The 54512-nt window shown below is 59.0% G+C and carries 57 protein-coding genes and 2 pseudogenes (1 of these 59 running past the window's edge); 30 read left to right on the forward strand and 29 right to left on the reverse strand.

What is annotated here, in order from left to right; all coding sequences use genetic code 11:
- Nucleotides 1–415 precede the first annotated feature (415 nt).
- Nucleotides 416–538 (forward strand): small membrane protein, encoded by a 123-nt coding sequence (locus HMPREF3096_RS31895; protein WP_012541799.1) that lies wholly within the window; start codon nt 416–418, stop codon nt 536–538.
- Here HMPREF3096_RS31895 and HMPREF3096_RS14330 read toward each other — a convergent pair.
- Together HMPREF3096_RS14330 and HMPREF3096_RS31780 are read right to left on the reverse strand one after the other, a co-directional pair.
- Entirely contained in the window at nt 535–1164 is a 630-nt protein-coding gene (locus HMPREF3096_RS14330; protein WP_012968289.1) for a helix-turn-helix transcriptional regulator, read from the reverse strand. The genes HMPREF3096_RS31895 and HMPREF3096_RS14330 overlap by 4 nt on opposite strands.
- A 428-nt stretch (nt 1165–1592) precedes the next feature.
- Entirely contained in the window at nt 1593–1688 is a 96-nt protein-coding gene (locus tag HMPREF3096_RS31780; RefSeq protein WP_272482055.1) for a YnaM/YnfT family protein, read from the reverse strand.
- Here HMPREF3096_RS31780 and HMPREF3096_RS30920 point away from each other — a divergent pair.
- The 3 genes and pseudogenes from HMPREF3096_RS30920 to HMPREF3096_RS14340 all read left to right on the forward strand — a co-directional run.
- Nucleotides 1648–1740, forward strand: a pseudogene (locus HMPREF3096_RS30920) (hypothetical protein); the annotation flags it as partial. The gene HMPREF3096_RS31780 and the pseudogene HMPREF3096_RS30920 overlap by 41 nt on opposite strands.
- Nucleotides 1741–2193: 453 nt before the next feature.
- Complete coding sequence (locus HMPREF3096_RS14335; protein ID WP_012968287.1) at nt 2194–2667, forward strand: Hsp20 family protein; 474 nt, start codon at nt 2194–2196, stop codon at nt 2665–2667.
- Nucleotides 2668–2834: 167 nt separating this feature from the next.
- Nucleotides 2835–3347 carry a 2-oxo-tetronate isomerase gene (locus HMPREF3096_RS14340; protein WP_022065602.1) on the forward strand — a complete coding sequence of 171 codons (513 nt, stop codon included), beginning with the start codon at nt 2835–2837 and terminating at the stop codon, nt 3345–3347.
- Between the two features lie 20 nt (nt 3348–3367).
- Here HMPREF3096_RS14340 and HMPREF3096_RS14345 read toward each other — a convergent pair whose 3' ends face one another.
- Entirely contained in the window at nt 3368–4585 is a 1218-nt protein-coding gene (locus HMPREF3096_RS14345) for a diguanylate phosphodiesterase (protein ID WP_048293463.1), read from the reverse strand.
- 402 nt (nt 4586–4987) lie between these two features.
- Here HMPREF3096_RS14345 and HMPREF3096_RS29355 point away from each other — a divergent pair, with 402 nt between their 5' ends.
- A complete protein-coding gene (locus HMPREF3096_RS29355) occupies nt 4988–5107 on the forward strand; it encodes a small membrane protein (RefSeq protein ID WP_139560771.1) in 120 nt (39 codons plus the stop codon).
- Between the two features lie 28 nt (nt 5108–5135).
- Here HMPREF3096_RS29355 and kbvR read toward each other — a convergent pair whose 3' ends face one another.
- The gene (kbvR, locus tag HMPREF3096_RS14350) at nt 5136–5747 is read right to left on the reverse strand and encodes a LuxR family transcriptional regulator KbvR (RefSeq protein WP_008804989.1); all 612 of its coding nucleotides are present in this window, start codon (nt 5745–5747) and stop codon (nt 5136–5138) included.
- Between the two features lie 310 nt (nt 5748–6057).
- On the opposite strand from kbvR, the gene HMPREF3096_RS14355 reads away from it, so the two are divergent.
- A complete protein-coding gene (locus HMPREF3096_RS14355) occupies nt 6058–6957 on the forward strand; it encodes a helix-turn-helix domain-containing protein (RefSeq protein ID WP_048293464.1) in 900 nt (299 codons plus the stop codon).
- 55 nt (nt 6958–7012) lie between these two features.
- Here the strand turns inward: HMPREF3096_RS14355 and HMPREF3096_RS14360 are convergent, their stop codons facing one another.
- Genes HMPREF3096_RS14360 through ltnD form a run of 5 tightly spaced genes read right to left on the reverse strand, consistent with a single transcriptional unit; the run spans nt 7013 to nt 12014 of the window.
- Complete coding sequence (locus HMPREF3096_RS14360) at nt 7013–8377, reverse strand: GntP family transporter (RefSeq protein WP_008804987.1); 1365 nt, start codon at nt 8375–8377, stop codon at nt 7013–7015.
- Between the two features lie 57 nt (nt 8378–8434).
- A complete protein-coding gene (locus HMPREF3096_RS14365; protein ID WP_032730290.1) occupies nt 8435–9217 on the reverse strand; it encodes an HPr family phosphocarrier protein in 783 nt (260 codons plus the stop codon).
- Between the two features lie 4 nt (nt 9218–9221).
- Nucleotides 9222–9842 carry a 3-oxo-tetronate 4-phosphate decarboxylase gene (locus HMPREF3096_RS14370; RefSeq protein ID WP_012541792.1) on the reverse strand — a complete coding sequence of 207 codons (621 nt, stop codon included), beginning with the start codon at nt 9840–9842 and terminating at the stop codon, nt 9222–9224.
- The gene (otnK, locus tag HMPREF3096_RS14375) at nt 9835–11100 is read right to left on the reverse strand and encodes a 3-oxo-tetronate kinase (protein ID WP_032730293.1); all 1266 of its coding nucleotides are present in this window, start codon (nt 11098–11100) and stop codon (nt 9835–9837) included. The genes HMPREF3096_RS14370 and otnK overlap by 8 nt, the downstream gene beginning before the upstream one ends.
- An 11-nt stretch (nt 11101–11111) precedes the next feature.
- Entirely contained in the window at nt 11112–12014 is a 903-nt protein-coding gene (gene ltnD, locus HMPREF3096_RS14380; protein ID WP_070544510.1) for an L-threonate dehydrogenase, read from the reverse strand.
- A gap of 260 nt (nt 12015–12274) precedes the next feature.
- Between ltnD and HMPREF3096_RS14385 the strand changes: the two genes are divergently transcribed.
- The gene (locus HMPREF3096_RS14385) at nt 12275–13036 is read left to right on the forward strand and encodes a DeoR/GlpR family DNA-binding transcription regulator (protein WP_032730296.1); all 762 of its coding nucleotides are present in this window, start codon (nt 12275–12277) and stop codon (nt 13034–13036) included.
- Between the two features lie 17 nt (nt 13037–13053).
- Here the strand turns inward: HMPREF3096_RS14385 and HMPREF3096_RS14390 are convergent, their stop codons facing one another.
- Nucleotides 13054–13914: a class A beta-lactamase LEN-16 gene (locus HMPREF3096_RS14390; RefSeq protein ID WP_023297577.1), complete on the reverse strand. Its 861-nt coding sequence runs from the start codon at nt 13912–13914 to the stop codon at nt 13054–13056.
- Nucleotides 13915–14208: 294 nt separating this feature from the next.
- Here HMPREF3096_RS14390 and HMPREF3096_RS14395 point away from each other — a divergent pair, with 294 nt between their 5' ends.
- Nucleotides 14209–14469, forward strand: a complete 261-nt coding sequence (locus HMPREF3096_RS14395) for a hypothetical protein (protein WP_008804980.1) — start codon at nt 14209–14211, stop codon at nt 14467–14469.
- Nucleotides 14470–14555: 86 nt separating this feature from the next.
- Nucleotides 14556–15644 carry an AAA family ATPase gene (locus HMPREF3096_RS14400; protein ID WP_032730299.1) on the forward strand — a complete coding sequence of 363 codons (1089 nt, stop codon included), beginning with the start codon at nt 14556–14558 and terminating at the stop codon, nt 15642–15644.
- A 28-nt stretch (nt 15645–15672) separates the two neighbouring features.
- On the opposite strand, the gene HMPREF3096_RS14405 is transcribed toward HMPREF3096_RS14400, so the two are convergent.
- Together HMPREF3096_RS14405 and HMPREF3096_RS14410 are read right to left on the reverse strand one after the other, a co-directional pair.
- Nucleotides 15673–16938, reverse strand: a complete 1266-nt coding sequence (locus HMPREF3096_RS14405; protein ID WP_032730301.1) for an MFS transporter — start codon at nt 16936–16938, stop codon at nt 15673–15675.
- 54 nt (nt 16939–16992) lie between these two features.
- On the reverse strand, nt 16993–20100 hold the full coding sequence (locus tag HMPREF3096_RS14410; RefSeq protein WP_070544511.1) for a beta-galactosidase: 3108 nt from the start codon (nt 20098–20100) through the stop codon (nt 16993–16995).
- 197 nt (nt 20101–20297) lie between these two features.
- Here HMPREF3096_RS14410 and HMPREF3096_RS14415 point away from each other — a divergent pair, with 197 nt between their 5' ends.
- Nucleotides 20298–21362: a LacI family DNA-binding transcriptional regulator gene (locus tag HMPREF3096_RS14415; protein ID WP_070544512.1), complete on the forward strand. Its 1065-nt coding sequence runs from the start codon at nt 20298–20300 to the stop codon at nt 21360–21362.
- Between the two features lie 7 nt (nt 21363–21369).
- Here the strand turns inward: HMPREF3096_RS14415 and HMPREF3096_RS31785 are convergent.
- A pseudogene (locus HMPREF3096_RS31785) lies at nt 21370–21563 on the reverse strand (hypothetical protein); the annotation flags it as partial.
- Nucleotides 21564–21627: 64 nt separating this feature from the next.
- Between HMPREF3096_RS31785 and HMPREF3096_RS14420 the strand changes: the two are divergent.
- Nucleotides 21628–22068 carry a GNAT family N-acetyltransferase gene (locus HMPREF3096_RS14420; RefSeq protein ID WP_023322576.1) on the forward strand — a complete coding sequence of 147 codons (441 nt, stop codon included), beginning with the start codon at nt 21628–21630 and terminating at the stop codon, nt 22066–22068.
- 52 nt (nt 22069–22120) lie between these two features.
- Here HMPREF3096_RS14420 and HMPREF3096_RS14425 read toward each other — a convergent pair whose 3' ends face one another.
- Together HMPREF3096_RS14425 and ftrA are read right to left on the reverse strand one after the other, a co-directional pair.
- Entirely contained in the window at nt 22121–22336 is a 216-nt protein-coding gene (locus tag HMPREF3096_RS14425) for a DUF4177 domain-containing protein (RefSeq protein ID WP_004205985.1), read from the reverse strand.
- Complete coding sequence (gene ftrA / locus HMPREF3096_RS14430) at nt 22305–23402, reverse strand: transcriptional regulator FtrA (protein ID WP_032730305.1); 1098 nt, start codon at nt 23400–23402, stop codon at nt 22305–22307. Before ftrA ends, HMPREF3096_RS14425 begins: the two co-directional genes overlap by 32 nt.
- Nucleotides 23403–23469: 67 nt before the next feature.
- Between ftrA and HMPREF3096_RS14435 the strand changes: the two genes are divergently transcribed.
- The 7 genes from HMPREF3096_RS14435 to urtE all read left to right on the forward strand — a co-directional run bounded on the left by HMPREF3096_RS14435 (nt 23470) and on the right by urtE (nt 30776).
- Complete coding sequence (locus tag HMPREF3096_RS14435; protein ID WP_012541783.1) at nt 23470–23868, forward strand: rhodanese-like domain-containing protein; 399 nt, start codon at nt 23470–23472, stop codon at nt 23866–23868.
- 148 nt (nt 23869–24016) lie between these two features.
- A complete protein-coding gene (locus HMPREF3096_RS14440) occupies nt 24017–25120 on the forward strand; it encodes a cobalamin-independent methionine synthase II family protein (protein WP_070544513.1) in 1104 nt (367 codons plus the stop codon).
- 170 nt (nt 25121–25290) lie between these two features.
- Entirely contained in the window at nt 25291–26562 is a 1272-nt protein-coding gene (urtA, locus tag HMPREF3096_RS14445) for an urea ABC transporter substrate-binding protein (RefSeq protein ID WP_032730307.1), read from the forward strand.
- 61 nt (nt 26563–26623) lie between these two features.
- Nucleotides 26624–28198, forward strand: a complete 1575-nt coding sequence (urtB, locus tag HMPREF3096_RS14450) for an urea ABC transporter permease subunit UrtB (RefSeq protein WP_070544514.1) — start codon at nt 26624–26626, stop codon at nt 28196–28198.
- Entirely contained in the window at nt 28198–29271 is a 1074-nt protein-coding gene (urtC, locus tag HMPREF3096_RS14455; RefSeq protein ID WP_008804969.1) for an urea ABC transporter permease subunit UrtC, read from the forward strand. The genes urtB and urtC overlap by 1 nt, the downstream gene beginning before the upstream one ends.
- Nucleotides 29271–30068, forward strand: coding sequence for an urea ABC transporter ATP-binding protein UrtD (gene urtD, locus HMPREF3096_RS14460; protein ID WP_032730310.1), 798 nt, complete (start codon nt 29271–29273; stop codon nt 30066–30068). The genes urtC and urtD overlap by 1 nt, the downstream gene beginning before the upstream one ends.
- Before the next feature lie 9 nt (nt 30069–30077).
- On the forward strand, nt 30078–30776 hold the full coding sequence (urtE, locus tag HMPREF3096_RS14465) for an urea ABC transporter ATP-binding subunit UrtE (protein ID WP_032730312.1): 699 nt from the start codon (nt 30078–30080) through the stop codon (nt 30774–30776).
- A gap of 35 nt (nt 30777–30811) precedes the next feature.
- Here the strand turns inward: urtE and HMPREF3096_RS14470 are convergent, their stop codons facing one another.
- Together HMPREF3096_RS14470 and ydeE are read right to left on the reverse strand one after the other, a co-directional pair.
- Complete coding sequence (locus HMPREF3096_RS14470) at nt 30812–31294, reverse strand: helix-turn-helix domain-containing protein (RefSeq protein ID WP_012541779.1); 483 nt, start codon at nt 31292–31294, stop codon at nt 30812–30814.
- 129 nt (nt 31295–31423) lie between these two features.
- Nucleotides 31424–32617 carry an efflux MFS transporter YdeE gene (gene ydeE / locus HMPREF3096_RS14475; protein ID WP_012541778.1) on the reverse strand — a complete coding sequence of 398 codons (1194 nt, stop codon included), beginning with the start codon at nt 32615–32617 and terminating at the stop codon, nt 31424–31426.
- A 194-nt stretch (nt 32618–32811) separates the two neighbouring features.
- Between ydeE and eamA the strand changes: the two genes are divergently transcribed.
- Nucleotides 32812–33711 carry an O-acetylserine/cysteine exporter gene (gene eamA / locus HMPREF3096_RS14480; protein ID WP_008804965.1) on the forward strand — a complete coding sequence of 300 codons (900 nt, stop codon included), beginning with the start codon at nt 32812–32814 and terminating at the stop codon, nt 33709–33711.
- 46 nt (nt 33712–33757) lie between these two features.
- On the opposite strand, the gene marB is transcribed toward eamA, so the two are convergent.
- The 3 genes from marB to marR are packed head-to-tail and all read right to left on the reverse strand — an operon-like array spanning nt 33758 to nt 34845.
- Entirely contained in the window at nt 33758–33976 is a 219-nt protein-coding gene (gene marB / locus HMPREF3096_RS14485) for a multiple antibiotic resistance protein MarB (protein ID WP_008804964.1), read from the reverse strand.
- 40 nt (nt 33977–34016) lie between these two features.
- Nucleotides 34017–34391: an MDR efflux pump AcrAB transcriptional activator MarA gene (gene marA / locus HMPREF3096_RS14490; protein WP_002904397.1), complete on the reverse strand. Its 375-nt coding sequence runs from the start codon at nt 34389–34391 to the stop codon at nt 34017–34019.
- 19 nt (nt 34392–34410) lie between these two features.
- Complete coding sequence (gene marR, locus HMPREF3096_RS14495) at nt 34411–34845, reverse strand: multiple antibiotic resistance transcriptional regulator MarR (RefSeq protein WP_008804963.1); 435 nt, start codon at nt 34843–34845, stop codon at nt 34411–34413.
- 261 nt (nt 34846–35106) lie between these two features.
- On the opposite strand from marR, the gene HMPREF3096_RS14500 reads away from it, so the two are divergent.
- Entirely contained in the window at nt 35107–35775 is a 669-nt protein-coding gene (locus tag HMPREF3096_RS14500) for a MarC family NAAT transporter (protein WP_002904403.1), read from the forward strand.
- A gap of 70 nt (nt 35776–35845) precedes the next feature.
- Here the strand turns inward: HMPREF3096_RS14500 and HMPREF3096_RS14505 are convergent, their stop codons facing one another.
- Entirely contained in the window at nt 35846–37045 is a 1200-nt protein-coding gene (locus HMPREF3096_RS14505; RefSeq protein ID WP_008804962.1) for a sugar transporter, read from the reverse strand.
- 201 nt (nt 37046–37246) lie between these two features.
- On the opposite strand from HMPREF3096_RS14505, the gene HMPREF3096_RS14510 reads away from it, so the two are divergent.
- On the forward strand, nt 37247–38038 hold the full coding sequence (locus HMPREF3096_RS14510) for a PhzF family phenazine biosynthesis protein (RefSeq protein WP_008804961.1): 792 nt from the start codon (nt 37247–37249) through the stop codon (nt 38036–38038).
- Between the two features lie 63 nt (nt 38039–38101).
- On the opposite strand, the gene HMPREF3096_RS14515 is transcribed toward HMPREF3096_RS14510, so the two are convergent.
- The 6 genes from HMPREF3096_RS14515 to HMPREF3096_RS14540 form a co-directional block, all read right to left on the reverse strand.
- Nucleotides 38102–38779 (reverse strand): SDR family NAD(P)-dependent oxidoreductase, encoded by a 678-nt coding sequence (locus tag HMPREF3096_RS14515; RefSeq protein WP_032730320.1) that lies wholly within the window; start codon nt 38777–38779, stop codon nt 38102–38104.
- Nucleotides 38776–39249: a NanQ anomerase/TabA/YiaL family protein gene (locus HMPREF3096_RS14520; RefSeq protein ID WP_008804960.1), complete on the reverse strand. Its 474-nt coding sequence runs from the start codon at nt 39247–39249 to the stop codon at nt 38776–38778. Before HMPREF3096_RS14520 ends, HMPREF3096_RS14515 begins: the two co-directional genes overlap by 4 nt.
- Nucleotides 39246–40412 (reverse strand): sialidase family protein, encoded by a 1167-nt coding sequence (locus tag HMPREF3096_RS14525; protein ID WP_016160991.1) that lies wholly within the window; start codon nt 40410–40412, stop codon nt 39246–39248. Before HMPREF3096_RS14525 ends, HMPREF3096_RS14520 begins: the two co-directional genes overlap by 4 nt.
- 3 nt (nt 40413–40415) lie before the next feature.
- Nucleotides 40416–41825 carry a sodium:solute symporter family protein gene (locus HMPREF3096_RS14530; protein ID WP_004151621.1) on the reverse strand — a complete coding sequence of 470 codons (1410 nt, stop codon included), beginning with the start codon at nt 41823–41825 and terminating at the stop codon, nt 40416–40418.
- A gap of 76 nt (nt 41826–41901) precedes the next feature.
- Nucleotides 41902–42786 (reverse strand): dihydrodipicolinate synthase family protein, encoded by an 885-nt coding sequence (locus HMPREF3096_RS14535; RefSeq protein ID WP_008804958.1) that lies wholly within the window; start codon nt 42784–42786, stop codon nt 41902–41904.
- A 13-nt stretch (nt 42787–42799) separates the two neighbouring features.
- Nucleotides 42800–43948 carry an iron-containing alcohol dehydrogenase gene (locus tag HMPREF3096_RS14540; protein WP_032730322.1) on the reverse strand — a complete coding sequence of 383 codons (1149 nt, stop codon included), beginning with the start codon at nt 43946–43948 and terminating at the stop codon, nt 42800–42802.
- Nucleotides 43949–44123: 175 nt separating this feature from the next.
- Between HMPREF3096_RS14540 and dtnK the strand changes: the two genes are divergently transcribed.
- Genes dtnK through HMPREF3096_RS14555 form a run of 3 tightly spaced genes read left to right on the forward strand, consistent with a single transcriptional unit; the run spans nt 44124 to nt 47101 of the window.
- Nucleotides 44124–45359 (forward strand): D-threonate kinase, encoded by a 1236-nt coding sequence (gene dtnK, locus HMPREF3096_RS14545; RefSeq protein WP_032730324.1) that lies wholly within the window; start codon nt 44124–44126, stop codon nt 45357–45359.
- Complete coding sequence (locus HMPREF3096_RS14550; RefSeq protein ID WP_012541770.1) at nt 45352–46338, forward strand: D-threonate 4-phosphate dehydrogenase; 987 nt, start codon at nt 45352–45354, stop codon at nt 46336–46338. The genes dtnK and HMPREF3096_RS14550 overlap by 8 nt, the downstream gene beginning before the upstream one ends.
- 1 nt (nt 46339) lies before the next feature.
- Nucleotides 46340–47101: a DeoR/GlpR family DNA-binding transcription regulator gene (locus HMPREF3096_RS14555; RefSeq protein ID WP_012968265.1), complete on the forward strand. Its 762-nt coding sequence runs from the start codon at nt 46340–46342 to the stop codon at nt 47099–47101.
- A gap of 14 nt (nt 47102–47115) precedes the next feature.
- On the opposite strand, the gene HMPREF3096_RS14560 is transcribed toward HMPREF3096_RS14555, so the two are convergent.
- A complete protein-coding gene (locus tag HMPREF3096_RS14560; RefSeq protein ID WP_012541768.1) occupies nt 47116–48060 on the reverse strand; it encodes an L-lactate dehydrogenase in 945 nt (314 codons plus the stop codon).
- Between the two features lie 145 nt (nt 48061–48205).
- On the opposite strand from HMPREF3096_RS14560, the gene HMPREF3096_RS14565 reads away from it, so the two are divergent.
- Nucleotides 48206–48688 (forward strand): GNAT family N-acetyltransferase, encoded by a 483-nt coding sequence (locus HMPREF3096_RS14565; RefSeq protein ID WP_008804952.1) that lies wholly within the window; start codon nt 48206–48208, stop codon nt 48686–48688.
- Here the strand turns inward: HMPREF3096_RS14565 and ptrR are convergent.
- Complete coding sequence (gene ptrR, locus HMPREF3096_RS14570) at nt 48642–49520, reverse strand: putrescine utilization regulator PtrR (RefSeq protein ID WP_032730326.1); 879 nt, start codon at nt 49518–49520, stop codon at nt 48642–48644. The genes HMPREF3096_RS14565 and ptrR overlap by 47 nt on opposite strands.
- Before the next feature lie 106 nt (nt 49521–49626).
- Between ptrR and sad the strand changes: the two genes are divergently transcribed.
- From sad to HMPREF3096_RS14595, 5 genes are all read left to right on the forward strand, one after another.
- Nucleotides 49627–51012, forward strand: a complete 1386-nt coding sequence (gene sad / locus HMPREF3096_RS14575) for a succinate-semialdehyde dehydrogenase (protein WP_023297590.1) — start codon at nt 49627–49629, stop codon at nt 51010–51012.
- Nucleotides 51013–51072: 60 nt separating this feature from the next.
- Nucleotides 51073–52020: a glutaminase B gene (gene glsB, locus HMPREF3096_RS14580; protein ID WP_022065782.1), complete on the forward strand. Its 948-nt coding sequence runs from the start codon at nt 51073–51075 to the stop codon at nt 52018–52020.
- A complete protein-coding gene (locus tag HMPREF3096_RS14585) occupies nt 52020–52388 on the forward strand; it encodes a DUF4186 domain-containing protein (protein ID WP_008804948.1) in 369 nt (122 codons plus the stop codon). The genes glsB and HMPREF3096_RS14585 overlap by 1 nt, the downstream gene beginning before the upstream one ends.
- 114 nt (nt 52389–52502) lie before the next feature.
- Nucleotides 52503–53927: a GGDEF domain-containing protein gene (locus HMPREF3096_RS14590; protein WP_008804947.1), complete on the forward strand. Its 1425-nt coding sequence runs from the start codon at nt 52503–52505 to the stop codon at nt 53925–53927.
- Nucleotides 53928–54004: 77 nt separating this feature from the next.
- A protein-coding gene (locus HMPREF3096_RS14595; RefSeq protein WP_023322591.1) for a GNAT family N-acetyltransferase crosses the window boundary here: on the forward strand, nt 54005–54512 show its 5' portion. The gene runs 23 nt beyond the window's last position; only the first 508 of its 531 coding nucleotides appear in the window; it begins with the start codon at nt 54005–54007; its stop codon lies beyond the right edge, outside the window.

Consider the following 54512-nt stretch of genomic DNA (forward strand, 5'->3'; position numbering starts at 1 on the left):
GAAATGACCTGCTTATTCGCACCTTCCTTAAACGAGTGGTTAAGCCAGATCAGTGGCTGTACATAACGTTTAGGTTAACCCTGGTGACGGGTAATGACGCGGTCGCCTTGGGCGATCTTTCCGGCAAAACCTGCTGGCATGCCCACGAAGATACTCTTAGACATCCGCCCCCAATTTTATGCTGGTATTATGGGAGTAACCGCTGCTCGTCACGCCCGGTTCACCCCGTGCAGCGATGTGCTTTTTATTAGCTAAATGCGCGCGTAATAATAAAAATAATTTCTTCAGCTTTATTCATTTTCAGAATTATCGCACAAGGTCTTACCTTAATCTGAAATGGCTGAGGGATAGTTGTTTTTGAAAACTTATACCCCGTATTATTTGATAATCATCTTTATCTCTGAAAAGGTCGTGTATGAGTAATTTTCTGCTATTAGCCCTGGCGGTGGTGTTATTGTTAACATCATTATTTTGTGGTCTGTCATATGTTAAAGACAGAAGGAAGCTTAAGATGCGTTTTAACAAAACCCGGCGTTAATGGGTTGCTATTGAGGATAGCGCAAGAGCGATGGCCGAGAATCGCGCCAGCTCTTGCTTAGTATCAATCTGGAATTTTTTCATGATGTTTATTTTGTGTGAAAAAACCGTCTTATGGCTGATGCCCAGCTCTTGCGCTATCTGTTGATTGTTCATTCCCGTTTTTATCGCATCGATAATATAAAGCTGCGATTTGGTCAATGTTAGTCGCGGGCATTTAAGGCAGCGTCTGCTGTCTTTTTCCGCCCCCCCAGCGACGGGTTTACTTAATGCCGTCAGACGGTTTGCAATTTGCTTTTTAATGCTGCTGAGATCGGCGTTGATACTGATAAAACAGGCATCACGCAGACAAAGCGGCAAACGGTCAACCCGGGCACAGCTGTCGCTGGGGACAAAAACAAAGACAGGCGTCTGTTGCGGTATCTTCTTGAAGTACGGGTGACACAGGTAATGTTCACCGGTTTCCATTTCCGTAAAAAGCACATCAGTCTGGCTAATGATGTCAGATGAATATTCGTGAAGGGAAAAGGGCGTACAGATATTTTCTTCGATTGCGATCTCGATCAGTAGCTCGCAAATTCCCCGTTTCAGATAAATATTTTCAGTGTTAATTAAAAAATCAGGCATAGTGATGATGAACGCGAAATGGATTAAGGTTGATAAAATTCTTTGAAGCAAATTTGTTTTGCGAATATGGTCTTAGGATATTTCTAATAACAAACAAAAGCAATAAGTCCAAAATTGGACTTATTGCTGTGCGGATGATATAAGATTTTTAAAATCAGTGAGTTACGTATATGAGTCGCATAGAAGTTGTCGGCAATTTGGCACAAACTGCTTAAATTGCTTATATTGCATGCGTTAATTCTGGTCTCAAATATATTAATCAAAGTAATTTATTCACTGTGTGAATTGCTATTTCAAAAATACGTTGTGCAGGCGCGGATCCTCGATGAGATCGCGCCTGAGCGAAGCCAGGAGTTGTCTTTGACAAAAAGGGAGCGAGGTATTGTCCCGCCGCTGCGGAGGGTGAACAGCAACGGCGTACAAAAGAATCAGTTATCGGGGTTGTTGGAAATGCCTTTCCAGACCATCCCCAGGCCGATCAACATCGACGCGAAGAGGGCGAACAGGGTGGTGGAGATAAAAATACCGGTCATGGTGGTGCCTCAGAAAGTGCGTATGCAGGTTATTAGGCACGGGACGGCGAGAAAGGTTCCTTGCAGGGCTGACTATTTTTCCGTCAGGGTTTGCCGGCTGATGCCAGCAAGGTAATGGCTTGTCAGCGCGCCTCGGGCGGCGGAGCGAGCCGCTGGTGAGGAACGCGCTTATCACTGCAGTCGTAAAGGGCAAAACGGACGGTGGGGGTGGTGGCGCGGTCCGGGCGTTGACATCCCTTTGAACAAGTTATATATACATGTCGCTTCTGTTTATTGAATGTTAAACAGCATCAGTTATGGGACTCAGAAGCGCCACTGCCCCCGCCGTCGGGCGGGGGTCACTCTGCCACCCGGCCTGGTTATTTTTTCCTGTGGCGAGTGATAAAAAATTTTATTTTCGCTCTTGAAAAATGCACTGCAGATATTATTTTATATAGCGGACAAGCAATGCTTGCCTTTATGTTGAGCTTTTGAATGGATATTCAGGAGGTTAATTATGGCACTCAAAACCTTGTCAGCACTCCCTGTTTTCGCTGATTCTCTTTTTGCCGATCGTTTCAACCGCATTGACCGTCTTTTCAGCCAGTTAACTGGCGATACGCCGGTGGGCGCCTTGCCGGCCTATGATTTGCAGAAAATAGATGACAGTAATTTCCTGCTCAGCGTCAGCGTGCCCGGCTGGAAAGATGAGGAACTGGAAATAGAGACCGTCGGCGGTAATCTGCATATTACCGGCAAACGTGCAGAAACTGATTCCGGGACCGACGGTAGCCAGCGCTGGATATATAAAGGCATCCGCCGCGCTGATTTCCAGCTGAGTTTCTCGCTTCCTGAACATGCCCAGATTAATCAGGCACAGCTGGATAGTGGGATCTTAAAGGTGACTATCCATCAGGAGATCCCGGAAAGCGAAAAACCGCGCAAAATTGCCATTGAGAGTCACGGCCGGGTGATTGAACACAAGGTCTGATTCGGCGACAGTTCAGACGAGTATTCGCTAAGGCCCGCGCTGCGGGCCTTTATTTTTCCATCCAAACTGACGCGATCGGTCTACTGCCGACGAGAGAAATCGATATGCTATTCTTTTAACTGGCGCGATGCTGCTGTTATTCCTTTGATATTTTGCGAGGGGTCTGAATGACAGACGAGATGAGTTACGATGCAAAACCGACCTCAGCGCTGACGGCGGAAGTGGCTCAGATGCTGGTTGCGCGGGGCTGGCGGCTAACCACGGCAGAGTCCTGCACCGGGGGCAATCTGGCGGCGGCGCTCTGTGCTCAGGCGGATACCGCGGCGTTTTATGATACCGGCGTCGTCACTTTCAGCGATGAAGCCAAACGAAACGTGCTGCAGGTTCGTGCGGAAACCCTGGCGGTACACAGCGCCGTCAGCGAAGCGTGCGTCCAGGAGATGTCGACCGGCATTCTGGCAATGGCTGACGCCGATATCGCCATTGCCATCAGCGGCTACGCGGGACCGGAGGGCGGGGAAGATGGTACCCCCGCCGGCACGGTATGGTTTGCCTGGAATTTTCGTGGCCAGACTGAAACCAACCGGATGTGCTTTGCCGGCGACTGTGAGACCGTGGTGGCGAAAGCGGTACGATATGCCCTGGCGGCGCTGAGCGAAAAGCTTGCCCACTGGCAATGACGATGCCCGGGTGCGCGGCCTTACAGGTCCGTTGCCTGGCGCGCTACCGGCCAGCAGATCTCCCCGATGCCGTTAAGGCAGGGGCGGGAAAAGAGAAATCCCTGAAACAGGCGAATGCCTACCGACTGCAGCCAGCACCACTCCTCAATGGTTTCGACGCCCTCGGCGACCACGGTGATGCCGAGATCTTCACAGCAGCGCACGACCGAGGCGACAATCGCCTGTTTGGTGCCGCTAATATGAATATCGCGCACCAGCTCCGCATCCACTTTGATTTTATCAGGCTGAAAGCGGGTCAGGAGCGACAGACCGGAGTAACCGGCGCCAAAATCGTCGATGGCCAGTTTCATGCCGGCCACGCGCAGCGCTTTGAGTACTTTGCGGAACTGGTCGAAACAGGAGATAACCTCCGTCTCAGTCACCTCGATCAAGACCTGTTCTGGCCTGAGACCTGCCGCCAGCAGGTTGTCCATCAGCCAGCCTACGGCGTCAGGATGGTTATACAGCGAGCCCGGCAGCAGGTTGACCGCCAGCTGCTGTTTGCCGAGCGGAAGGCGGGCGGCGAGAGAGAAGGCGAACGCTTTGCTCTCAAGGTCGAAACGGTAGCGATCTTCCGCCGCAATGGCGGCAAACATTTCCACGGGTGAGCCGCCGGTTGGGCTGCGGATCAGGGCTTCAAAGGAAGAGACCCGCCTTTTGGCCGGCTCGACGATGGCCTGCAGGGCGAACTGGCAGGGCTGATCCGTCAGGTTGCGCGGCGAGGCATTGCCCACTGTGGGAGTCATCGACCAGCGAGAAGGCTGCAGAGACTCGGGCAGGCAATAGCGCCCGCCGTCGGCGATAAAGGCGCTAATCAGTCTGAACATGCGGTCATTGACCGGCTCAGTTTCACCAAAGGTGCTGAAGCGCAGGATCTCTTCTACCGCAGCATTATTCTCATGATAGCGGAGATCCAGCATCCGCATTCCGACGTCCCGAAAACGGCGATAGGCCGAGTAGTCGCGCATCAGCTCCACCACATCGCGATGTCGTGGGTCGAATTGTATTTTGCTGAATAACGACTCGAGGATCTCCTCATTTCCTTCCAGTACCTGGAAAAACTGCTGACCATTAAACAGCAGAATTCCGGTTATCCCGAGGGGCATATTTTTTCCGCTGGCGCGATGAATAAGGCCGTCAAGATCGGTCAGTGGCCGGGCTGGATCAACCTGGCTGCGGTAAATCAAGGTGGTTAGCATAGTCATTCCGTTCGCTGTAGCAGAGCCCGATGGCCTGTACAGAGCGAAAATAGGGAGGTAGGGCCATACCCTCAAGGAGGAGGCCAGCATTTTCTGACATTCAACCAACCGTGATGTCCGCTACGCGGAACGGGAGATTCACATGGTGATTCCTTTCACTCTACAGGGAATCGGATGTTTAGCTATCTTTTTCTCAATATCGTTGCTAAAAGACAATAACAGGCCATACATTTCTTCTAAAACTCGGGGGCGGAGACTGAACTTAGCGATTAAATAATGGCTGTCAGGAATTATCCTACCACGCTATGACGTGTTCTGGAAAAAAAGAAATGAGCTTGCATGGATAATATGAGGTCAATATTATCTATGTCAATCAAATTCTTTTTATTTTTCGAGGTTGTCATGGGTGATTTGCTTATTGTTTTATGTTTGATTTTTTGCCCCATTATTTTTTTGTGGAGCGGTGTTTTCTATATTAAAGAGAGGCGCAAAAGACGTTATGTCTTCCGTTCCAGAAGATAATGAGTTAGCATAATAATATTTTACGAGGTTAACGTCTGGCGAGTATCTGGACAAGATTGTTGAATTGCTGACGACTCTTTAAATGGAACTTATTCATAATGTTCTTTTTATGCGAATGGATCGTTTTGTGACTAATTTTTAGTACAGTGGCAACTTCATGCGGGCTCAGGCCAATGCTGAACGCGTAGATGACTTTGGTTTGCGCGTCGCTCAATGACTTACAGGGACAATTTATGCAGCGACGCAGACGATTAAAGGGAGAGCCATGCTGTTCCGTTAAGGGGCGTTGAATTGCATGACCTATCACCTCCTTAAGAAGATGAACGGCGGTGTGCGGGTGTATAAATACCGCATGCTTAAAACAGTTGGGTAAGTGATCGATGACGGTAACCTCTTCATCATTCAGGAAAATAAAAAGTTGATAATTCTCTGTAGCGTGCTGTAAAAGTTCATGGCATAAGTACCATTCTCCCGCCACCATTTCCGTGAATATGACATCGGCTTGTGCAATCGACGCCGGCTTCCATTGCTGAGAAAACTGATAATGCGATCGCTCGCACGCCTGCATCGTTTCATTGACCAGTTCGGCAATCGCGACCCGCAGATAGTGATTTTTTATATTGAACAAAAAATTCGTCATATAACTTCCCTGTTGGGTATTAAAATGATATCAGGATAAATTAAAACATATAATGGCAATGCGCCGAATATTTTTAGACGAGATAATCTAAGGGATGTTTTACACTAATGCAATATTCGCTGGAGAAAGTGGGATAACGGCAGATGAGCATACGAAAGTTCCTAATAAACAAAACGTTAAGCATATGTCTGTTAGGGTTTTTCACTGATAATTATTTTTTTATTTTTGCCGTGCATAAAAAGCTTAGTGCTGTCCGCCGCCTGTTGTTAAAATTAGAGGAGGAGAAGACTACAGGAAGTATGCGGTATCTATGAAGCAGGTGCTCTATTTAAAAATGCTGGCGTGGCTGGAAGATAATATCTACTGTAACCCGTCTATCGATGACCTGGCGCAGTATATGGGGTATTCGCGCCGGTTTGTCTATGAGGTGTTTTATCAGTATGGTCAGTTACCCATCGGGCAGTATATCCGGCTGCGGCGGTTGACCATCGCGGCGGTGAGTCTGCGATTAACACGGCAACCGATCGCCGCCATTGCCTGGCAGTTAAGCTATGACTCGCCGCAGACTTTTTCCCGGGAGTTTAAGAAGCGCTTCTCGCTCTCGCCACGGGAATACCGTTGCGCCGTGCACTGGGACACGGCTTTGCTGTTAAAGAAATTCGACCCGGAGGGTGAGAGCCTGCCTCAGGCCCGTTTCTGTTCACTGCCCGAGAGGGTCTATCGTGGCTCTCCAATGAAGTATGAGCTGCGCCTGTCGGATATGGTATTGCAAAGCACGTCGAAGACGGCTGTCAGACAAAAGGTTGACCGTTTTTTTACCGCCGGCGGTGGCCGTCTCTCTGTGTTATCCGATTATTATGCGGCGAGAAACAATGAGCTTAACGTCGAGGTTAACGCTTTTGTCGGTTGTCATCGGGAGCGAGGGGCGCTGCCCGCGCTAACGACGAACAGCACGTTGACGACAAGGCCTGGGCTGTATGTTGGCGTTGAATTCTATGGCAGTTGGGCGCGTTACGCCCGTTTATCCAGCGATCTGTATATGGAGTTGCTGCCAGCGCTGGGAGCAAGCCGCCGGGAGGGGGTCGACATTGAATGCTTTCTCGAGCGTCATACGGAAGGTGGGCCAGCGGCGGAAAGGCGCTATCGCGTACGCTATTTTATTCCGGTGACGCTGTCTGGTGAGGTGACAGCGCGGTCAGCGCCCGGCTAACTGACAAATGACAAATGACAAATAAAGGTGGCCCGGTGGCCACCTTTCACGAATATCACAACACAAACCACAGCAGCCAGGTGATCAGAAAGCCCGTCACCCCCATGATGGTCGTCAATACGGTCCAGGTTTTTAACCCGTCCGGCACTGAGAGCCCGAGATAGCGCGTGACGACCCAGAACCCGGCATCGTTGACGTGCGATAACCCGAGCGAGCCGAAGCAAGTCGCCAGCGTTACCAGCACCAGCTGAATCGGATCCAGCCCGATGACCGCCTGAGACAGCAGACCGGAGGTGGTGAGGATCGCCACGGTGGCCGATCCCTGCGAGGCCCGGAGTACCAGCGAGAGCAGGAAGGCGGCGGGCATCAGCGGCAGATGAATTGTCTCCAGCGCCTCGGCTAAGGCATTGCCGATGCCGGAGGCGACCAGTACGCCGCCAAAGGCGCCGCCGGCGCCGGCGACGAGGATCACGTCCGCCGACGAGGGGATCGCGCTGCCGGTGACTTCGCCCAGCTTTTTCAGGCTCATCCGCCGACGGATGCCCAGCGTCCAGCTGGCCAGGCCCAGGGAGATCAACAGGGCGACCGGTGGAGTACCAATGACGGTCATCAGCTGGCGAACCGCGTTTTCCGGCAGCAGCAGTGCCTGACACAGCGTCCCGGAAACAATCAGCATAATGGGCACCACGATCAGTCCACCGATAACCAGCGCATTCGGCGGCGGCAGACGGGTCTGCTGCGCGTTAACGGAGAGGTCCGGCACTTCAGCTGTTTGCTGCTGTTCCAGCACGTTAATCGACAGATGATAATGGCGCCGATTGATAAACCGGGCGACAAAATAACCCACGATACCAACGACTATCGATACTCCAATCCCCGCCAGCATCAGCCAGCCCACATCGCTATGCAGAATGCCTGCCGCGGCCGCTGCGCCAGGGTGGGTGGGCAGCGCGACGTGCACGGTTAACATCACTCCGGCCATCGGCAGGCCAAACTTCAGCGGCGACACGTGGGCGACTTTGCTGAAGCCGTAAATTAACGGAATGATGATGATAAAGCCGACTTCAAAAAAGACCGGCGTGCCGAGAATAAAAGCCACGATGGTTAAGGCGGCAATGGTCCGTTTTGCGCCCAGTACGCCGGTCAACGTTTTCGCCAGCGATTCGGCGCCGCCGGACATTTCAATCAGCACCCCCAGCATTGAGCCCAGAATAATAATGCTGGCGATGTGACCAAGCAGGCCGCCCATGCCTTTTTCAATGGTGGTAATAATTTTATCTGCCGGAATACCGGTGGCGAATGCCACCAGCAGGCTGACGATCAGGAGCGCCACAAAAGGATGCGCTTTCGCCTTGATCACCAACAGGAGCAACAGCACTACGCTGGCTAACGCAATAAGTAACAGCGCCGATGTCGACATAGGTTTGCCTCGGGTATTAACAGGTGTACAGAGAGTTATTTTTTTAGAAAACGGCGTTTATTTTTTCCGGTAGGGCGAGAACCACCCTAGCCCGGAAAGCGTGTCTGCTCGGGGGATATATTCGCAGCCGATCCAGCCGTCATAACCGGTTTTATCCAGTAGCGCATAGATCCACGGATAGTTTATTTCGCCCTCATCCGGTTCATGACGGTCGGGCAGGGAGGCAATCTGAATATGGCGATACTGGCCGGCATATTCGGTAATGAGATGGCTTAAATTGCCGTCCACCTTCTGCGCGTGAAACAGATCTAACTGCACCGCGACGTTTGGCCTGTCGACCCGTTTCACCATCTCCAGCGTTTGATATTGGCTGTGGTAGAGATAGCCCGGTTTGGTCTGAGGATTCAGCGCTTCGATGAGTATCCGCTTGTCGTGGCGGGCAAAGCACTCCGCCGCGTAGCGCAGATTATCGATAAGCACGGCCTCGCAGGCTGCGCGATCCATCCCCGGCTGTACCACGCCGGCCATGATATGTACCTGCGGGCAATCCAGCTGGCAGGCATACTCCAGCGCCAGCTGGATCTGCTGGCGGGCCTCGGCGCTTCTGCCTGGCACCGCGGCGAGCCCCCATTCTCCGGCCTTGACGTCGCCGGGTGGGGTATTGAACAGCACCAGCTGCAGCTGGTTCTCCTGCAGGCGCTGTTTAATTTCCCCGGCCTCATACTCATAGGGAAACAGAAACTCCACGGCTTCAAAACCCGCGCGGGCAGCGGCGGCGAACCGGTCCAGGAACGGCAGTTCGGTAAACAGCATGGTTAAATTAGCAGCAAATTTTGGCATGGTTTTATCTCAGTTCATCCACTTCGTCAGTGGTCAGGTAGCGGATCTCACGGTTGCCGAGGGTAAATATCAGCCGCGCGGTCTCTTCCAGCTCTTCGGTATTGTTGGTGGCTTCGCGCAGCGATGAGCCGGTGACCACCGGACCGTGGTTGGCCAGTAAAAAGGCGTTATAGCGGGGCGCCAGACCGGCCAGTGCCTGGGCAATACGGTCATCGCCCGGCCGGTAGTAGGGAACCACCGGGACGTCGCCGACACGCATCACCACATAGGGGGTAAAGGGACGAATACAGTTGTGCGGATCGAGCCCCTGCAGGCAGGAGAGCGCGGTCAGATAGTGGCTGTGCAAGTGGACGATCGCCTTGCAGGCCGGGTTGTGCAAATAGACCGCCCGGTGAAAAGTGACCTCTTTCGACGGTTTGTCGCCGGAGATCCATTCACCTTGCAGCGTCACCACCGACAACCGCTGCGCCTGCAGTTCGCCGAGGCAGGAGCCGGTCGGCGTCGCCAGCAGGTTGCCGTCCGGCAGCAGCAGCGACAGATTGCCGGCGGAGCCGGTGGCATAGCCGCGGCTAAACAACGAGGCGCCAATCTGCACCATTTCATCTCGCAGCTGTTGCTCAGTCATGACGAAACTCCTGCTGGGCACGGGCAAAGAAGTGGATATCACCGAAGTTACCTGACTTCAGCGCCAGGGAGAGCGGCTGGCGGGTGTCACGCACCCAGGGCACGCCGGGGGAGATGGTCGGCCCAATATGGAACGCCTCGACCCCCAGCGTCTGCGCCACAATGCTCGATGTTTCCCCTCCGGCCACAATAAACCGGGTAAATCCTTTCGCCTTCAGGGCGGCGGCAAGGGCGGCAAACAGCTGTTCCACCCGTTCGCTGCTGGCCTTGTCGCCATACTGCGCCTGGATCCGCTGCAGCGTTTGCGGCTCGGTGGTGGCATAGATCATCGGCGCCAGCGGGGCATCGCGCTGCGCGTCCACCCAGTCTGTCAGCGTCCTGACATAGCTCTCCAGATCGGTAAAGCAGGCGCTTAAGTCGACGGCGCGGGCGGGGGCCTGTTCACGATAGGCCGCCACCTGGCTGTTGGTCATCACCGAGCAGGAGCCCGAGAGCACCACCGCCGGGCCGGCCAGCGGCATGCCCGCCTGAGCGCTTTCACCCCTGGCGCCATGGCGCTGTGCCCAGTCGCGGGCGAGGCCGATGGCGAGACCGGAACCGCCGGAGACCAGCTTCATCTCTCGCAGCGCCACGCCCTGGGTGAGCAAATCCTGTTCACTGAGGGCGTCGAGCACCACATAGCGCACCGCCGGATCGCTGATTGTCGCCAGCGCGGTGGCGACCGCCTCCGGCCCCCGGGCGACAATCGGCCAGGCAATCAGCGCGGCTTTTCCGCGCCCCTGGCGCTCAATTAAGCGGCCCAGGTGCGCATCCTCCATCGGCGTCACCGGATGGTGGCGCATCCCGGACTCATTCAGCAGTTGCTCGCCGACAAACAGATACCCCTGATAGACCGTGCGGCCGTTCACCGGCAACGCCGGGGAAATCACCGTCCGCGTTTCACCCAGCTCGGCCAGCAGAGCATCCAGCACCGGGCCAATGTTGCCCTGCGCGGTGCTGTCGAACGTGGAACAGTACTTGAAGTAGAATTGCTGACAGCCCTGGGCCTGCAGCCAGCGCAGCGCGGCCAGCGACTGGCTGACGGCCATTTCCACCGCGCAGGAGCGGGTTTTCAGGCTGATGACCACCGCCTCGCTGGTCAGCGGAAGATCGCGGGTCGGTACGCCATTCAGTTGCACCGTCGGCATGCCGTTGCGCACGAGAAAGCTGGCGATATCCGTGGCGCCGGTGAAGTCATCGGCAATGACACCAAGCTGCATGTTATCTCTCCTCACTGTTTGTGGCCCGGCAGGGTGATGCCGTTGAAAATCTTGATCACCGCGCTGTCATCTTCCCGGCCGAATCCGGCATTGCTGGCGGAGGTGAACATATTTAACGCGGTGGTGGCGAGCGGCAGCGGGAAGGTCAGCGCCCGGGCGGTGTCATTCACCAGACCGAGATCTTTGACAAAAATATCGACGGCGGATTTTGGCGAGTAATCGCCATCCAGGACGTGCTGCATGCGATTCTCAAACATCCAGGAATTACCCGCCGCGTGCGTCACCACGTCATACATCGTCTCCAGCGGGATCCCGGCGCGGGCGGCAAGCGCCATCGCTTCGGCGGCAACAGCGATATGCACCCCAGCCAGCAGCTGATGAATAATCTTTACCGTCGAGCCAAGGCCGATGTCGCTGCCGATGCGGTAGACTTTGCCGGCCACGGCGTCCAGTACCGGCGCGAGGCGGGCAAAGGCGGCATCGCTTCCGGAGGCCATCACCGTCATGTCGCCAGCGGCCGCTTTCACTGCGCCGCCCGATACCGGCGCGTCAAGCATCAATAGCTGGTATTCCTCCAGCGCCACGGCTATCGCCTGGGCATCGGCGGAGGCGATGGTGGAGGACACCATCACGACGGTGCCGGGCTTCAGATGGGCGGCGAGGCCGGTTTCGCCGAACAGGATCCCCCGTACCTGGGCGGCATTGACCACCAATAGCAAGACCGCATCCAGGTCAGCGGCGAAAGGCACCGCGCTGGGTCCCGCGCCTTTGGCGCCCGCCGCCAGCAGTGCGCGACAGTTGTCGGGGTTGATGTCAACGCCCCAGGTGTTCAGGCCCGCCTGCAGGCAGGCGCGGGCGGCGCCCATGCCCATTGAACCCAGTCCAATCACGCAGATGTTAGTGTGTGCAGCCATGATGGTCTCCTTGTGAATATTCGTTAATTAATGTGATTTAATGATAGAATAAAGCGTTATCATGTGAATTTATGTGAGAGCTGTCACGAATAACCTACATGAATATAAAAAATTCACAGGCGGAAAGAGGCTGCACAACGGCGATTCTTGCCCTAAAATAGCGTAAAAACAGCGGCAAAGCGCGATAACAACACAGGGTGTCGCCAGGTCCGCAGCCCGAGTGGTGACGCCTGGTGTGAAAAAATGGTAAGGGGAGAGCGGTGATTCCAATAGAACGACATCAGCGTATTTTAGCCCTGGTGGAGCAGCGTGGGGCGGTAAGCATCAATGAGCTGACGGAGATCCTCGGCGTGTCCCATATGACCATCCGTCGGGACGTCAGTAAACTGGAGGAACAGGGGCTGCTGGTCAGCGTCTCAGGCGGCGTGCGCGCCGTCAGCCGGCTGGCCACGGAACCCAGTCATCTGGTGAAAAGCACGCTGCAGAGCGAGGAGAAACAGGCGATTGGCGCGCTGGCGGCGAGTCACATCGCCAAAAACAGCTGTATCTATCTGGATGCCGGGACCACTACCCTGGCGCTGGCGCGGGCGATCCTCGACCGGGATGATCTGCAGGTGGTGACCAATGATTTTGAGATAACCCAACTGCTGATCGATGCCAGCCAGTGCGGCGTGATCCACACCGGCGGCACGCTGTGCCGGGAGAATCGCTCCTGCGTGGGCGAATCGGCGGCGCGAACGTTACGCCACCTGGCTATCGATACGGCCTTTATCTCCGCCAGCGGCTGGGACAGCCGCGGTATTTTCACCCCTGATGAGAACAAGGTTACCGTCAAGGAGACCGTCAGCCAGGTCAGCGCGAGAAGCATCCTGCTGTGCGACAGTTCGAAATACAATCAGGTGGCCACCTTTATGGCGTTACCCTTGACCCGGTTCACCACTATTATTACCGATCGGCATCTGTCCGATGCCGCCGCCAGTCATATCGCCCGGCACGCCTGCGAGGTGCTGCGGGCCAGCTAACGCACGGTACCGCCGGGTTAGCGTTGCCAGTGCTCGATCAGCGCTGCGCCGATCCCGGCGATATGTTGATTACGCTCGGCCATACTCGCCGGGGTATCCCGCAGATAGATCACCACAATGCGCTCCGGTTTGCCGTCCGGGCCGAGCAGGGCGACAATGCCGCGCGCACCCCGTTCGCCAGCCCCGGTTTTGTCGGCGATAAACCAGCCCGGCGGCAGCACGGCGCGGATCAGCGGGCCGGCAACCCGATCGTCCACCATCCACTGCAGGAGTTGCTGTTGCGAACGGGCGCTCAGATGCTGCGCGGTCAGTAGTTTGCGCAGCGTGGCGGCCATGCTGGCCGGGGTGGTGGTGTCGCGCGCGTCGCCGGGAAGCGCCTCATTCAGTGCCGTTTCCCAGCGGTCAAGACGGGTGACGTTGTCACCGATCTGGCGCAGAAAGGCAGTTAATCCCGCGGGGCCGCCGACGGTGGCCAGCAGCAGATTGCCAGCGCTGTTATCGCTCAGGGTGATGGCGGCGGCGCAGAGTTCGCCGATCGTCATCCCGTCGGTAAGGTGTTTTTCGCTGACCGGGGAGTAGTCCACCAGATCCTGCTGGCGGTAGTGGATCCGCCGATCCAGTTGTTCGAGCCCGGCATCCACCCGCGCCAGCACCGCGCCGCACAGCAGCACTTTAAAGGTGCTCACCATGGGAAAGCGTTCATCGGCGCGCCAGGCCGCCAGCGTGCGGCCGCTGGCCAGATCCATTTCCACCATCCCCACGCGGCCCGACAGCTGGCTTTCGCTTTGTTTAATCTGCTCAAGCGGCTGTGGACCGGCGTATACCGCCAGTGGCAGGGTGGCTAACAGGGAGATAACACACAGGCGAACATAACGCATAACCGCAATACTTCCTTGAGTGAGGGCCGATAAAGGCGAGCAAAGGAGCGACAAATAAGAATAACCCGGCGTTTTGCTGATTCACAATTCCTCTTTTTTCCTTCATCATTTGTCATCTTTTATTTCGAATAATCAATATTTAGCCCAGCCTCAGCACGCTATTTTTTGACTCAAGGCCGCGATGAACTATAAGAAAGTACGTAATGCCGCACTCAGGCTGGCGCCGTTTGTTGACGACAATGCCCGCCGGACTCCGCGGTTCGCCAATGATATACGCCATCCCGGGAGGAACTGGTGCACCCGATAATTAAGGTCATGCTGGTGGGAGGTAAGGCCGACGGGCTGTTGGTCAGCGTCGCCGATGACGCGACCGAGGTCTCGGTGACGCCTGCTCAGTACGGTGCCCCATCCGGGCAACCGCTGAGCTATCGTATTGTCAGTCAAACCATTGACGATGAACGCTATTATTTTGGCGTCTTCAGTGAAGCCCATCAGGATAGCGACAAGCTGACGCGGGTCGCCCTGACCCGTGGAATGAAAAAAATGTTCTGTTAAACCCTGCCCGAATGAGGGCGTGAGAGGGTATCCCTGGCGCCGCTCTGCTACTGTGGCAGCCTTCTATTTCCAGGGCAGGACCCATGATGATTCAGTACATCCGTATTCAAAACTTTCGCTCGGTCAGGGATATCGCGCTGGAGCTCGGGCCGCTGAACATTGTCTTCGGCCCCAACGGCTGCGGCAAATCCAATATTTATAACGCTATCCACCTGCTGACCGCCGCCGCTGACGGCAGGCTGTCGGGGTTTATCAGCGAAGAGGGCGGTCTGGAGAATATGATGTGGTCCGGGGAGCGTTCGCCCGTTGATCGTCATCCCCGCCGTCTGCAGATCGCCTGCCGGACCGACAGCTTCGATTATGAGCTGCAGATAGGTTTCCCGGAAAAATTGCCCTATCCGACGCAGTTCATGCTCGATCCCATCGTTAAAGAAGAGAATATCTGGCTGGCTGGCTACTCCCGCCGGCCTTCCTCCCGCATACTGCAGCGTAAGAATCAGGCGGCGTTTCTCGTCGATGTGACGGGGGAGAAAAGTACGTTCACTGAGAGCATCTATGAAAACGAGTCGGTGTTCGGTCAGCTCGGCGAACCGCATCGTTTTCCCGAGGTGTCGCGAGTGCGGGAAACCCTGCGCCGCTGGCGGTTTTATCATGAATTCGCTATCGGCCGCCATTCGCCGCTGCGTCAGCCGGCCGTGGGGTACCGTTCGCCAGTGCTCGACAGCGATGGCCATAATCTGGCGGCCGCCTTTCAGACCATTGTCGAGATCGGCGCGGAAGAGATTTTGCACGAGATCCTCGCCGACGCCTTTCCTGGCTGCCAGTTTTACTGTGAAAACGAGCAGTCACGTTTCGCCCTGAAAATGCGTCGCGAGGGGATCCGCCGCCCGCTGCTGGCGGCGGAGATGTCTGACGGTACGCTGCGCTTTTTGTGCCTCGCCGTTGCGCTGCTCAGCCCGCGCCCGCCGGCCTTTCTGGCGATCAATGAACCGGAGAACAGCCTGCATCGCGACATGTTGCCCGCGCTGGCCCGGCTGATTATCGAGGCCTCGCGCTACAGCCAGATCTGGCTGACCAGCCACTCGGCAGAGCTGGCGGAGCTGATTGCCGCCGGGGCGCCTTGTCAGCGCTATGCCCTGGAGAATCGCGGCGGGGAGACGCGGATTGCCGAGTGAATCCCGTCGTCCCTGACGGGAGCCGGAGTCAGGCGGGGGTCTGCGTCCCCGCTGCTGGCAGCAGATTTTTCCCGCCCCGTAAGGTAAAGAACGAGAGCAGGGTGAAGCTCAGGGTGATACACCCGAGGATCAAATAAGCCTGATGGAAGCCGACGGTGTCGTACATCCGGCCGACCCAGGCGGAAAGCACCACCCCGGAAAGCTGTTTCGACAGGTTAAAGCCGATCAGAAACAGGGTGGCCGAGAGCCGCGGGTTAAAGGCGGAGGAGATATATTTAAAGGTCCCGACCAGCAGGAAGGGGATCTCAAACATATGCAGCATCTTGAGGATCACCACCTCCACCGCCGATGAGGCAAAAGACGACCCGAGAATACGCACCGACATGATTATCCCCGCCGTCAGCAGGGCGTTTTTGGCGCCGATGCGGTTAACGATGGCCGGGGCGCAGAACATAATTAGCGCGTTGAGCAGCTCGCCGCCAGTGGTAACAAAGCCAAACACTTCGGTACCACGCTGCGGGCTGGCGAAAAAGCTTTTGAAAAAGTTGGCGAACTGCTGGTCAAACACGTCGTAGACGCTGGCGACGCCCACCACATAGATAATAAAGCCCCAGAAGCGCGGCATACGCAGCAGCTCTGCCGCCGTGCGCAGCGAAAAGGCCTGGCGATTGGCGCCCAGCGCTTCGATAACCTCGGCGCTGTTGCTGCTTTCCGGTCGCGACAACCAGAGCAGCAGACCGAGCACCAGCGCAAAACCGGAGGCGATCCAGAAGGTGATGTTGGGATCGATGCCGAACAGCACGCCGGTTATCGAGGCGCACAGCGCCCAGCCGACGCAGCCTGCGACCCGCACTTTGCCATATTCAAAGCGGTTGGCCCGGCTGACGCGCTCGATATAGGCTTCCACCGCCCCGGAGCCGCTGGAGAAAACAATCCCCAGATAGATCCCGCCCGCCAGCGCCCCGGCGATGATATTCATTTGCAGCAGCGGTGAAAAAACGAAAATAAAGAACGGTGCGAACAGAATTAACAGCACCGTAATAGTCCACAGCAGATGTTTGCGCAGGCCGAGCTTATCCGACATCAGGCCAAACACCGGCTGAAAAATAATGGCGAATAACGAAATAGACGAGAAAACGATCCCGGTTTCCGTTTTGGTTAAATGGTTAACGTCCGCCAGCCACACCGGAAAAAACGGAAAGTAGGCCGACATAATGAAATAGTAAAAGAAAAAGAACAGCAGGAAATAGACAAAATTATGCCGTTCTCGTGGCGCCAGTTCAGAGAATTTCATCACCATGATCCCTTGTTATTCTGTTTGTAGGGTGGGGGCTGTCGCCCCCACGGATTAAAGGCAACGCAATGAGACCTCGTACTGCCAGCGCGTTTGGCTCAGGAGCCACTGCGGTAGCACGCTGGGGGTCCAGGAGTCATCGCCGCCCACCCCCATATGCAGGCCGTCGAGGGTGATCCACACGCCGTCTTCGGCCTGCATCTTGTGCCAGTGGTCGGTCTCCATCAGCTGACGGGTACTCCACGGCTGAACGGAGAAGTGGAAATGACCGCTGACGTGCCAGCGTCCCCAGTCCAGCGCCTGGGTATCACAGCGCAGGCCGTTTTCCGTCGGGAAGATGTAGGGCGTCGTCATCGCCGCCAGCGGCTGCTCCCAGCGGGCGAAGCAGGCGCTGCTCCGCCGGTCGGGGTAGTTCTCATGCGGCCCCAGCCCCAGCCAGCTCACCGGCGCCTGCTGATCCGCCACCTGGAAGTGCAGCCCGACCCGCGGCAGCGGCGGCAGGGTTTCTGCCCGTTCGCCGTCCACCGCCAGCCGCAGCGTACCGTCCGCGGTGAAGTGCATGCGCCAGTGGCTGACAATCACTACCTCTTCGCCGCGCAGATAGTGCCAGCGACAGTCGACGAGGGTTTCATTTGCCAGGCGCTGCGCATCGCACTGGACGCAGTGCGCCTCAAGATCGTACAGGCCGGCGCTTTTCCAGCGCTCCACCCAGGCGTTGGGGTCGATACGCTCTACTTCGCTGACCCCGATGTCGTTGTCGAGCGGCGCGCGAATAAACTGGTCACGCAGGGGGGGCAACAGCTGCTCCTGACCGCCAACCGACCAGCGGCTCAGCAGACCCGTCCGGCGATCGATGGTCCAGCATTGCGAACCGGCGCGGATCTGCCAGACCTCGTCGCTGACGATAAGATCCGGAGCGCCGGCAGGCACGGTGGGCGCCGGCAGCGCCAGCGGGGCGGGCAGGGGAAACTGTTGCCAGGCGACGCGGTGTTCCGCTTCTGACCAGGCGGTCGCCCGGGGCTGGGTCACCTCCAGCGTCAGCCACACCGCGCGGGCGCCTTCAGGCAGGATCAGGCTGTCGAGCAGCGTTATCTCGTCGCTGCCCTCAGGGGGCAGCGCAAGGGTCAGGTTGCCGTGATACAGGGTTTCACCGGCCGACTGCACCTGCCAGCGCACCACTTCGTTATCGGTTGGACGGAACAGGTATTCGCTGGTGATGCGCACCCGCAGCGGCGAGGTCGACAGCAGCGTGAACTGAAAATACTGCTGGGCGTGCTTCGCCTCCACCAGCGACGGATGCGGCGTGCGATCGGGAAACACCAGACCATTCATACAGAACTGGCGATCGTTAGGCTTATCGCCAAAGTCGCCGCCATAGGCCCAGCCGACGCTGCCGTCGTCAAAGATTTTGCGGATCGCCTGATCGGCCCAGTCCCAGATAAACCCGCCCTGTAATCGCGGATACTCGCGGAAGGCCTGCCAGTAATCGGCGAAGTTGCCGAGGCTGTTGCCCATCGCGTGGGCATATTCGCAAAGGATCAGCGGCCGCTGCTCGCCGGGCAGGCTGATCCATTTTTTGATCCCCCATTTGGGTACCGCCGGGATCGGCTGGTCGCGTTCGACGCGGGCGTACATCGGACAGATAATATCGGTGGCGGTGGTATCCGCGCCGCCGCCCTCGTACTGCACCGGACGGCTCGGGTCGTTGCGTTTCAGCCAGTGGTACAGCGCTTCGTGGTTACCGCCGCCGCCGGACTCGTTGCCCAGCGACCAGATGATAATGCACGGATGGTTGCGGTTGCTCTGTACCATCCGGGTGACGCGGGCGCTGAAGGCTGGCAGCCACGCCGGATCGTCGGACAGCCGATTCATCGGCACCATCCCGTGGGTTTCAATATTGGCTTCATCGACCACGTACAGACCGTAGCGGTTGCAGAGTTCATACCAGCGCGGCGCGTTGGGGTAGTGCGAGCAGCGCACGGCGTTAAAGTTGTTCTGCTTCATCAACAGAATGTCCTGCACCATATCCGCCTCGGTGACCACCTGACCGCGCAAATGATGATGCTCATGGCGGTTAACGCCGCGGATCAGCAGCGGTTTGCCGTTGAGACGCAGCAGGCCATCGACAATCTCGATGCGGCGAAAACCGATGTCCCATGCTTCGGCCTCCAGCAGTTCGTCGCCACGCCACAGGGTGACCACGGCGCGATAACAGTTTGGAGTTTCCGCGCTCCAGTGCGCCGGCGTCGTCACCGCCAGAGCAAAATCGACTCGTTCCGCGTAGTGGCCGCGTTCATCCACCGCCGGGGTGCCTAACGGCTGCCGCCCGGCGGCGACCTGCTCCTCGCCGCGCCACAGGCTAACCCCGACGCTGAGCCCGGCAAGGGCCGCCTCTGTCGCTTCGACGGTCGCCTGGACCTGTAGAGTGCCATCGCGGTAGAGGGCGTCGAGGGCTGGCGTCAACTGCACGTCGCATAGCCGTTGCTGCGGCTTATTCAGCAGCCACACCGAGCGGAAAATGCCGCTCATCCGCCACATATCCTGGTCTTCCAGCCAGCTGCCGGCGCTCCAGCGCATGACCATCACGCACAGGCGGTTGTCGCCCGGGCGCAGGAAGGGGCTGAGATCGAACGCTGCCGGCAGGCGACTGTCCTGCGAATAGCCGACCCAGACGCCATTGCACCACAGATGAAACGCCGAGTTGACGCCATCGAAAATAATCTGCGTTTGCCCGTTCTCGCGCCATGTGTCCTCAACCGTAAAGTGCAGGGAATAACAGCCGGTCGGGTTATCCTCCGGCACCCGCGGTGGCGTGGTATCGATGGGATAGCGGACGTTGGTGTAGATCGGCGCGTCATAGCCCTCCATCTGCCAGTTGGAAGGCACTGGCGTGCCGCGGCTGTCCGGCAGATCCTGCGTCAGCCACTGCGCATCAACGGCAAACGGGCTGCGGGCGTAAGCGAACTGCCACTCGCCGTCCAGTTGACGACGGCGTGTGGAGGGATGGTTATCCCGGGCGGCAAGCTCATCGCGCCAGCTGGCGAAAGCGGGATGCGCCGGCAGGCGGTTAAGGTGGGTAATGGTCTGGTTCTGCCAGTCTTCACGGGCGAGGACGGCGTGAAAGTCGGGCGTGCGGCTGTGGCCGGTATCGCTAATTTGCATTTTAATCCCCGGTAAGTCAGAAAATGTCGTTCGCTAAACAGGATGATTAACGTTATCGGGTAATTTGTTTTTTCCAGCAATCACGCTGGAAATGAAATGAACAGACGATCACGAAAGCGAGGGCAAAACGCTGTTTTTTTGTCGCGCGTTAAACATAAAATGTTAGCGCACGACATTGTTATCGCTGAGGAGAAAAGATGCCGCGTCGTACCGCAACCCTTGAGGACGTCGCCCGCGCGGCGGGTGTGTCCCAACAGACGGTCTCCCGGGTGCTGAACCGTCCTGAGGTGGTGTCAGCCCGCACCCGGGAGCAGGTGATCCGCGCGATGCAGACGCTGCACTACGTGCCTAACCGCTCGGCGCAGCTGCTTGCCGGCAAGGCAGCGCCCTCCATCGGGCTGATTACCGCCTCGCTGACGCTGCATGCCCCCTCGCAGATCGCCGCCGCGATAAAAAGCCATGCCAGCCTGCATCAGCTGGAAGTGGCGATAGCGATGCCGACGCAGGCCGATTTTGTCGCGCTGCAGGCGCGGCTGGATGAGCTGCGCGCCCAGCATATTCGCGGGGTGATCGTCAGTCTGCCCCTGGAGAGCGCCACCGCCGAGCGGCTGGTGCAAGAGAACCCGGATATGGCCTGCCTGTTTCTTGACGTCTCCCCGGAGGCCGATGTCTGCTGCGTGCGCTTCGACCACCGCGACGGCTGCGGAGCCTGCGTACGCCACCTGTGGGAGCTGGGGCATCGCGAATTCGGCCTGCTGGCGGGGCCGGAAAGTTCGGTTTCCGCCCGTCTGCGCCTCGCCAGCTGGCGCGAGGCGCTGCACAGTCTGAATATCGCTCGCTCAACAACGGTGTTCGGCGACTGGAGCGCCGCCAGCGGCTGGCAAAAAACGTTCGAGCTGCTGCATCTGCAGCCGCGGATCAGCGCGATTGTGGTGGCGAACGATCAAATGGCGCTCGGCGTGCTCAGCGCGCTCGCCCAGCTTAATCGCAGCGGTAGCCGGGCGGTATCGGTGACCGGCTATGACGACACCGCCGACAGTCTCTACTTCCAGCCGCCGCTCACCACGGTGGCGCAGGACTTCGATCTGCTGGGCAAGCGGGCGGTGGAACGGCTGATCGCCCTGATGGCGGCCCCGCAGCTGCGGATCCGCGAGCTGCTGCCGACCCGGCTTATTGTGCGCCAGTCGGCCTGGCCCGCCGCCGTCGCGGAGGATCAGCAGCAGACCCTCGCGCAACTGAAAGCGCTGGTGGAAAAACTTTAGCGCAGGCCGTTGAGGCTTTATTGAGGTTGACTCTGTTAACCTCGTCATCAAACGTAGAGAGGTCAGGATTATCTGTCTGCGAAAAATGCAAAACACAATCTATCCATGCAAGCATTGATTTACCGCCAGTCATATGGCGGTTTTTTTTTGCCGTCGCCCGCCTCTACCGTTTTCTTCCGTTCGCCTTTCCGCCTGGCATATCCTGCCGCGGCATGCTAGATCTTGCTTCCGGGGCTCCATCCGGGAGACGACGGGAGGCAAGGGTATGATGGTGATAGAGGGTAAAGAGGCGATCGCGCGGGTGGACTGGCAGCGGGTGCGAACCATTATCGCCGAGGCCGGATTGAATGAGCGCGATGTTCAGCAACTGCAGCAGGCGTTCCGCCAGAGCACCTTCTGCTGGTTTGGCTATGAGAACGGCCAGTTGATTGCCGTGGCGCGAGCCATCAGCGATTGCACCTGGAGCAGCTATCTGGCGGATGTGGCGATCGTCCCCGAACGTCAGGGGCAGGGTTACGGGCAACAGCTGATGCTGGCCATCCGGGAGCAGTTGCTTCCCTTTGGCAAAATTTTTATCTATGCGGTCGCCGATAAAATTACGTTTTATCAGCGCTTTGGTTTTGCCATGCTGACCACCGGCATGGTCTGCGCCAGCGAGGAGGGCATGCAGAAAATGCAGGAGCAGGGCTATATCCGTCGGCCCTGAAAGCAGGCGCTCAGGAACGCCTGGCTTAAACGTGTAAACCAGGCGCAGGCTGTCAGAGGGGGCGTTCGAGCACGAAAAGATACGCTTCCCGCGACCAGAACAAAGCGGTGCGGCGGCGCTCCACCGACATGGTTTTCACTTCCCATCCTTCACGGGTATAGCTGCTGAGAAACTGGCTCATCTTGTCAGGGTCCGCCTTGGCTTCGCCAAAAAACAGGCTGCCCAGCAGCCCCTCTTTATAGATCACTACCCGACACTCTTTCTTCATCATCGACCCTCCTGGCGACCCGTTTACTGTGGCCGTCTATTGTCCGTTGCCGCGACGATTTTGCAATCGGAGAAGTAGCAAACTGTTTCCGGTACTGCAGCGGACTGAGCGCGAAGTGCTGGCGAAAATGGTGACGCAGGGTGCCGGCGCTGGCAAACCCGCAGCGCTCAGCGATCTGATCGATGGACATCGTGCTCTCCGTCAGGTGCTGGCGGGCGCGCAGCAGCCGCTCGTCCAGCAGCCAGCGGGCGGGTGTTTTACCGGTGGCCTCCTCAAAGCGGCGCAGGAAAGTGCGTGGTCCCATGCCGGCGCGCTGGGCGAGGGAAGCGACGGTATGGCTGGCGGCAAGATGCTGGTGCAGATAGTCAAACAGCTGCCCAAGGCGCTGGCTCTCCCGGCTGCGGGCTACCGGGCGCAGGACCTGCTGCGCCTGACCGCCGTCGCGATGGGGAGAGACTACCAGGCGGCGGGCGACGACGTTGGCGGCTTCGCTGCCGAAATCCTCGCGCACCAGATGCAGACAAAGGTCGATCCCCGCCGCGCTGCCGGCGGAAGTCATCAGCAAAGCATCGCCCACGTAGAGCACATCTTCCACCACCTGGATCTGCGGGAAACGCGACTGCAGCGCCGCGGTGTAGCGCCAGTGGGTCGTTGCCTGGCGGCCATTGAGCAGCCCGGCGGCGGCGAGAACGAACACCCCGGAACAGATGGAAATAATCCGGCATCCGCGGGCGTGGGCGGCAACGAGGGCGGCGCACAGCGCCTCGGGGACCGGGGCGTCGACACCGCGCCAGCCGGGGACCACAATCGTATCCGCCTGGGCGAGAAGTTCAGGCCCGCCGTCAGTCATCAGGCGGATGCCGCCGGTAGCGCACAGCGGCCCTTCATCGACGGCGGCGACGGCAAAGTGGTACCAGTTGTCACCCATTTCCGGGCGCGGCAGGCCGAAGATCTCCACGGCTACGCCAAACTCAAAGGTGCACAGGCCATCGTAGGCGAGGGCGACCACCTGATGACGTGACGGTGTCACAGAAGGGGTTGTCAGGATGTTAGCGTTTTCTGTCATGGTTGTCGGCAGATCAGGGTGATGGGCGTCAGTAAAGTAGTGTTATCACAGACAAGGAGAAGACGCCATGAGTGTAGTAACCCAATTTCCCCCTGCCGCTTCCGCTGAGGCTATCCGTTGGTTCCGCCATAAGCTGCATCTTGAGACCGACTGCGCCGATGTGCACAGCGCCCAGCGTGCCGGCGAGGTCGACTTTGTCCTGCTGCACGTGGTCGGCAGCGAGGAAGCCTTCGCCAGACGTCACTTGCCAGGCGCGCAGCATCTCCCGCACAGCCAGATCACCGCCGAGCGAATGGCCGCCTGGCCGGCGGAGACCCTCTTTGTGGTCTACTGCGCCGGGCCGCACTGCAACGGTGCTGACGTTGCCGCGCTGAAGCTGGCTGAGCTCGGGCGGCCGGTGAAAATGATGCTCGGCGGACTCACCGGCTGGGAAGATGAGGGCTATGCGTTTGTTTCCGGTAAATGAAAATATTTCATGTACCATGAAATATTCTCGTTTGCGACCCACCACTCTGCATGCCAGTATCTGGACATATAGCCATCCAGAAGTCTAAAAATTCAAATAATGAACTATCACGGTGGGCAACTAACGCGCCCACCGCTAAGGAGACAGCATGCAACGTCAACAGGCCCCGTTCCGCGCAGACATCGTCGGCAGTTTTTTGCGCCCGGACAGCATTAAACAGGCGCGTCAGCAGCTGGCTGAGGGGATTATCGACGCCGGTCAGCTACGCGAAATTGAGAATAACGCGATCCGTCATCTGGTTCAGCAGCAATGCGACTGCGGCCTGCATGTGGTCACCGACGGTGAGTTTCGGCGCGCATGGTGGCATTTCGATTTCTTCGATGGCCTGCAGGGCGTTGAACGTTACGATGTCGAGCAGGGGATCCAGTTTAACGGCGTGCAGACCAAAGCGCACGGCGTTCGCGTCACCGGCAAGCTGGCGTTTGGCGACCACCCGATGCTGGAGGACTTCCGCTATCTGAAAAGCATCAGCGGCGACGCGCAGCCGAAGATGACCATTCCCAGCCCGAGCGTGCTGCACTTCCGCGGCGGGCGGAAAGATATTGATGCCACCGTTTACCCGGATCTTAGCGACTACTTCGACGATCTGGCCACCACCTGGCGCGACGCGATCCGCGCGTTTTATGACGCCGGCTGCCGCTATCTGCAGCTGGACGATACCGTGTGGGCCTACCTGTGCTCCGATGCCCAGCGTCAGCAGGTACGCGAGCGCGGCGACGATCCGGATGCGCTGGCGCGCATTTATGCCCGGGTGCTGAACCAGGCGCTGGAAGGTAAGCCGGCCGATCTGACGGTGGGCCTGCACGTCTGTCGGGGTAACTTCCGTTCAACCTGGATCTCGGAAGGCGGTTACGAGCCGGTGGCCGAGGTGCTGTTTGGCGGCGTCAATGTCGATGCCTTCTTCCTTGAGTACGACAACGACCGCTCCGGGGATTTCGCGCCGCTGCGCTTTATTCGTCCTGGCCATCAGCAGGTGGTTCTCGGACTGATCACCACCAAAAATGGCGAGCTGGAGAATCCGCAGGGGGTGAAAGCGCGTCTCGCTGAGGCCGCGCAGTATGTGCCGCTCGAGCAGATTTGCCTGAGTCCGCAGTGCGGTTTCGCCTCTACGGAAGAGGGCAATGCCCTCAGCGAAGACCAGCAGTGGCAAAAAGTCCGACTGGTGACGTCGATCGCCGCCGACGTCTGGTAATAACTTTCTTAGCGCAGCGTTGCACCGTGATGAGGCAACGCTGCCGTCCCCACCGTCTCCGCCGCCCACCTGTCCCGCATCCTGCTGTTTTCACAACCTGGCACCGTTTTTGCCTTATCACCTCTGGTTAGCTGTTAATTCTTTATTTTTGCGCTACTCAGGAGTGAATCATGCAACGTAGAACGTTATTAAAAGCTTTTGCACTCTCCGCCTCTGTAATGGCTATGGGTCTTTCATTCCAGGCCTATGCCGCCGACACCATCAAAGTCGGGATCATGCATTCGCTCTCGGGAACGATGGCGATTTCCGAAACGCCGCTGAAGGACGTCGCGCTGATGGCCATCGACGACATCAACGCCAAAGGCGGGGTACTGGGCAAGAAGCTGGAGCCGGTGGTGGTCGACCCGGCCTCCAACTGGCCGCTGTTTGCCGAGAAGGCGCGCCAGCTGCTGGCCCAGGATAAAGTGGCGGTGGTGTTTGGCTGCTGGACATCGGTCTCACGTAAATCGGTGCTGCCGGTGTTTGAGGAGCTGAACGGCCTGCTGTTCTACCCGGTGCAGTATGAAGGGGAAGAGATGTCCCCCAACGTCTTCTATACCGGCGCGGCGCCTAACCAGCAGGCTATCCCGGCGGTGGAATACCTGCTAAGTGAGGATGGCGGCGGCGCCAAACGTTTCTTCCTGCTGGGGACGGACTACGTCTATCCGCGCACCACCAACAAGATCCTCCGCGCCTTCCTGCATGCCAAAGGGATCCAGGACAAAGATATCGAGGAGGTCTACACCCCGTTCGGCTACAGCGATTACCAGACCATCGTCGCCAATATCAAAAAATTCTCCGCCGGTGGCAAAACGGCAGTGGTCTCCACCATCAATGGCGATTCCAACGTGCCGTTCTACAAAGAGCTGGCTAACCAGGGTCTGAAAGCGACCGATGTGCCGGTGGTGGCCTTCTCGGTGGGGGAAGAGGAGCTGCGCGGCATCGATACCAAACCGCTGGTCGGCAACCTCGCGGCATGGAACTACTTTGAGTCCGTCGATAATCCGACCAACAAAGCCTTCGTCGCCGACTATCGCGCGTACGCCAAAGCGCACAAGCTGCCGAATGCCGATACGGTGGTGACCAACGATCCGATGGAAGCGACCTGGGTGGGTCTGCATATGTGGGCGCAGGCGGTGACCAAAGCGGGCAGCACCGATGTCGATAAAGTGCGCGAGGCGATGGCCGGGCAGACCTTCAACGCGCCGTCCGGTTTTACCCTGACCATGGATGCCACTAACCATCATCTGCATAAGCCGGTGATGATCGGTGAAATTGAAGGCAACGGCCAGTTCAACGTGGTCTGGCAGACCGATAAACCCGTTCGCGCGCAGCCGTGGAGTCCGTGGATCCCCGGTAACGATAAGAAACCTGACCATCCGGTGAAAACCGTCAGCCAGTAAGCGCCAGGGCCGACGGGGCTGGAGCATAGCGCCCGCCGGCTGCTGACCAGAGGAGAACGACATGAACGCATTGCGTCTCATGAGTGTGTTGGCGCTACTGCTGATCCTGCTGCCGTGGCGGGCGCAGGCCGCGGAGGCGGACGACTTCGTTGCCGCCAGCCGCAGCCAGCAGGCGCAGCTGTTGACCCAGTGGGCGGCAGCGCCGCAGGCGGATCGTCTGCCGCTGCTGCGGGCGTTGACCACCGAGAGCCTGGTGATGGACGACGGAAAACATGCTTTCCGCACCCGACAGGGCGGATTACAGCCATTGGGCGCTGCCGCCGCGCCGCAGGGCGAAACCCGACCGGTCCGTCTGACCAACCGGCTGCGCAATCTGGCTGCCGGCGCGCTGGCCAGCCACCTTATTTTAAGTGACAACGTCACGGAGAGAGCTTCCGCCGCACGAACGCTACAGCGGGAAGCGACCCCGGCCATGGCCGCGCTGCTGCAACAGCGGCTGCAGGCGGAAACCGATGATAATGTGCGGGGTCTGCTGGAGGTGGCGCTGGCGCGCCTGCAGCTCACTCAGCCTGAGGTCAGCGCGCGGCTGGCCGCCGTGACGCTGCTCGGCCATTCCGCGGACCCGGAAACCCAGGCGCTGCTGATCCCCTTTACCGATGCCCAGCATGAGCCGGATGCGGCGGTGCGCGAGGCGGCCAGCGACAGCCTGCAAAAGATCAAACATCGTCTGCTGCTCGGCGATCTGCTGGGCCAGGCCTTTATGGGGCTGTCGCTGGGATCGGTGCTGTTGCTGGCCGCGCTGGGGCTGGCGATCACCTATGGCCTGCTGGGGGTGATTAACATGGCCCACGGTGAGATGTTAATGATCGGCGCCTACAGCTGCTGGCTGGTACAGCAGGCGCTGGCGCAGCTCGCGCCGCAATGGCTGGCCTTTTATCCGCTGGTCGCGCTGCCGGTGGCGTTTCTGGTGACCGCCGGGATCGGCATGGCGCTGGAGCGCACCATTATTCGTCATCTGTATGGTCGGCCGCTGGAAACGCTGCTCGCCACCTGGGGGATCAGCCTGATGCTTATCCAGCTGGTGAGGATGCTGTTTGGCGCGCAGAACGTGGAGGTGGCAAACCCGGCCTGGCTCTCCGGCGGCGTGCAGGTCCTGCCGAACCTGATCCTGCCGTGGAATCGGCTGGCGGTGCTGGCGTTCGTCCTGCTGGTGCTGTGTTTTACCTGGCTCATCCTGAACCGTACCCGTCTGGGGATGAACGTCCGCGCCGTGACGCAGAACCGGGCGATGGCCGCCTGCTGCGGCGTGCCTACCGGGCGGGTGGATATGCTGGCTTTTGGCCTCGGCTCCGGTATTGCCGGGCTGGGCGGCGTGGCGCTGTCGCAGCTTGGCAACGTCGGGCCTGAACTGGGTCAGGGATACATCATCGACTCGTTTCTGGTGGTGGTGCTGGGCGGCGTCGGCCAGCTGGCCGGCAGCGTGGCGGCGGCCTTTGGGCTGGGTATTTTCAACAAAATTCTCGAACCCCAAATGGGCGCGGTGCTGGGCAAAATCCTGATCCTGGTGATTATTATTCTGTTTATTCAGAAACGCCCGCAGGGTCTGTTCGCGCTGAAAGGGAGGGTTATTGACTGATGAGCCAACCAATCACCTTAACGCTGGCGCAGCGCGCGCCGCGGCCTCTGCGCTGGCTGGGGATCCTGCTGGTGCTGGGGCTGCTGAGTATGCCATTCCTGGCGCTGCTGCCGGCCTCGCATCCGCTGGCGGTGCCGAGCTGGCTGCTGACGCTGAGCGGCAAAATCCTCTGCTACGCCATTGTGGCGGTGGCGCTGGATCTGGTCTGGGGCTATGCGGGCATGCTGTCGCTGGGGCACGGGATCTTCTTTGCCCTCGGCGGGTACGCCATGGGGATGTACCTGATGCGCCAGGCGGCGGGCGACGGTCTGCCGGCGTTTATGTCTTTTCTCTCCTGGAGCGAGCTGCCCTGGTTCTGGTGGGGCACGCAGCATTTCGCCTGGGCGATGGCGCTGGTGGTGCTGGTTCCCGGTCTGCTGGCCCTGGTTTTCGGCTGGTTTGCCTTTCGCTCGAAGATCAAAGGGGTCTATTTCTCGATCATGACCCAGGCCCTGACCTATGCCGGTATGCTGCTGTTCTTTCGCAACGAGACCGGGTTTGGCGGCAACAACGGCTTCACCGGTTTTACCACGCTGCTGGGTTTTCCGGTCACCGCCACCGGCACCCGCGCCACCCTGTTTATGGCCACGGTTTTGCTGCTGTTGCTGACCCTGTGGCTGGGCTCGGCGCTGGCGCAGAGTAAGTTTGGCCGGATCCTCACCGCGGTGCGTGACGCCGAAAACCGGCTGATGTTCTGCGGGTACGACCCGCGCGGCTTCAAGCTGCTGGTATGGACGCTGTCGGCGGTGCTCTGCGGTCTGGCGGGGGCGTTATATGTCCCGCAGGTCGGGATCATCAACCCCAGCGAAATGTCGCCTACCAACTCCATCGAGGCCGCCATCTGGGTCGCGCTCGGCGGGCGCGGCACCCTGATCGGCCCGGTGCTTGGCGCGGGGCTGGTCAACGGCGCGAAAAGCATTTTCACCGTGGCGATGCCAGAGTACTGGCAGCTGTTTCTGGGCCTCATCTTCATCATCGTGACCCTGTTTTTACCCCGCGGAGTGATGGGCCTGCTGCGTCGAGGAGACCGCTAATGCAACCGGATGAAGGACTGTTTACCCGTCAGCTGCCCGGCGATCGCTTTCGCGAACAAACCGATCCGGTGCTGCAGCTGGAGAATATCAACGTCAGCTTTGACGGTTTCCGGGCGCTGACGGATCTGTCGCTGTCGATAGGCGTCGGCGAACTGCGCTGTGTGATCGGCCCCAACGGAGCGGGCAAGACTACCCTGATGGATGTGATCACCGGCAAGACCCGGCCGCAAAGCGGCAAAGCGCTCTATGACCAGTCGGTGGATCTGACCACTCTTGACCCGGTGGCCATCGCCCGCCAGGGCATCGGGCGCAAGTTTCAGAAGCCGACGGTCTTCGAAGCGCTGACGGTGGCGGAAAATCTCGCCCTGGCGATGAAGGGAGATAAATCGGTGTGGGCCAGCCTGCGCGCCCGGCTAAGCAGCGAACAGGACGATCGGCTGAATGAGGTGCTGCGCCTGCTGCGTCTCGACGGCGAGCGCTACCGCCAGGCCGGTCTGCTGTCCCATGGCCAGAAACAGTTTCTTGAGATCGGCATGCTGCTGGTGCAGGAGCCGCATCTGCTGCTGCTTGATGAGCCGGCGGCCGGCATGACCGATGCGGAAACGGAGTATACGGCGGAGCTGTTTCGTACCCTGGCTGGACAGCACTCCCTGATGGTGGTGGAGCACGACATGGGATTTGTCGAGACCATCGCCGACCGGGTGACGGTCCTGCATCAGGGCCAGGTGCTGGCGGAGGGATCGCTGCGGGAGGTGCAGGCCAATGAGCAGGTCATTGAAGTTTATCTGGGACGTTAAGGAGCGCCAATGTTACAGGTGAGTCAGCTACATCAATACTACGGCGGCAGCCATATTTTGCGTGGGGTGGATTTTTCCGCCCGCCAGGGCGAAGTCACCTGCCTGCTGGGGCGCAATGGCGTAGGTAAGACCACGCTGCTGAAATGCCTGATGGGGCTGATCCCGGCGCGCAGCGGTGAGGTACGCTGGCAGGATCAGAACATCACCCATCGCAAACCGCACCAGCGGGTGCAGGCCGGGGTCGCCTACGTTCCCCAGGGGCGCGAGATATTTCCGCGCCTGACGGTGGAAGAAAACCTGCTGATGGGGCTGTCGCGCTTTCCTGCCCGCGAAGCGCAGCAGGTGCCGGAGGAGATCTACCAGCTTTTCCCGGTGCTCAAGACCATGAAGCAGCGGCGAGGGGGTGACTTATCCGGCGGGCAGCAGCAGCAGCTGGCGATCGGCCGCGCGCTGGCCAGCCGTCCACAGCTGCTGATCCTCGATGAACCCACCGAGGGGATCCAGCCTTCGGTTATCAAAGAGATTGGCGAGGTGATCCGCCAGCTGGCGAGCCGCGGGGATATGGCGATCCTGCTGGTGGAGCAGTTCTATGACTTTGCCGCCGGGCTGGCGGACCACTACCTGGTGATGTCGCGCGGCGCCATCGTCCAGCAGGGCAAGGGCAGTGATATGGAGAGCGACGGCGTGCGCGCCATGGTGACCATCTGACCAGGCCGGCGGCGTGCGCGCCGCCGGTTTGCGGGCTATTTGCGCAACAGCCGCTGCAGGCGCGCCTGGCGCCAGTTTTTGATCCATTCGCCGAACACGAACAGGCGTAATCCTCTCACCACCAGCAGGGCGCCCCAGATCAGGGCGACCCAGCCGGACCAGTAATACTGCGGATTAGTGAAGCGGTTAAGCACCGCCAGCAGCACGCAAACCACCAGCGCCACCGACAGCGAACGGAAAAAGCGGCTCTCCTGATGCACCCGCGCTTTGGCTTCCTCTATGCGCAGATCCAGCGAGGCTTCCGGGCCCGGCGCACCCTCCCGCGAGGCTTCGCCGCCGATCTCGGCCACCGTGACCTCAAAGACCGCGGCGAGGGCGCTGAGGGTCTCCAGCCCCGGGCGTTCTCCATTCTCAATGCGCTGGATCGTGCGGACGCTGAGACCCGCCATTTCGGCCAGCTGCTCCTGGGACCAGGCGCGCTGTAGCCGTAATTGTTTGACCTGATTGTTGCTGTTCATATTCGTATGCTCCATGACGTTCTGCGGATGTAAACCTGTGATGGAGTATGGTGAACCGGGCCGCCAGCCACCACGACAGCGACCCGACAACGGCCCGACATCAACCCGACAACCGCATGCCAGCTGGTGTCAGGCGTTAGCCAGCGGACAATCCGGCTGCCAGGGACGGGCATTCATCCCGCGGAAAATCATCAGCCAGGCGGCGACAATCGCCACGATAAGAATGACAAAAAGCGACCAGTGTGGCAGATGGGTGAGGATCATCCCGGTGAACATCGGGTTGAATGCCGCGCCCAGCCACCCCAGCGACTGGGCGGAGAAGTAGCTGGCCTTCATCCCCGGCGGGGCAATATGGTCAATCAGCATATACTCCCCGGGGGCATAAATCACTTCCCCGAGGGTGAAGATCGCCGCCGAGATCCCCCACGCCCACAGGCTGGCGCCAGAGAACATAAAGCCCACGAGGCCGATAACAAAGCAGACGGTGCCGAAGGTCATCAGCGGGCGAATATTTCTGGCGCTCAGCCGCCGGCCAACCGCGTACTGCAAAGCGACCACCACCGCGGCGTTAACCGGCAGCACCACGGCCACCACTTTCTCGGCGAAGTCACTGCTGGCGACCACCAGCACATACTGCGAGAGACAGGAGGCGAAAGCGCCGCTGACGAAGGAGGCCAGCAGCCCGGAACAGGTAAACCACAGCAGCGCCCGGTCATGCAGCAACACCGAGGGAGACCAGGCGACAGCGCCCGGCTGGGCCACGGCCACCTCCCGCTGGAGAAACAGCTGAATAAACACCAATGGAAAGGCGGCGCAGGCGGCCGCCAGCCAGAACGGCAAATTGATGCTGTGCATCACCAGCAGCGTGCCGATGGGCGGCCCGACGGTCCAGCCGATATTGAGGATGGTATAGTTCAGCGAGAAGATACGCGCTTTTTTCTCCGGCGTCAGTCGGTCGGCGAACCAGGCTTTTAGCACGGTGGAAAACACCGAGTAGGCGCAGTTGATCAACGCAAAGAAGATCACCACCAGGATAGCGTTATTGACCAGCGGTATCGCGCTAAATCCCAGAATAAACACCAGCACTGACCACACCATATAGCGCTTTTTGTCGAACTTATCCGCGAGGATGCCAAAGCCCATGCTGAACAGCACGCCGACCACCAGCGCCAGCGACAGCGCGTAGCCAATCACATCGACATCCAGCTGATAACGTCGGGTGAGGTAGATAGTCATAAACGGCAGTGTGGCCCCTCGGCCAATAGTTAGCAGTAACGACGATGCCAGCAGCGCGATGGTGGAGCGCCTGAGAGTGGTGATCATGATTTCCTTGCCTGTCATGTTGTTATAATTTTATGTCTTCGATCACAAATAACACGCTCATTACGCCTTGTACAGGTCAGCCCGGTCGCCGGGCGCACTTCCTGGCCTGCCAAAAATAATGATCTATCCTGGCGGCCGCTTTTTAGTTACTTTGATTTTGTTCACAAAAATTCTAATAACGACAGAGGCAGGGTATGACGAGGAAAGATGGACTGCTGGCGCTGCTGGTAGTGGTGGTGTGGGGGCTTAACTTTGTGGTGATTAAGCTGGGATTACACAATATGCCGCCGCTGATGCTGGCGGGGCTGCGCTTTATGCTGGTCGCCTTCCCGGCGCTGCTGTTTGTATCCCGCCCGGCCATCCCGCTGCGCCTGCTGCTGGGTTATGGCCTGACCATTAGCTTTGGTCAGTTTGCCTTTCTGTTCTGCGCTATCGGCCTGGGTATGCCTGCCGGGCTGGCATCGCTGGTGCTGCAGGCGCAAGCCTTCTTCACCATCATTCTCGGCGCCTTCGTCTTTGGCGAACGTCTGCAGGGCAAGCAGCTGGCGGGGATCGCCCTGGCGATCTTTGGCGTGCTGGTGCTGGTGGAGGGCAGCCTTGGCGGGGAGCATGTGCCGCTGGTGGGCTTTATGCTGACCCTGGCGGCGGCGCTCAGCTGGGCCTGCGGTAATATCTTCAACAAGAAAATCATGTCGCATGCCGCCCGGCCGCCCATTATGTCGCTGGTGGTGTGGAGCGCGTTGATCCCGGTGCTGCCGTTTATGCTGGCCTCATGGCTGATTGATGGCCCGCAGACCATGCTGGCGAGCCTGCAACACATCGATCTGCTAACGATACTGTCGCTGCTCTATCTGGCGTTTATCGCCACTATCGTCGGCTATGGTATCTGGGGATCGCTGCTGGGGCGCTATGAGACCTGGCGGGTGGCGCCGCTGTCGCTGCTGGTGCCGGTGGTGGGGATGGCCAGCGCTGCGCTGTTGCTGGGGGAGACGCTGAGCGGACTGCAGCTCACCGGGGCGGTACTGATTATGGCCGGGCTCTATATTAACGTCTTCGGCTTACGTCTGGTGCGGCCGGGTATGGCGCGCGGATAAAAAAAAGCCCCGAAGAAGGGGCTACACAATTATGCGTGTAATGGCATCACAGGTCGTGCTGCTGGTAGTACGGCACGCCCAGTTCGTCGGATTTATCACTGCCAGCCGCCATATGATTGAAATCAAATGGCGAATCGTTATGTTCCGAAGGGATAATCATTGTATCACGCTGGTTTTGACGCACCGGCGTGGTGTTTTGCTCCGCATAGCTGAGGCTGGAGACCAGCGACAGGAGTACGATAGCTGCGGCAGCGAATAGTTTCATGATTTCCTCAATACGTCTTTGATAATACAGGCGATTAACATCAGTTATTTAGCGGATGCAGATAGCGGGATTCGCCAGGTACATTCGTTATGCGATACTTGTGGGGCGGAACATCGAAATAGTTCTTGAACGTTCGCGTCAGGGTCTGCTGCGACTCGAAACCGTAGCGTTCCGCCAGGTACAAAATGGGCTCATTGCTCTGCTTGAGCTTTTGCGCAATCTCCGTCAGCTTGCGGCTGCGGATGTACTGGCCGAGGGAATGGCCGGTCTCTTTCTTAAACATACGTTGCAGGTGCCACTTGGAGTAACCTGAACGCTCAGACACTTTTTCCAGCGACAGGGGCGATTCCAGGTTATCCTCGATCCACGACAAAATACTATGGATAGTGATGGCGTCATTATTACGTCTGGACATCATCTTACCTCTTCTTATTTTACGGCAGGACCTTCTTGAGTAGTTGCTCAAGCGCGACGACTTCGTCCGCCGACAGATTTTTTGTTAACTCCTGGTGTAACTTCTGACCCACAACCTGATGACACTGCTCGCAAAGGGCTGCGCCGTCCGGTGTCAACTGCACCAGCACACCGCGCTTGTCAGCGGGGTTGGGTAACCGTTCAATCCAGCCTTTGCACGCCAGGCGGTCGAGCATACGCGTCATCGCGCCCGGGTCGACGGAAAGCACGGTTTTCAGCTCAACGGGGGTAATACATACCTCGCAACGAATGGAACAGAGCACGCGAAACTGGGTCGCGGTAATATCCATGGGTGAGAGGTAGTCGTTGAGCAGGCGATCTTTTTTCTGGTTAACCATCTGGATCAAGCGGCCCAACGGGATCATTTCATTAAATAGGTCGCTGGTACTTTTCATGATGGTTGCCCAGGCAAGTAATTAGTTGCATGTGATACTATTGCCCAGGCAATCATAAGTCAACATTATGAATTGGCCGATGCCACGATTTGCTAAAATAAAAAAATCTGACGTGGGTCACTGTTTGTGGTTTTGCTAACGCTTGTTAATTTTTAGCGGAAGTGGTTTATCAGCAGGCTGGCGGCGAAAGTGTCGAAGCCGGTATACTCACGGAACGAAACAATACTTAAAAAATGAATATTAACGGGACTTTAATTAACTATGTTCGATTTGTTTAAAGCAATAGGGCTTGGCCTGGCGGTGCTTTTACCGCTGGCAAACCCACTCACAACCGTGGCGCTGTTCCTCGGCCTGGCGGGCAATATGAACAACGCCGAGCGGAACAAGCAGGCGTTGATGGCATCGGTGTATGTGTTCGCCATTCTGATGGTGTCGTGGTATGCCGGTCAGGTGGTGATGAATACATTCGGCATATCAATACCTGGGCTGCGTATCGCCGGGGGATTGATTGTGGCCTTTATCGGTTTCCGCATGCTGTTCCCCCAGCAAAAAGCCCACGATTCGATGGAAGCGAAGATCAAATCGGAAGAACTGCAGGATGAACCGACCGCCAATATCGCCTTTGTGCCGCTGGCGATGCCAAGCACCGCCGGTCCGGGAACCATTGCGATGATTATTAGCTCCGCCTCGACCGTTAAGCACGGTGTGGACTTCCCGGAGTGGGTGGTACTGGCGGCGCCGCCGATCATCTTTTTGCTGTTAGGGGTGATTCTGTGGGCTTGTCTGCGCAGTTCCGGCGCGATTATGCGTCTGGTAGGCAAAGGCGGCATCGAGGCCATTTCGCGGCTGATGGGCTTCCTGCTGGTCTGTATGGGCGTGCAGTTTATTATTAATGGCGTGCTGGAGATCATTTCGACCTGGCACCCCTGATCGCCCCGGATGGGATGAGAGACAACAGCCTGCCGGTAGCCATGCCGGCAGGCTTTTTTATCGCGGTAACTCAGGAGTGGTGCGGTTGATGGTCTTCCAGCGATACCGGCCAGCGGCGGAAGATCATCAGAGACCATACCAGCGCGGCCAGCGCCGGGATGGCACCGATGTAGCCGATGGAAGCCATCGACAGATGCAGACTCACCTGGCTGCCCACCAGCGCGCCAGCGCCAATACCAATATTAAAGATACCCGAGAACAGGGACATGGCGACGTCGGTGGCATCAGGCGCAGAAGCCAGCACTTTTACCTGCATACCGAGACCGATAATCATGATCGCCACGCCCCAGAAGATACTGAGCAGCATCAGATGATGTGCATTGTCCGAGGCAGGCAGGAGCAACAGCAGGCAGGCCAGCAGCAGGCCGATAGCGATGCTAATCAGCCCGGAAGCGTGCTGGTTGCCGAGCTTACCGAACAGAATGCTGCCGATAATACCGGCCCCGCCGAGGATCAACAGCAGCACGGTAGCAAAGTTGCCGCTCAGGCCCGCCACCGTCTGGACAAAGGGCTCGATATAGCTGTAGGCGGTATAGTGGGCGGTCACCACCACCACGGTCAGAATATAAACGCTGACCAGCGCCGGGCGGCGGAACAGCACCGGCAGGCTTTTCAGCGAGCCAGAATGTTCGCTCGGTAGCGTCGGCAGCAGTTTTACCAGACAGGCAAGGGTGGCTAACGCGCCGAGGCCAATCGCCAGGAAGGTCATTCGCCAGCCAAAATACTGGCCGATGATGCGGCCAATCGGAATACCGAACACCATCGCCAGGGCTGTACCGGTGGCGATCAGGCTCAGCGCCTGCGCCCGTTTGCCAGGCGGCGCCATACGGATGGCCAGCGCTGAGGTAATCGACCAGAAAACCGCATGCGCAAAAGCGATGCCAATGCGGCTAATCACCAGGACGTCAAAACTCCACGCAAAAAACGACAGAACGTGGCTGGCAATAAACAGAATAAACAGGCCGATGAGCAGCCGCCGGCGCTCCATTTTGCTGGTCAGCAGCATAAACGGCAGCGACATCAGCGCCACCACCCACGCATAAATGGTGAGCATCATGCCCACCTGGGCGGTTTCCATGCCGAAGCTGCCGGCAATATCGGACAGCAGACCGACAGGGGCGAATTCTGTGGTGTTAAAAATAAACGCGGCGATGGCCAACGTCACGACACGTAGCCACGCTACCTTGCGTGAGACCGTATTCGTAGTCATAAGCTCTGGACGGGTGATTCAAGGGAAGATGTGACGGTGATCTTAAAACGATTACTGGCGAAAAGACAATCATTTTGTGATCTGTATCTCATTTCGCTGCAAGTGGCTGGCCGCGGTTAAGCAATTAATTTTGCTATGGATAGTGTCAGGGGAGCGCTTTTATGTCATGTTGAAGGAAAGTAAAAAAAGTAAGGACAGTGTATGCAGGAAATTCAATTTTATCTGGTCGATGCCTTCAGCGATAAAAACTTTGGCGGTAATGCCGCGGCCGTTTGCCCGCTCAGCGAGTGGTTAGCGGACGATGTATTGCTGAAAATGGCCCAACAGCATAACCAGTCCGAAACGGCGTTTTTCGTCCACACCGACGAAGGCTATGAGCTGCGCTGGTTTACCACGCTGGGCGAGATCAACCTCTGCGGCCACGCCACCCTGGCGACGGCGCATGTTATTTTCGAGTATCTTGACCATCCCTCGGCGACGATTACCTTCAGCACCCGTTTTGTCGGTGAACTGCGGGTGACCCGCAGCGGCGACTGGCTGACGCTCGACTTCCCGGCCTGGTCGACCACCCCGGTGGACAACCCGCCGGCGGACCTGCTGGCCGGACTGGGGCTTGAGTCTGCCGTCGAGGTGCGGGAGGGGCGTGATTATCTGGTCGTGCTGGCGGATCGCCAGCAGGTTGAAGCGGTGCAGACCGATATGGCACGTCTGCAGAAGCTCGGCAAAATGATCTGCGTCAGCGCGCCGGATGAGGAGTATGACTTTGTCAGCCGCTTCTTCTGCCCGGGAGAAGGGGTGCCAGAGGATCCGGTGACCGGCTCCGCCCACAGCATGCTGATCCCCTGGTGGGGCGAAAAGCTGGGGAAAACCACCATGATGGCGCGCCAGGTCTCCGCCCGCGGCGGCGACCTGCGCTGCCAGTGGCAGGGCGACAGGGTGCTGATTAGCGGCCAGGCCACCACCTATCTGCGCGGAACGGTTTACCTGCGTTAATCATCGCCACCGCGTCGCCCCGGGGAGCGGTAATCTACTTCCGCTCCCCGGGGCGACATAGCATCAGCCCAGCGATGCGCCGCCACACATCACCAGCTCCTGTCCGGTCATCGCCGATGCGCCCTCGCTCAGCAACCAGCTCACCAGAGAGACCACTTCCTGCGGAGTAATGAGTCGCCCAAGCGGCGGAAGCCGCGGCGGGGAACTTTCTCTGCCTGGCTGATGAAGCATCGGCGTATCGGTTGCCCCGGGAGCCACGACGTTGACCGTCACCCCGGCAGGCGCCAGCTCTGCCGCCCAGCTCCTGGCGAGAGCGACCAGCGCGGCTTTGGTGGCCGCATACTGCGAGCGACCAGCGGCGCCTCGTGAGGTACGGCTTCCCAGCAGAACGATCCTCCCGCCTGGCCCCATGGTCGGGGCGAAGTGATTGACCAATGTCTGAGCCGCATCGACGTGTAAACGCCACAGCGACTCGCTGCGCTGAGGGTCCAGATTGCCCAGGGTGGCGGCCGCCATTGAACCCGCGGCGTGAATGATGGCCTGCGGGGGCTCAATCTGCTCCAGCGCCGCCAGCAGCGCGCTGCGCTGGCTGACGTCGACCGACAGATGGCGAAAGTTCGGCTGTGAGAAGGGCGGCAGCGAACGGCTCATGCCGATCACCTGCCAGCCGTCCGCCAGCAACTGCCTCACCACTGCGGCGCCGATCCCGGAGCTGGCCCCGGTTACCATTGCCCGCTTCATCGCGCCTCCAGCATCTCAGCGGGGATTTTGAATACCGCCTTTCTGACCGGCGCTGGCGTCGAAACCGCACACAGCGCCTGGTGCGGCTCGCCGGGGTAAAAGACCGCGAAGTCGCCGGGACGCAGCAGAATAGAGACACTCTCCGGGGCCGGCTGACATATATAGAGGTCGGGCTTAAGCTCATTATCTTCCGGGCGCATCGCGGGAGCCATGCCCGCCTGGATCCGCTCCTCGCCGGCCAGGATGACCTGAATATCCGCCCACTGGCGATGATATTCCGTATGCCGCTCGGCCGCAGGCTGGGTTTGCACCACGCTGAGGGTGCAGAACCACGGCGCACCGTCGGGCTGGAAGCGGCCATTCTCTCTGGCACTGAGGGCAGCCAGCGAACAGGCCTCGCTGCTCAATAGCTGCTTTAACGCCGGCGGCAGACCAGCCTGCTGCAGCGCCTGCAGATTACCGATAATCATGCGCTTTCTCCTTTTACCCACTGTGGCGAGACACGAACATACTTGATCGCCTGGCGATACCAGGTGTAGGCGATATGCAAATTACCGTCTGCTCCCTGTTTGATGCTGGGGTAGGAGAACTCCCGGTTCAGCTTCTGCTCCGAATTATTGGTCATGCAGTAGCCGTCACCCTCATCGAGATTGCGCAGCCACGGCCAGCTTTCACCACCATCGGCTGAAATAGCGACGGTCATCGGCGCGCGTGGTGCGCCCCAGAAGGCGCTTTTCCCGGTCGCTTCCGGCTCCCTACGGCCATCGTCGTCAGCAATTTCATCATACAGCGAGGCGCGGCGTTCCGTGGCGCCAGCGGCGCTCATATTATTGAACACCAGCGCCAGTTCGCCATTGTCCAGGGTGGTCGCCTGAATGGACGAGTTGTTGTTCGGAAGCGTCGTCGGTACCGGCGCAGACCAGCTCTCTCCCTGGTCGCTGGACTGGCTGAACCAGATATGATCCGCCCAGCGGCTGCGGAAGAAGGCTGCCAGTCTGCCGTCCGGAAGCGGAGTGATACTCATATGGACACAACCCAGGCTCTCCGGGACCGCCACGTCACGCCAGCTTTTTCCGCAGTCTGAAGAGATCTTCACCGCGCTGACGTCATTGTTACCCACCCATTTCTCGCCGGGTTCGGTACGGCAGTAAAAGACCGGCAGCAGCCAGTTGCCGTCAGACATAACGCTTATTGGCTGGCGAATAAAGGTACCCGGTTGATCCAGCAGCGTATCGATGGCCCCCCAGCTTCGTCCGCCATCGTGGGAGAGGCGGTAGCGCACAATGGCGGTATCCTGGTTTCCGGCAAATTGCGCTGTCCACAACAGCCACAGCACGTTATCGGGCGCCTGAAATAGCACCGGGTTTTGTTCTGAGCGGTCTGGATCATCAGATAGCTTGACTGCCTCACTCCAGCGGTCACTGCCGGGGGCTAACCGCGATCCCCAGATAGAGATATCGGCTTTTCCCTCCTGGGAGCCGCCAAACCAGACGCACATCAGGCTGCCGTCATCCAGCGGCAGCAGATTGGCGGCATGGTTCTGCGGGCAGGCGCAGGGAAGCATTGCCCATGCGATGTGTTCATCTTGCTGGTGTTGGCGAATGACGCCGTCAAAAGGCGGAATTACGGTCATGTTTTATACTCCACGTTGCTCAACTGGGGCGGGGGATGGTTGTGATTTATTTGGGATCAGGCGGTCAATCACCATGATGATGGCCGGGGTTGCCAGGGCGACATACATGTTATTGATGCCGAACGGGTCGCCGAGTAAATACCAGACGGACGTCACCACACAGGCGCCGATCAGGCCGGCATTCGCGCCCCGAGTGCTTCTGAAGAAGGGGGCATAGAAGGCGATGACCGCCACCACGGTAATGGAGAGGCGAATGGCGCGGGTAAAGAAGGAGAGTTTCAGCACCTCCGGTACCAGCAGCACAAAGATCAGCGGCAGGAAGCCGATAATTAGCGACGCCCAGCGTGTGGCTCTGAACTCCTGGTCCGGCGTTGGGTTGCGCCATGGTACGTAAAAATCCTTCACCACCAGCGAGGCAATGGCCAGGGCTACGGTACTTACGCTGACGAAAATCGATGCCACAAGTGACGTTGTCACCAGACCTGCCAGCCACGGGTTCATGTCCTGCAGAAAGACCGGGAGGGCATACAGGCTGTTGATCTCGGGATGCAGGTATTTCGCCGCGACGCCGATAATGGCGATGGCAAAGGCGATAGGCAGGCAGAAAAAGAAGGCGATCCAGGTGGAGCGTTTCGCTGACCGAACGTCTTTGGTTGAGCTAATGGCCTGAATGACAAACTGGGTGCAAAAAATGGAGCCGATAGTGCCGATGAGCCAGGCGAAGATCGTGCCAGCACCAATGTTGCCATCCCATGTCCAGTAATAATCCGGCATCTTCTCCATCATCGGCGAGAAGCCGCCGGTTTTGGACAGGGCAAAACCCAGAATGATCAGCAGACCGGCGTATTTCAACGCGCTGTGTAACATGGTGACCCACGCGACGCCCTTCATGCCGCCGAACGCGAAATAAAAGGTACTCACAATGGCGGTAATAAAGGCGGCTACCGGTAAATTCACTTTTAATACGGTGGAGATGGCTGCGGCACCGCTGACGTAGTTGCCCACGTTAACCAGCAGCAGCGCATAAATCATAATCAGGGAGATAATATTTTTGGTACTGTTGCCATATTTTTCAGCGATGGCGCCGGAAATGGTAATTTTTCCGGTGTTATAGATGCGTTTCACCAGGATTAAACCGAACAGCGGAAAGCCGATGGCTGCCCCCAGCACGGACCACGAGGCGGCAATTCCGCTCTCAAAGGCGGCCTGGGCAGTACCGATGGTCGATTTGGCGCCAATATATTCTGACATCAGTAATATACCGACAATAAAGGCCGGCATGGCGCGCGAGCCTTCCATAAAATCCCCGGAATTTTTACTACGAATACGGAATGTCAGCCAGGTGGTAAACAGAATATAGGCAATAACAATGCCGACAATAATAAAGGTATCTTCAGCGGTAAAATGATTCATCTTAGCCTCTCTCTGGGCGTACGAATCCTGGGCACGGCGGTACCCGGTCTGTTTTATTAAAAAAGCGCAGCAAGTATTACGCTAAATAACGAGCGATGATGTCGCGTATCTGCTGCAGCTGTTGGTCACTGAACTGCACCGCGTAGCGGCTGTCGCCCACCTCATGACCCATCAGTTGCAGGGCTTTTTTCACTGCCGCGGGTGAGAACGCCACCTTATACAGATCGGTGCGCAGGCCCGTCACGCGCTCCTGCGCCTGGCGCGATCCGGCGATATCTCCGGCGTGAAACAGCGACCAGATCGCGTTGATTTCAGCGGGGGCGACGTTGGCAAGCCCTGAGATGCAGGCCGAACAGCCGTCGACATACCCCTGATGGATAAGGGAGTCCGGCCCGTTCAGAACGTCGAAACCGTCAATGTCGCGTACCGCGTCAAGAAAGCCTTTCAGGCTGTCGTAGCTGCCGGCGCTGTCCTTAATGCCGACGATATTCTCGTGTCGGGCCAGCTGGCGTGCCGTCTCCGGAGCAATGGTGTTCCCGGTGCGGGCGGGAATGTTATAAAGAAAAAGCGGGACGCTCAGCGCGTCGGCGATCGCCGTATAGTGGTTAATCAGCTCTTCCTGCTTCAAGGGTACGAACCACGGGGTAATGGCCGATACCGCGTCAACCCCGAGGCGGGCGATCTGCTGGCCCAGCCGGCGAGTCTCACGGGTGGAAATCTCCCCGATATGCGCTACCACCGGCGCGCGTCCGGCGGCTTCTTCCACGCAGGTTCTGGCGACGGCGATCTTCTCCTCCTCATTGAGGACAAAAAACTCGCCATTGGTGCCGCCACAGAAAATCCCGTTGCCTGCGGCGAGCTGGCGCTGCACCTGCTGGCGTAGCGCTGGCAGGTTAAGGGCTCCCTCGGCGGTAAAAGGGGTGACGATGGCGGTGAGTACGCCGCTAATGGCTCTCCTCATTTTCTTTCTCCTGTTAGGCATGTTCTGGAAACAGCGTTTGATAGATAGCCGCAATCTCTTCGCGGCTGACGCTGCAGGGGGCGTTGTTCATCAGGCGCTTGACGTTTTGCGCCGCTGCGCTGAGAGCAGGGATGCTCTCCCTGGGCACGCCGAGCGCGGCAAGGTTGTCCGGCAGGGGCAGTCGTTTCACCAGCGCCGCCAGCCACGCGACCAGCGCATGGGATTTCTCTTCCTCACTGAGCGTGCGATCTGCGTCGGGGATCAGATCCCAGACCTGAGCGAATTTTGCCACCGCGTGGGGGCGGACCACCCGCATGCAGGGCGCCAGCAGAATGGCGTTAGCCACCCCGTGCGGCAGGTGCCAGGTACCGCCAAGCGGATAGGAGAGCGCATGCACCAGATGGGTGCCGGCATGGTTGATCGCCGCGCCGCCGTACCACGAGGCCCAGAGCATCTCCAGCTTCGCCGTCAGATCCTGCGGCTGATCCACCGAGCGTTCGATATGCCGCACCAGCTTGTGTAAACCGATTAACGCCGCGTTGTCGCTCACCGGATTGGCGACGGTGGAGGTAAAGCACTCCAGCAGATGACACAGGGCATCGATGCCGGTCGACGCCGCGATGCTGGCCGGCATGCTGGTGGTCAGCTCCGGCAGCAGGGCGACATAGTCCGGCAGCAGCACCGGGGAGATGATCCCCACTTTGGTCTGCTGCTCGGGGATCGCCAGAATGGCGTTCGGCGTCGCTTCGGAGCCGGTGCCGGCGGTGGCCGGGATCAACAATGAGCTAATCCGTCGTTGCGGCAACTCGCCTGCCAGCATGGCCGTCAGAGAGGGCGCCTCAGTATGCAGGAGCACCGAGAGCAGTTTCGCCACATCCAGTACGCTCCCCCCGCCGATGCCCACGATCATCTGGGGCTGACTGGCGCCCAGTTGGCTGACAATCTGCGCCACATCGTGATGGCTGGGCTCTGCCGGTACTGTGTCAATGACCTCAACCTGACGCCCTTCGGCCGCCAGCAGGCGATGGATCGCCTGGGTCGCTTCCAGCGCGCCAACGTTCTGGTCGGTCACCAGCAGGATGCGGGTTTTACCTGACAACAGCGGGAGCAGGGCCGTTGAGGCGCCCGCCCCGCTGATGATTGTGCTGTGTATCGTCGCCACGCGTTTCTCCTTGGTAGTAATTGATTGAATTCAATCATTCATGAATCGTGTCACTCTTCTGGTGGGGGAAAGTTATAATTTATACGGCAGTTTAATAACTTGAGCTTGCTCACATTTAATCAAATATGATTGAATATAATCAGTTTCAGATTTTCATCGACCACAAGGCAGAACAATGAACGATGGTAATAACCAGGTGCTGGTGCTGGCAGATGACTTTACGGGAGCCAATGACGCCGGTGTCAGCCTCGCGGAGGCGGGCATGTCGGTGGAAGTGGCCTTCAGCGCCGGGCAACCATCAACCGCCCGGGCGTTAATTCTCAACAGCGACAGCCGGGCAATGAGCGCCGCCGCCGCGGCGGACAAGGTCACCGGTCTGCTGCGCGGCGCGGCAAGATTTGTCCCGCAATGGCAGGTAAAGAAGATCGACTCCACGCTGCGCGGCAACCTTGGCGGCGAACTGGAGGCAATGATGGCGGCGCACGGCTGCCGGCTGGCGGTGGTGGCCCCGGCGTATCCGGCGGCCGGGCGGCATACCCGGGACGGGCGCTGCTATGTGCATGGGGTGGCCCTCGATCAGACCGAATTTGCCAGCGATCCGAAAACGCCCGTGAGCCGGGCGGAAATTAGCGAAATTATCGCCATGCAGAGCCGTCTTCCCTGTCTGACGTTGAACGCTGCCCGGCTTCCGGAGGCATTAGCGACGGCGGGCGAGGAGAAGCGAGTGTTGATTGTCGACGCCTGGGAAGACAGCCATCTGGACCTGGTGATCGACGCCGTTGCGCCCCATGCGCGGGAGACCCTGCTGGTCGGCTCGGCGGGACTTTGCGAGGCGCTGGCGCGCCGCCTGCGCCGCAGCGAGCAGGGGCCGCTACTGGCGCTGGTTGGTTCGATGAGCGAGATGGCGCAGCGCCAGGTCGCTGCGCTGCAGGCTCATTCCCGAGTGAGAAAGATCGAAATAGATGTCGAACAGGCCTTTAGCAGATCGCCGAAGGAGGAAGCCTCGCGGATCGCCGAGGTGCTGCGTGAGGGTCATCACTGCGTGGTGACCACCCGCCCGAATAACGCCGCCCGGCACGGGATAGAAGCCCAGTGTAACGAACGCGGTCTCAGCCGCGCAGCCTACGGGGAGCACATCTGCGCCTGGCTTGCCGACGTCACGGCGCAGGCGGTGGCGCTGTGCCCACCGGGCGCCCTGTACCTCTCTGGCGGCGATGTAGCCATCGCCGTCGCGCACGCGCTCGGCGCCACCGGATTTCAGATCCGTGGGCGGGTGGCGCAGTGTGTGCCTTACGGGCACTTTCTCGGCGGTCGCTGGTCACGGCCGGTGATGACCAAAGCAGGGGGATTCGGCACCGACACTACGCTGTTAAATGTTGTGAATTTTATTGAGGAGAAACTGAGTGTCTAACATGATTGCAGTGACAATGGGCGACCCGGCAGGGATTGGTCCGGAGATTATTATCAAATCCCTCGCCGAAGGGGCGCTGAGCGGCGCGCCGGTGGTGGTGGTGGGCTGCGCGCAGACGCTGCGGCGGATCCTGGCGCTGAATATTACGCCGCGGGCGGAGCTGCGCATCATTGACCATCCCGCCGAGGCGAGTTTTTCCCCAGCGACCATCAACGTTATTGATGAACCGCTCAGCGACCCGCAGGGGCTGCGCCCTGGCGAAGTTCAGGCCCAGGCAGGGGACCTCGCGTTTCGCTGCATCAGGCGGGCGACCGCGCTGGCGCTGGACGGCGCGGTCGCGGCCATCGCGACCGCGCCGCTAAATAAAGAGGCGCTGCATCTCGCCGGGCACGCTTTCCCCGGCCATACCGAACTGCTGGCCCACCTGACGCAGACCACCGATTACGCCATGGTGCTCTATACCGAGAAGCTCAAGGTTATCCATATCACTACTCATATCGCCCTGCGCCAGTTCCTCGATACCCTCAACCAGCCGCGAATCGAGACGGTGATTGGCGTAGCGGATCGGTTTTTGCGCCGGGTCGGCTATCAGCGTCCGCGCATTGCGGTTGCCGGCGTTAACCCGCACGCCGGGGAGAACGGCCTGTTTGGCGATGAAGAGATCCGCATCGTCGCCCCGGCGGTCGCCGCCATGCAGGCGCAGGGGATAGAGGTCACCGGCCCCTGTCCACCGGACACGGTGTTTATGCAGTGTCACGAAGGTATGTACGACATGGTGGTGGCGATGTACCACGATCAGGGGCATATCCCGCTGAAGCTGCTCGGGTTCTATGATGGGGTGAATATCACCGCCGGGCTGCCGTTTATCCGTACCTCAGCGGATCATGGCACCGCGTTTGATATTGCCTGGACAGGTAAAGCGAAGTCTGAGAGCATGGCAACCTCCATTGAGCTCGCCATGCACATCGCGCAGGAATAACATGAAGGGATATAACCGGTTAGAGCAGATTATGGACTTCCTGAAAAGCCATAATCTGGTGACAGTCGACCAGCTGGTGGCGGCGACCAACGCCTCGCCGGCCACCATTCGTCGCGACCTGATCAAACTCGATCAGGAAGGGGTGATCAGCCGTACACATGGCGGGGTGACGCTGAACCGGTTTATTCCTTCCCAGCCGACGACGCTGGAGAAAGCCCAGCGCAGTCCGCTGGAAAAGCAGGCTATCGCCAGCGCGGCGGCCGCGCTAGTGAAGGCCGGCGACGCGATTGTGCTTGACGCCGGCACCACCATGATTGAGCTGGCGCGGCAGATCACCCATCTGCCGCTGCGGGTGATCACCAGCGATTTACATATCGCGCTGTTTTTGTCGGAATTTAAGCAGATAGAAGTGACGATTATCGGTGGGCGCATCGATGACAGCAGCCAGTCGTGCATCGGCGATCACGGCCGCCGCCTGCTGCAGACCATCTGGCCGGACCTTGCCTTCGTCAGTTGCAACGGCTGGGACCTCGAGAAGGGGATCACCGCCCCGACGGAGGAGAAGGCTGCCCTGAAACGTGATCTGATGGCTAATGCCCGGCGGCGCATCCTGCTGGCGGACAGCTCCAAATACGGCGCCTGGTCACTGTTCAATATTGCCCCGCTGGAGTCGTTGACCGATATCGTCACCGACGCCCATCTGCCGGAGGCGACCCGCGAGGCGCTGGTGACCCTTTCCCCACAGCTGATCATTGCTGACTGACTTGCAGGCTGCCGTCAGGGCAGACGGGCGATATTGGCCTTGATCACCGCTATCGACTGACTGAACTTCGCCTGCTCCTCGGCGGCCAGCTGCAGTTCAATAATCTGCTCCACGCCACCCTGGGCCAGCACCGCCGGCACCCCAGCCGCCGCGCCGCTGACCCCGTATTCACCGTCAAGAATGCAGGAGACCGCCAGCGCGCGGTGGCTGCCGGTGAAGATATTGCGGCAGATCTCGGCGATGGTGCCTGCCACGCCATATTCGGTGCAGCCTTTACCCGCGTAGATCTCAAACCCCAGTTTTCGTACTTTTTCGGCCATTGCCTCGCGGTCGAGCGGGTGGCCGGTACGCTGCTGGTAGAGGTCGGCGATCGGCGAGCCATACACCGAGGAGTGTGACCATACCGGAAACTGGGTATCGCCATGCTCGCCGAGGATAAAGGCGTCGATGCTCTGGGCGCCAATATCCAGCTCCTGCGCCAGCAGGCGACGCAGGCGGGTGGTATCCAGCCAGACGCCGGTGCCCAGCACCTGACTGCGCGGCAGGCCGGAGAGCTGCCATACCTGCCAGGTGATGATGTCGCAGGGGTTGGTGGCCACCAGAAAGATGCCGTTAAACCCGTTGGCCATCATCGTCGGCACAATACTTTTCACAATCTTCGCCGTCGTGGTCAGTTCATCCAGCCGACTCTGACCGGGGCGCAGCGCACCGCCGGAAACGGTGATCACCGCGATATCGACATCAGCGCAGTCGCTGGCTTCCCGGGTGGAGATGGTCATCATCCCCGGCAGATAGGCCGCGGCATCGCTGAGATCCTGGGCATGGGCCTCGGCACGCTGTTGGTTGAGGTCGACGAGGATCAGCTCCTCGCAAATGCTCTGGTTGAGGAGGGCGTAGGCCGCCGACGCGCCGACATTGCCGGCGCCAATAATCATCACTTTACGGGCTTTGGTGTGCATATTCAGATCTCAAGTACGAACGGCAGGGGATAAAATTACTGTGTTTCAGCGAGTTAGCGCAAGAGGTGGGCAGCAATATAAGTTAATGCTATGGCGGAAACGGGCCGAGGGCGCGCTACAGTGGCGTAAAAAAAGGAGTTCACCTATGTATACCGTTACCGACATCGCCCCCACCGACGCAGAATTTACCGCCCTGATTGCCGCTCTCGACGCCTGGCAGGAGACACTCTATCCGGCAGAGAGCAACCATTTGCTGGACCTCAGCCAGCTGCCGCCGCAGACGGTGATCGCCCTGGTCATCCGCAGCGCGCAGGGCGAGGCCGTTGGCTGCGGGGCTATCGTCCTCAGTGAGGAAGGTTTCGGCGAGATGAAGCGGGTCTATATCGATCCGCAGCACCGCGGACAGCAGCTGGGAGAAAAGCTGCTGGCGGCGCTGGAAGCGAAAGCGCGCCAGCGCGACTGTCATACGCTGCGGCTTGAAACCGGTATCCATCAGCATGCGGCCATCACCCTCTACACGCGCAACGGCTACCAGACCCGCTGCGCGTTTGCGCCGTATCAGCCCGATCCGCTCAGCGTGTTTATGGAGAAACCGCTGTTTGCCGATCTTCGTTCAGCAGCGCTATAAACGCCTCCAGCTGGCGGGTTTTGGCGCCCCGGCGCCACACCAGCCAGGTGGTTAACCAGCGCCACTCTTCGGCCAGCGGCCAGGCGGAAACCTGCTGATGACCGGGCATACTCTCCAGCATACTGCGCGGGATCAACGCCAGGCCCGCGCCGGCGATCACGCAGGCCAGCATCCCATGGTAAGACTCCATCTCGTGGATCCTGCCCGGGGTTGCTCTGTCGGCATGGAACCAGCTCTCAAAATGCCGGCGGTAGGAGCAGTTGGCGCGAAAGGCGTAAACGTTGGCCCCGTTCACTTCGCTGGCGCGGTCGATGGGCGCGTGGCCGTACGGGGCGACGATCATCATCTCTTCCGGGAACACCGGCAGCCCCTCCAGACCCGGATGCACCAGCGGGCCGTCAACGAACGCGGCGCTCAGGGCGCCCTCCAGCACGCCGTCGATCATCGTCCCGGAAGGGCCGGTGGAGAGCGCCAGGTGAATTTTCGGGTAGCGCTGATTAAAGTGGGCCAGGGTGGTGGGGATCCGTACCGCCGCGGTGCTCTCCAGCGAACCAAGAGAAAACAGTCCCTGGGGTTCATCGCCTGCCACCACCATCCGCGCCTCGTCCACCAGGGCGAGGATCTGCTGGCTGTAGCGCAAAAAGCTGTGTCCCGCAGGCGAGAGGCGCAGGCGCTGGTTCTCGCGGATAAACAGCTCTACGCCGAGGTCTGCTTCCAGCTGGCGGATGCGGGTGGTGAGGTTGGACGGCACTCGATGCACTTTCTGCGCCGCCTGGGTAATGCTGCCGGTGGTGGCGACAGCGTTAAACATCTCTAGCTGAGTCAGGTTCATACTATTCTTCTTTTGTGAATGCGTTGCTTAATATTATTCATTTTCAATGAATGGAAAGGTAAGCCAGAATACGGTTACTTCGCAAGCAACGAGAGAGAGAATAACGATGAATTTATCTGCAACGCACGCGGTTTCCGTCAACCCGACTACCGGTGAGGTGGTCTCCTCGCTGCCCTGGGCCAGCGAACGCGAGGTCGATGCGGCTATCGCTCTCGCCGCGGCAGGCTATCGCCAGTGGCGTCAGACGCCGCTCGCCGACCGCGCCGACGCCCTGCGTCGCATCGGGGCTGCGCTGCGCGCCCGCGGGGAAGAGGTGGCCCAGATGATTACCCTCGAGATGGGCAAGCCGATCGCTCAGGCGCGCGGCGAGGTGGCGAAATCGGCCAACCTCTGCGACTGGTACGCCGAGCACGGCCCGGCGATGCTGGCGACGGAAGCCACGCAGGTGGAAAATAATCAGGCGGTGATTGAATATCGTCCGCTGGGCGCCATTCTGGCGGTCATGCCGTGGAACTTCCCGGTCTGGCAGGTGCTGCGCGGCGCGGTGCCGATCCTGCTGGCCGGCAACAGCTACCTGCTGAAGCATGCCCCGAACGTGATGGGCAGCGCCCGCCTGCTGGGCGAGATTTTTGCCGCCGCCGGCCTGCCGGATGGCGTGTTCGGTTGGGTGAACGCCACCAATGACGGCGTTTCGCAGATCATCAATGACGACCGCATCGCGGCGGTGACCGTCACCGGCAGCGTCCGCGCCGGCAAGGCGATTGGCGCCCAGGCGGGGGCGGCGCTGAAGAAATGCGTGCTTGAGCTGGGTGGCTCCGATCCCTTTATCGTGCTCAACGATGCCGACCTGGATGAGGCGGTAAAGGCCGCCGTCACCGGCCGCTATCAGAACAGCGGCCAGGTGTGCGCCGCGTCGAAACGCTTCATCCTCGAAGCCGGTATTGCCGAGGCCTTCACCCGCAAATTCGTCGACGCCGTGGCGGCGCTGAAGATGGGCGACCCGCGCGATGAGCAAAACTACGTCGGACCGATGGCGCGTTTCGACCTGCGCGATGAACTGCACCAGCAGGTGACCGCGACCCTTGATGAAGGGGCAACTCTGCTGCTGGGCGCGGAAAAAATCGAAGGGGCGGGCAACTACTATGCGCCAACCGTGCTGGGCAATGTCACCGCCGGGATGACCGGTTTTCGTCAGGAGCTGTTTGGTCCGGTAGCGACCCTCACCACCGCTCGCGACGCTGACCATGCGCTGGCCCTCGCCAACGACAGCGAGTTTGGCCTGTCGGCAACGGTCTACACCACCGACGAGGCGCAGGCCCAGCGCTTCGCCCGCGAGCTGGAGTGCGGCGGCGTCTTCCTCAACGGCTACTGCGCCAGCGACGCCCGCGTGGCCTTCGGCGGCGTGAAGAAGAGTGGTTTTGGTCGCGAGCTGTCGCATTTTGGTCTGCACGAGTTCTGTAATGCGCAGACTGTCTGGAAAGACCGTCGCTAATCAACGTTAGCCCCCTGACGACCGTCGCCCACGTCTGCTATACTCGCCCACCAAATTTCGATGGTGGGCAAGGAGCTGCATGTGGCGGCGGTGATCAATAACGCAATGCTGGAAGCCATTCTGGCAGAAATCAGGCCGCTGATTGGCCGCGGTAAAGTGGCGGATTACATTCCGGCGCTGGCCAGCGTCAGCGGCGATAAGCTTGGCATTGCGATCAGTACGGTAGACGGGCAGCACTTCGCCGCCGGCGATGCGCATGAACGTTTTTCCATCCAGTCTATCTCCAAGGTATTGAGCCTGGTGGTGGCCATGAACCACTATCAGGAAGAGGAGATCTGGCAGCGGGTGGGCAAAGATCCCTCCGGCCAGCCCTTTAACTCCCTTTTGCAGCTGGAGATCGAGCAGGGCAAACCGCGAAACCCGTTTATCAACGCCGGGGCGCTGGTGGTCTGCGACATGCTGCAGAGCCGGCTCAGCGCCCCGCGTCAGCGGATGCTGGAGATTGTCCGCCGCCTGAGCGGCGTGGCCGATATCGCCTACGATCCGGTGGTGGCCCGCTCTGAGTTCGAGCATTCGGCGCGCAACGCCGCCATCGCCTGGCTGATGAAATCCTTCGGTAACTTCCATAACGACGTCGCCACCGTGCTGCAGAACTATTTCCACTACTGTTCGCTGGAGATGAGCTGCGTTGAGCTGGCGCGAACCTTCCTGTTCCTCGCCGATCGCGGTATCGCCCCGCACCTGGAGGCACCGGTTATCGCGCCCATTCAGTCCCGTCAGGTGAATGCCCTGATGATGACCAGCGGCATGTACCAGAACGCCGGCGAATTCGCCTGGCGCGTTGGCCTGCCGGCGAAATCGGGCGTCGGCGGCGGAATTGTGGCGATTGTGCCGCAGGAGATGGCGATCGCCGTATGGAGCCCGGAGCTTGATGACGCCGGGAACTCGCTGGCCGGCGTGGCGCTGCTGGAAAAACTGACTCAGCGGATGGGGAGGTCGGTGTTCTGATGGTTGAGCAGGATCGGTTGTTTGCCCGTCTGGCGCGCTCGACGTTTCGTTCACGCTTTCGACTCGGGGTCAAAGAGCGGCAATACTGTCTAGATAAGGGGCCGGAGATCATCGACCAGCACGCTGCGGATTTTATCCGCCAGCGGCTGGCGCCCGCCGAACCGATGAACGACGGTAAGCAGACGCCGATGCGCGGCCATCCGGTATTTATCGCCCAGCATGCGACCGCCACCTGCTGCCGCGGCTGTCTGGAAAAATGGCACGCCATTCCCCACGGCCGCGCGCTGAGCGAGCAGGAGCAGCGCTATGTGGTGCAGGTGATCCATCACTGGCTGGTGCTGCAGATGAACGGCCCGTCTGTGCGGTAATCTGCATTTGATCGGCGCCGGAGTATGCCTGATAAATATTCTCATGTTATGATAATCCGCTAACTAATTATTAACATAATAATTGCCTGAAACAATTAGACGGATAATTACTGAATGTCTTCACTGTCGATTCGGTCATTTACGCTGTTTCGTGAAGAGCAGCCCGTGCGCGACGCACTGGTATTATTCACGTTAACGCTACTACTGCATTTTCTGGGGGCCATGCTGCGCCTGGTGCAGGAGCTCTCATTCTTCTGGCCGCTCAATGCCGTGATGGCCGGGATCTTTGCGCGCTATGTCTGGCTTAATCGCAGCTATTTTTATGCCGTCTGTTTTGCGGCAATGCTGGTTTATGACGGACTCACTTCGCGCTGGGGGATGGGCTTTGCCTCATTGCTGATTAATTTCTCCAATATTGTCTTTATTGTGGTGCTGGCGCAGCTGGTGCTGTGGGATAAGCGACGCGCCGACTCCATGCCCGGCCCGATTAATGCGCTTAATTTATTCTGTTTTTGCCTGTTTGCCGCCTTATTGTGCGCCGCCGTCGGCGCCCTGGGGTCGGTGGATGTTGAACGCGCCACCTTTATTCCCCAACTGGCAGACTGGTTTAGCGAACAGTTCTCGACAGCGGTGCTGATCCTGCCGTTTATTCTGACCCTGACGTTGCCTTCGGCATTAAGCGGTTTTCGTTTTCGCCAACTGCTGCCCGCGCTGGCGCTGGTGCTGTCGATAGCCCTCGGCGTGGCGGTGGGCGGCGCCGGCAGCATTACCTTCCCGTTGCCGGCCCTGATCTGGTGCGCCGTTCGTTATCCGCTGCCGCTGACCTGCCTGTTAACCTTTCTCACCGGCATCAGCGAGATATTGCTGGTCGCCAACTCGTTAATTCACTTTTCGCCGGATGCGCGAATGCAGCCGTGGCAGCTGTTCTCCACCCGCCTCGGCATTGCCGCTATGCTGATTAGCCCGGTGATTGTCGCTTCCAGTGTCGAAGCGATTAACACGCTGGTGAAACAGCTGGCCCTGCGCGCCGATTTTGATTTTCAGACCCGGGTGTATTCCCGTTCCGGACTGAGCGAGGCGCTGAAGCGTCAGGCGTTGCCCGCCGATAAGCTGCTGACGGTGATGGTGCTGGATATCGATGGCTTCAAACGGGTGAATGATGCTCTGGGCCATGAAGGCGGCGATTGCGTATTGACTCAGTTTGCCCAACAGGTTCGGCAGCTGGTGGACGAGCAGGGGATGGTTGCCCGCATTGGCGGTGAAGAGTTTGCGGTGGCGGCGGTCGTCGACAGTACCCAGCAGGGCTATTTACTGGCGGAAAAAATCCGCCACGGGGTGGAGTCGCAACCCTTCGGCCTGGGGCAGAATCCAATCCATCTGACCATCAGCATGGGGCTGGAGACGCGCGAGGTGGGGCACGCTCGCATCACGGAGCTGTTTAACCAATTGCTGATGGCGGCAGACGAGGAGATGGTCAAAGCCAAACAGACCGGTCGCAATCGCATCTGTATGCCAGCGCTAACCGAAAGCGCACCATAAGAAAATCCTATACGGAATCCGCTTGTGTTAATTTTTGGTTAAAAACATAGTGATGTGGTCAATTACAGGGAGCTTCCATGACCACATCCTTTTCACTGCGCACGCTGTCGCGTGACGATATTCTGCATCACCTCCCGGCATTAAGCGATATCCTGGCAAGCTGCGTCAACGGCGGCGCCTCGGTAAGTTTTATGCTGCCCTTTAGCGCGCACACGGCCACCACTTTCTGGCAACAGACCGCCGACAGCGTGGCGGCCGGCGAGCGCATCGTGCTGGCGGCCCTCGACGCGGATGAAAGGCCCGTCGGTACCGTGCAACTTATTACCCGCCAACCGGAAAACCAGCCCCATCGTGCGGATGTCGCCAAACTTTTGGTTCACCAAAATGCCCGTCGCCAGGGGATTGCCAACGCGCTGATGAGCGAGCTAGAGCATGTTGCCCGACAGGAAGGGAAGACGGTGTTGGTGCTGGACACGGCAGCCGGTAGCGGGGCGGAGCAGTTCTATGTCCGCTGTGGCTGGGAAAAAGTGGGGGAAATCCCGCGCTATGCGCTGATGCCTGACGGAGAGATGACCGCCACCTCAC

Source organism: Klebsiella sp. HMSC25G12 (genome assembly GCF_001807705.1).
Lineage (GTDB): Bacteria > Pseudomonadota > Gammaproteobacteria > Enterobacterales > Enterobacteriaceae > Klebsiella > Klebsiella variicola.

Coding starts and splice junctions, on each gene's coding strand:
- marR (WP_008804963.1), bottom strand. CDS start 34,845: ATGAAAAGTACCAGCGACCTATTTAATGAAATGATCCCGTTGGGCCGC.
- HMPREF3096_RS14340 (WP_022065602.1), top strand. CDS start 2,835: ATGACAGACGAGATGAGTTACGATGCAAAACCGACCTCAGCGCTGACG.
- sad (WP_023297590.1), top strand. CDS start 49,627: ATGAATTTATCTGCAACGCACGCGGTTTCCGTCAACCCGACTACCGGT.
- kbvR (WP_008804989.1), bottom strand. CDS start 5,747: ATGACGAATTTTTTGTTCAATATAAAAAATCACTATCTGCGGGTCGCG.
- HMPREF3096_RS14535 (WP_008804958.1), bottom strand. CDS start 42,786: ATGAGGAGAGCCATTAGCGGCGTACTCACCGCCATCGTCACCCCTTTT.
- HMPREF3096_RS14420 (WP_023322576.1), top strand. CDS start 21,628: ATGATGGTGATAGAGGGTAAAGAGGCGATCGCGCGGGTGGACTGGCAG.
- HMPREF3096_RS14370 (WP_012541792.1), bottom strand. CDS start 9,842: ATGACTGAGCAACAGCTGCGAGATGAAATGGTGCAGATTGGCGCCTCG.
- HMPREF3096_RS14405 (WP_032730301.1), bottom strand. CDS start 16,938: ATGAAATTCTCTGAACTGGCGCCACGAGAACGGCATAATTTTGTCTAT.
- urtB (WP_070544514.1), top strand. CDS start 26,624: ATGAACGCATTGCGTCTCATGAGTGTGTTGGCGCTACTGCTGATCCTG.
- HMPREF3096_RS14360 (WP_008804987.1), bottom strand. CDS start 8,377: ATGTCGACATCGGCGCTGTTACTTATTGCGTTAGCCAGCGTAGTGCTG.
- HMPREF3096_RS14390 (WP_023297577.1), bottom strand. CDS start 13,914: ATGCGTTATGTTCGCCTGTGTGTTATCTCCCTGTTAGCCACCCTGCCA.
- ltnD (WP_070544510.1), bottom strand. CDS start 12,014: ATGGCTGCACACACTAACATCTGCGTGATTGGACTGGGTTCAATGGGC.
- HMPREF3096_RS14510 (WP_008804961.1), top strand. CDS start 37,247: ATGCAGGAAATTCAATTTTATCTGGTCGATGCCTTCAGCGATAAAAAC.
- ydeE (WP_012541778.1), bottom strand. CDS start 32,617: ATGATCACCACTCTCAGGCGCTCCACCATCGCGCTGCTGGCATCGTCG.
- HMPREF3096_RS14500 (WP_002904403.1), top strand. CDS start 35,107: ATGTTCGATTTGTTTAAAGCAATAGGGCTTGGCCTGGCGGTGCTTTTA.
- HMPREF3096_RS14525 (WP_016160991.1), bottom strand. CDS start 40,412: ATGACCGTAATTCCGCCTTTTGACGGCGTCATTCGCCAACACCAGCAA.
- HMPREF3096_RS14335 (WP_012968287.1), top strand. CDS start 2,194: ATGGCACTCAAAACCTTGTCAGCACTCCCTGTTTTCGCTGATTCTCTT.
- marA (WP_002904397.1), bottom strand. CDS start 34,391: ATGTCCAGACGTAATAATGACGCCATCACTATCCATAGTATTTTGTCG.
- urtA (WP_032730307.1), top strand. CDS start 25,291: ATGCAACGTAGAACGTTATTAAAAGCTTTTGCACTCTCCGCCTCTGTA.
- HMPREF3096_RS14355 (WP_048293464.1), top strand. CDS start 6,058: ATGAAGCAGGTGCTCTATTTAAAAATGCTGGCGTGGCTGGAAGATAAT.
- HMPREF3096_RS14435 (WP_012541783.1), top strand. CDS start 23,470: ATGAGTGTAGTAACCCAATTTCCCCCTGCCGCTTCCGCTGAGGCTATC.
- urtC (WP_008804969.1), top strand. CDS start 28,198: ATGAGCCAACCAATCACCTTAACGCTGGCGCAGCGCGCGCCGCGGCCT.
- HMPREF3096_RS14440 (WP_070544513.1), top strand. CDS start 24,017: ATGCAACGTCAACAGGCCCCGTTCCGCGCAGACATCGTCGGCAGTTTT.
- otnK (WP_032730293.1), bottom strand. CDS start 11,100: ATGCAGCTTGGTGTCATTGCCGATGACTTCACCGGCGCCACGGATATC.
- ptrR (WP_032730326.1), bottom strand. CDS start 49,520: ATGAACCTGACTCAGCTAGAGATGTTTAACGCTGTCGCCACCACCGGC.
- HMPREF3096_RS14560 (WP_012541768.1), bottom strand. CDS start 48,060: ATGCACACCAAAGCCCGTAAAGTGATGATTATTGGCGCCGGCAATGTC.
- eamA (WP_008804965.1), top strand. CDS start 32,812: ATGACGAGGAAAGATGGACTGCTGGCGCTGCTGGTAGTGGTGGTGTGG.
- HMPREF3096_RS14470 (WP_012541779.1), bottom strand. CDS start 31,294: ATGAACAGCAACAATCAGGTCAAACAATTACGGCTACAGCGCGCCTGG.
- HMPREF3096_RS14415 (WP_070544512.1), top strand. CDS start 20,298: ATGCCGCGTCGTACCGCAACCCTTGAGGACGTCGCCCGCGCGGCGGGT.
- HMPREF3096_RS31895 (WP_012541799.1), top strand. CDS start 416: ATGAGTAATTTTCTGCTATTAGCCCTGGCGGTGGTGTTATTGTTAACA.
- HMPREF3096_RS14425 (WP_004205985.1), bottom strand. CDS start 22,336: ATGAAGAAAGAGTGTCGGGTAGTGATCTATAAAGAGGGGCTGCTGGGC.
- HMPREF3096_RS14330 (WP_012968289.1), bottom strand. CDS start 1,164: ATGCCTGATTTTTTAATTAACACTGAAAATATTTATCTGAAACGGGGA.
- HMPREF3096_RS14585 (WP_008804948.1), top strand. CDS start 52,020: ATGGTTGAGCAGGATCGGTTGTTTGCCCGTCTGGCGCGCTCGACGTTT.
- HMPREF3096_RS14400 (WP_032730299.1), top strand. CDS start 14,556: ATGATTCAGTACATCCGTATTCAAAACTTTCGCTCGGTCAGGGATATC.
- glsB (WP_022065782.1), top strand. CDS start 51,073: ATGGTGGGCAAGGAGCTGCATGTGGCGGCGGTGATCAATAACGCAATG.
- ftrA (WP_032730305.1), bottom strand. CDS start 23,402: ATGACAGAAAACGCTAACATCCTGACAACCCCTTCTGTGACACCGTCA.
- HMPREF3096_RS14565 (WP_008804952.1), top strand. CDS start 48,206: ATGTATACCGTTACCGACATCGCCCCCACCGACGCAGAATTTACCGCC.
- HMPREF3096_RS14505 (WP_008804962.1), bottom strand. CDS start 37,045: ATGACTACGAATACGGTCTCACGCAAGGTAGCGTGGCTACGTGTCGTG.
- HMPREF3096_RS29355 (WP_139560771.1), top strand. CDS start 4,988: ATGGGTGATTTGCTTATTGTTTTATGTTTGATTTTTTGCCCCATTATT.
- urtD (WP_032730310.1), top strand. CDS start 29,271: ATGCAACCGGATGAAGGACTGTTTACCCGTCAGCTGCCCGGCGATCGC.
- dtnK (WP_032730324.1), top strand. CDS start 44,124: ATGAACGATGGTAATAACCAGGTGCTGGTGCTGGCAGATGACTTTACG.
- HMPREF3096_RS14520 (WP_008804960.1), bottom strand. CDS start 39,249: ATGATTATCGGTAATCTGCAGGCGCTGCAGCAGGCTGGTCTGCCGCCG.
- HMPREF3096_RS14365 (WP_032730290.1), bottom strand. CDS start 9,217: ATGCCAAAATTTGCTGCTAATTTAACCATGCTGTTTACCGAACTGCCG.
- HMPREF3096_RS14410 (WP_070544511.1), bottom strand. CDS start 20,100: ATGCAAATTAGCGATACCGGCCACAGCCGCACGCCCGACTTTCACGCC.
- HMPREF3096_RS14590 (WP_008804947.1), top strand. CDS start 52,503: ATGTCTTCACTGTCGATTCGGTCATTTACGCTGTTTCGTGAAGAGCAG.
- marB (WP_008804964.1), bottom strand. CDS start 33,976: ATGAAACTATTCGCTGCCGCAGCTATCGTACTCCTGTCGCTGGTCTCC.
- HMPREF3096_RS14515 (WP_032730320.1), bottom strand. CDS start 38,779: ATGAAGCGGGCAATGGTAACCGGGGCCAGCTCCGGGATCGGCGCCGCA.
- HMPREF3096_RS14530 (WP_004151621.1), bottom strand. CDS start 41,825: ATGAATCATTTTACCGCTGAAGATACCTTTATTATTGTCGGCATTGTT.
- HMPREF3096_RS14345 (WP_048293463.1), bottom strand. CDS start 4,585: ATGCTAACCACCTTGATTTACCGCAGCCAGGTTGATCCAGCCCGGCCA.
- urtE (WP_032730312.1), top strand. CDS start 30,078: ATGTTACAGGTGAGTCAGCTACATCAATACTACGGCGGCAGCCATATT.
- HMPREF3096_RS14555 (WP_012968265.1), top strand. CDS start 46,340: ATGAAGGGATATAACCGGTTAGAGCAGATTATGGACTTCCTGAAAAGC.